This is a genomic window from Pseudomonas haemolytica, from assembly GCF_009659625.1.
GTDB lineage: Bacteria > Pseudomonadota > Gammaproteobacteria > Pseudomonadales > Pseudomonadaceae > Aquipseudomonas > Aquipseudomonas haemolytica.
Genome location: NZ_VOIW01000003.1, coordinates 340,166 through 395,888 on the forward strand (window position 1 = coordinate 340,166; position 55,723 = coordinate 395,888).

Annotated in this window: 56 protein-coding genes (2 of these 56 cut by a window edge); 34 read left to right on the top strand and 22 right to left on the bottom strand. The window is 59.8% G+C overall.

All coding sequences use genetic code 11. The features are described 5' to 3' along the window. Together FRT59_RS11940 and FRT59_RS11945 are read right to left on the bottom strand one after the other, a co-directional pair. Positions 1-500: the beginning of a YifB family Mg chelatase-like AAA ATPase gene (locus FRT59_RS11940; RefSeq protein WP_153871299.1), read on the bottom strand. 997 nt of this gene lie to the left of the window's left edge; the window shows 500 of its 1,497 coding nt (coding positions 1-500); the start codon lies at positions 498-500; its stop codon lies off the left edge, out of view. 213 nt (positions 501-713) lie between these two features. Then, a complete protein-coding gene (locus FRT59_RS11945) occupies positions 714-977 on the bottom strand; it encodes an accessory factor UbiK family protein (RefSeq protein WP_034116390.1) in 264 nt (87 codons plus the stop codon). A 422-nt stretch (positions 978-1,399) separates the two neighbouring features. Between FRT59_RS11945 and glnK the strand changes: the two genes are divergently transcribed. The 4 genes from glnK to sutA all read left to right on the top strand — a co-directional run bounded on the left by glnK (position 1,400) and on the right by sutA (position 4,174). Next, positions 1,400-1,738, top strand: coding sequence for a P-II family nitrogen regulator (glnK, locus tag FRT59_RS11950; protein ID WP_002555808.1), 339 nt, complete (start codon positions 1,400-1,402; stop codon positions 1,736-1,738). A gap of 34 nt (positions 1,739-1,772) precedes the next feature. After that, on the top strand, positions 1,773-3,110 hold the full coding sequence (locus tag FRT59_RS11955) for an ammonium transporter (RefSeq protein WP_034116389.1): 1,338 nt from the start codon (positions 1,773-1,775) through the stop codon (positions 3,108-3,110). Positions 3,111-3,319: 209 nt separating this feature from the next. Beyond that, positions 3,320-3,745 (top strand): secondary thiamine-phosphate synthase enzyme YjbQ, encoded by a 426-nt coding sequence (locus FRT59_RS11960; RefSeq protein WP_034116388.1) that lies wholly within the window; start codon positions 3,320-3,322, stop codon positions 3,743-3,745. 102 nt (positions 3,746-3,847) lie between these two features. Further along, positions 3,848-4,174 (top strand): transcriptional regulator SutA, encoded by a 327-nt coding sequence (sutA, locus tag FRT59_RS11965; RefSeq protein WP_015886504.1) that lies wholly within the window; start codon positions 3,848-3,850, stop codon positions 4,172-4,174. 192 nt (positions 4,175-4,366) lie between these two features. Here sutA and FRT59_RS11970 read toward each other — a convergent pair whose 3' ends face one another. From FRT59_RS11970 to lptM, 6 genes are read right to left on the bottom strand one after another with little or no spacing between them, the layout of a single operon-like run. Then, a complete protein-coding gene (locus tag FRT59_RS11970) occupies positions 4,367-5,062 on the bottom strand; it encodes an HAD family hydrolase (RefSeq protein ID WP_153871300.1) in 696 nt (231 codons plus the stop codon). Continuing rightward, a complete protein-coding gene (gene xerC / locus FRT59_RS11975) occupies positions 5,059-5,958 on the bottom strand; it encodes a tyrosine recombinase XerC (protein WP_034116386.1) in 900 nt (299 codons plus the stop codon). Before xerC ends, FRT59_RS11970 begins: the two co-directional genes overlap by 4 nt. A gap of 2 nt (positions 5,959-5,960) precedes the next feature. After that, positions 5,961-6,677, bottom strand: coding sequence for a DUF484 family protein (locus FRT59_RS11980; RefSeq protein ID WP_153871301.1), 717 nt, complete (start codon positions 6,675-6,677; stop codon positions 5,961-5,963). 13 nt (positions 6,678-6,690) lie between these two features. Then, positions 6,691-7,521, bottom strand: coding sequence for a diaminopimelate epimerase (gene dapF / locus FRT59_RS11985; protein ID WP_153871302.1), 831 nt, complete (start codon positions 7,519-7,521; stop codon positions 6,691-6,693). 3 nt (positions 7,522-7,524) lie between these two features. Next, entirely contained in the window at positions 7,525-8,772 is a 1,248-nt protein-coding gene (gene lysA, locus FRT59_RS11990) for a diaminopimelate decarboxylase (RefSeq protein WP_034116383.1), read from the bottom strand. A gap of 9 nt (positions 8,773-8,781) precedes the next feature. After that, entirely contained in the window at positions 8,782-8,949 is a 168-nt protein-coding gene (gene lptM / locus FRT59_RS11995) for an LPS translocon maturation chaperone LptM (RefSeq protein ID WP_003195417.1), read from the bottom strand. 238 nt (positions 8,950-9,187) lie between these two features. Between lptM and cyaY the strand changes: the two genes are divergently transcribed. The 3 genes from cyaY to rnk all read left to right on the top strand — a co-directional run bounded on the left by cyaY (position 9,188) and on the right by rnk (position 10,283). Continuing rightward, positions 9,188-9,520, top strand: coding sequence for an iron donor protein CyaY (gene cyaY / locus FRT59_RS12000; RefSeq protein WP_034116382.1), 333 nt, complete (start codon positions 9,188-9,190; stop codon positions 9,518-9,520). A gap of 2 nt (positions 9,521-9,522) precedes the next feature. Next, positions 9,523-9,741, top strand: a complete 219-nt coding sequence (locus FRT59_RS12005; protein ID WP_034116381.1) for a DUF1289 domain-containing protein — start codon at positions 9,523-9,525, stop codon at positions 9,739-9,741. 131 nt (positions 9,742-9,872) lie between these two features. Then, positions 9,873-10,283 (top strand): nucleoside diphosphate kinase regulator, encoded by a 411-nt coding sequence (gene rnk / locus FRT59_RS12010; protein ID WP_153871303.1) that lies wholly within the window; start codon positions 9,873-9,875, stop codon positions 10,281-10,283. Here the strand turns inward: rnk and FRT59_RS12015 are convergent. From FRT59_RS12015 to FRT59_RS12025, 3 genes are all read right to left on the bottom strand, one after another. Continuing rightward, positions 10,280-13,120 carry a class I adenylate cyclase gene (locus FRT59_RS12015; RefSeq protein WP_153871304.1) on the bottom strand — a complete coding sequence of 947 codons (2,841 nt, stop codon included), beginning with the start codon at positions 13,118-13,120 and terminating at the stop codon, positions 10,280-10,282. The genes rnk and FRT59_RS12015 overlap by 4 nt on opposite strands. 168 nt (positions 13,121-13,288) lie before the next feature. Next, a complete protein-coding gene (locus FRT59_RS12020) occupies positions 13,289-13,543 on the bottom strand; it encodes a TIGR02647 family protein (protein WP_153871305.1) in 255 nt (84 codons plus the stop codon). Positions 13,544-13,694: 151 nt separating this feature from the next. Next, positions 13,695-13,979, bottom strand: a complete 285-nt coding sequence (locus FRT59_RS12025; RefSeq protein ID WP_153871306.1) for a hypothetical protein — start codon at positions 13,977-13,979, stop codon at positions 13,695-13,697. A 126-nt stretch (positions 13,980-14,105) separates the two neighbouring features. On the opposite strand from FRT59_RS12025, the gene FRT59_RS12030 reads away from it, so the two are divergent. After that, entirely contained in the window at positions 14,106-14,765 is a 660-nt protein-coding gene (locus FRT59_RS12030) for a glutathione S-transferase family protein (RefSeq protein WP_034116376.1), read from the top strand. Positions 14,766-14,875: 110 nt separating this feature from the next. Here the strand turns inward: FRT59_RS12030 and argH are convergent, their stop codons facing one another. Beyond that, positions 14,876-16,270 (bottom strand): argininosuccinate lyase, encoded by a 1,395-nt coding sequence (gene argH, locus FRT59_RS12035; protein ID WP_024078056.1) that lies wholly within the window; start codon positions 16,268-16,270, stop codon positions 14,876-14,878. 501 nt (positions 16,271-16,771) lie between these two features. Between argH and FRT59_RS12040 the strand changes: the two genes are divergently transcribed. From FRT59_RS12040 to FRT59_RS12070, 7 genes are all read left to right on the top strand, one after another. Then, complete coding sequence (locus FRT59_RS12040; RefSeq protein WP_034116374.1) at positions 16,772-17,518, top strand: LytR/AlgR family response regulator transcription factor; 747 nt, start codon at positions 16,772-16,774, stop codon at positions 17,516-17,518. A gap of 138 nt (positions 17,519-17,656) precedes the next feature. Then, positions 17,657-18,598 (top strand): hydroxymethylbilane synthase, encoded by a 942-nt coding sequence (gene hemC, locus FRT59_RS12045; protein ID WP_034116373.1) that lies wholly within the window; start codon positions 17,657-17,659, stop codon positions 18,596-18,598. Beyond that, positions 18,595-19,353 carry a uroporphyrinogen-III synthase gene (locus FRT59_RS12050; protein ID WP_034116372.1) on the top strand — a complete coding sequence of 253 codons (759 nt, stop codon included), beginning with the start codon at positions 18,595-18,597 and terminating at the stop codon, positions 19,351-19,353. Before hemC ends, FRT59_RS12050 begins: the two co-directional genes overlap by 4 nt. Positions 19,354-19,371: 18 nt before the next feature. Next, entirely contained in the window at positions 19,372-20,487 is a 1,116-nt protein-coding gene (locus FRT59_RS12055; RefSeq protein ID WP_034116371.1) for a uroporphyrinogen-III C-methyltransferase, read from the top strand. 5 nt (positions 20,488-20,492) lie between these two features. Next, complete coding sequence (locus FRT59_RS12060; protein WP_153871307.1) at positions 20,493-21,734, top strand: heme biosynthesis protein HemY; 1,242 nt, start codon at positions 20,493-20,495, stop codon at positions 21,732-21,734. 236 nt (positions 21,735-21,970) lie between these two features. Further along, a complete protein-coding gene (locus FRT59_RS12065; RefSeq protein ID WP_153837380.1) occupies positions 21,971-22,492 on the top strand; it encodes a disulfide bond formation protein B in 522 nt (173 codons plus the stop codon). A gap of 209 nt (positions 22,493-22,701) precedes the next feature. After that, the gene (locus FRT59_RS12070) at positions 22,702-23,160 is read left to right on the top strand and encodes an Rsd/AlgQ family anti-sigma factor (RefSeq protein WP_034116368.1); all 459 of its coding nucleotides are present in this window, start codon (positions 22,702-22,704) and stop codon (positions 23,158-23,160) included. 51 nt (positions 23,161-23,211) lie between these two features. Here the strand turns inward: FRT59_RS12070 and FRT59_RS12075 are convergent, their stop codons facing one another. Next, on the bottom strand, positions 23,212-23,889 hold the full coding sequence (locus tag FRT59_RS12075; protein ID WP_034116367.1) for an FKBP-type peptidyl-prolyl cis-trans isomerase: 678 nt from the start codon (positions 23,887-23,889) through the stop codon (positions 23,212-23,214). A 192-nt stretch (positions 23,890-24,081) separates the two neighbouring features. Between FRT59_RS12075 and FRT59_RS12080 the strand changes: the two genes are divergently transcribed. Continuing rightward, positions 24,082-25,167, top strand: a complete 1,086-nt coding sequence (locus tag FRT59_RS12080) for an AlgP family protein (protein ID WP_153871308.1) — start codon at positions 24,082-24,084, stop codon at positions 25,165-25,167. On the opposite strand, the gene FRT59_RS12085 is transcribed toward FRT59_RS12080, so the two are convergent. Then, the gene (locus tag FRT59_RS12085; RefSeq protein WP_198809673.1) at positions 25,164-25,628 is read right to left on the bottom strand and encodes a TIGR02444 family protein; all 465 of its coding nucleotides are present in this window, start codon (positions 25,626-25,628) and stop codon (positions 25,164-25,166) included. The two genes, FRT59_RS12080 and FRT59_RS12085, sit on opposite strands and share 4 nt — an antisense overlap. A 50-nt stretch (positions 25,629-25,678) precedes the next feature. Between FRT59_RS12085 and FRT59_RS12090 the strand changes: the two genes are divergently transcribed. The 5 genes from FRT59_RS12090 (at position 25,679) to FRT59_RS12110 (ending at position 31,435) form a co-directional block, all read left to right on the top strand. Next, positions 25,679-27,589, top strand: coding sequence for an ATP-binding cassette domain-containing protein (locus FRT59_RS12090; protein ID WP_034116364.1), 1,911 nt, complete (start codon positions 25,679-25,681; stop codon positions 27,587-27,589). Next, complete coding sequence (locus FRT59_RS12095; protein ID WP_153837383.1) at positions 27,589-28,161, top strand: mechanosensitive ion channel family protein; 573 nt, start codon at positions 27,589-27,591, stop codon at positions 28,159-28,161. Before FRT59_RS12090 ends, FRT59_RS12095 begins: the two co-directional genes overlap by 1 nt. An 88-nt stretch (positions 28,162-28,249) precedes the next feature. Beyond that, positions 28,250-28,882: a LysE family transporter gene (locus FRT59_RS12100; RefSeq protein ID WP_005792425.1), complete on the top strand. Its 633-nt coding sequence runs from the start codon at positions 28,250-28,252 to the stop codon at positions 28,880-28,882. A 200-nt stretch (positions 28,883-29,082) separates the two neighbouring features. Further along, positions 29,083-30,978 carry an FTR1 family protein gene (locus tag FRT59_RS12105; RefSeq protein ID WP_153871310.1) on the top strand — a complete coding sequence of 632 codons (1,896 nt, stop codon included), beginning with the start codon at positions 29,083-29,085 and terminating at the stop codon, positions 30,976-30,978. Between the two features lies 1 nt (position 30,979). After that, the gene (locus tag FRT59_RS12110; protein ID WP_034116362.1) at positions 30,980-31,435 is read left to right on the top strand and encodes a YaiI/YqxD family protein; all 456 of its coding nucleotides are present in this window, start codon (positions 30,980-30,982) and stop codon (positions 31,433-31,435) included. A gap of 34 nt (positions 31,436-31,469) precedes the next feature. On the opposite strand, the gene elbB is transcribed toward FRT59_RS12110, so the two are convergent. Beyond that, on the bottom strand, positions 31,470-32,135 hold the full coding sequence (elbB, locus tag FRT59_RS12115) for an isoprenoid biosynthesis glyoxalase ElbB (protein ID WP_034116361.1): 666 nt from the start codon (positions 32,133-32,135) through the stop codon (positions 31,470-31,472). Between the two features lie 115 nt (positions 32,136-32,250). Between elbB and FRT59_RS12120 the strand changes: the two genes are divergently transcribed. Next, the gene (locus FRT59_RS12120) at positions 32,251-33,486 is read left to right on the top strand and encodes a sterol desaturase family protein (RefSeq protein WP_034116360.1); all 1,236 of its coding nucleotides are present in this window, start codon (positions 32,251-32,253) and stop codon (positions 33,484-33,486) included. Here FRT59_RS12120 and FRT59_RS12125 read toward each other — a convergent pair. Then, positions 33,467-34,102, bottom strand: a complete 636-nt coding sequence (locus FRT59_RS12125; protein ID WP_153871311.1) for a DedA family protein — start codon at positions 34,100-34,102, stop codon at positions 33,467-33,469. The two genes, FRT59_RS12120 and FRT59_RS12125, sit on opposite strands and share 20 nt — an antisense overlap. Positions 34,103-34,310: 208 nt before the next feature. Here FRT59_RS12125 and hemB point away from each other — a divergent pair, with 208 nt between their 5' ends. Both hemB and ppk1 read left to right on the top strand, forming a co-directional pair. Continuing rightward, positions 34,311-35,324, top strand: coding sequence for a porphobilinogen synthase (gene hemB / locus FRT59_RS12130; RefSeq protein WP_198809672.1), 1,014 nt, complete (start codon positions 34,311-34,313; stop codon positions 35,322-35,324). Positions 35,325-35,342: 18 nt separating this feature from the next. Continuing rightward, entirely contained in the window at positions 35,343-37,565 is a 2,223-nt protein-coding gene (gene ppk1 / locus FRT59_RS12135; RefSeq protein WP_153837385.1) for a polyphosphate kinase 1, read from the top strand. A gap of 138 nt (positions 37,566-37,703) precedes the next feature. Here ppk1 and ppx read toward each other — a convergent pair whose 3' ends face one another. After that, positions 37,704-39,206: an exopolyphosphatase gene (ppx, locus tag FRT59_RS12140; protein ID WP_034116356.1), complete on the bottom strand. Its 1,503-nt coding sequence runs from the start codon at positions 39,204-39,206 to the stop codon at positions 37,704-37,706. A gap of 480 nt (positions 39,207-39,686) precedes the next feature. Between ppx and FRT59_RS12145 the strand changes: the two genes are divergently transcribed. The 3 genes from FRT59_RS12145 (at position 39,687) to FRT59_RS12155 (ending at position 43,711) form a co-directional block, all read left to right on the top strand. Next, positions 39,687-40,349: a DUF1120 domain-containing protein gene (locus tag FRT59_RS12145; protein WP_034116355.1), complete on the top strand. Its 663-nt coding sequence runs from the start codon at positions 39,687-39,689 to the stop codon at positions 40,347-40,349. 115 nt (positions 40,350-40,464) lie between these two features. After that, positions 40,465-41,181, top strand: coding sequence for a fimbria/pilus chaperone family protein (locus FRT59_RS12150; RefSeq protein WP_153871312.1), 717 nt, complete (start codon positions 40,465-40,467; stop codon positions 41,179-41,181). A 46-nt stretch (positions 41,182-41,227) separates the two neighbouring features. Then, positions 41,228-43,711, top strand: a complete 2,484-nt coding sequence (locus FRT59_RS12155; RefSeq protein WP_153871462.1) for a fimbria/pilus outer membrane usher protein — start codon at positions 41,228-41,230, stop codon at positions 43,709-43,711. A gap of 572 nt (positions 43,712-44,283) precedes the next feature. On the opposite strand, the gene FRT59_RS12160 is transcribed toward FRT59_RS12155, so the two are convergent. The 4 genes from FRT59_RS12160 to FRT59_RS12175 are packed head-to-tail and all read right to left on the bottom strand — an operon-like array spanning position 44,284 to position 47,123. After that, positions 44,284-45,021 (bottom strand): amino acid ABC transporter ATP-binding protein, encoded by a 738-nt coding sequence (locus FRT59_RS12160; protein WP_034116352.1) that lies wholly within the window; start codon positions 45,019-45,021, stop codon positions 44,284-44,286. After that, positions 45,008-45,658 carry an amino acid ABC transporter permease gene (locus tag FRT59_RS12165; RefSeq protein WP_153871313.1) on the bottom strand — a complete coding sequence of 217 codons (651 nt, stop codon included), beginning with the start codon at positions 45,656-45,658 and terminating at the stop codon, positions 45,008-45,010. The genes FRT59_RS12160 and FRT59_RS12165 overlap by 14 nt, the downstream gene beginning before the upstream one ends. Then, positions 45,655-46,323, bottom strand: coding sequence for an amino acid ABC transporter permease (locus FRT59_RS12170; protein ID WP_153871314.1), 669 nt, complete (start codon positions 46,321-46,323; stop codon positions 45,655-45,657). Before FRT59_RS12170 ends, FRT59_RS12165 begins: the two co-directional genes overlap by 4 nt. A 14-nt stretch (positions 46,324-46,337) precedes the next feature. Then, positions 46,338-47,123, bottom strand: coding sequence for a transporter substrate-binding domain-containing protein (locus tag FRT59_RS12175; RefSeq protein ID WP_034116349.1), 786 nt, complete (start codon positions 47,121-47,123; stop codon positions 46,338-46,340). A 255-nt stretch (positions 47,124-47,378) separates the two neighbouring features. On the opposite strand from FRT59_RS12175, the gene FRT59_RS12180 reads away from it, so the two are divergent. The 6 genes from FRT59_RS12180 (at position 47,379) to FRT59_RS12205 (ending at position 54,640) form a co-directional block, all read left to right on the top strand. Beyond that, the gene (locus FRT59_RS12180) at positions 47,379-48,065 is read left to right on the top strand and encodes a FadR/GntR family transcriptional regulator (protein ID WP_034116348.1); all 687 of its coding nucleotides are present in this window, start codon (positions 47,379-47,381) and stop codon (positions 48,063-48,065) included. 118 nt (positions 48,066-48,183) lie between these two features. Further along, entirely contained in the window at positions 48,184-48,513 is a 330-nt protein-coding gene (gene trxA / locus FRT59_RS12185; protein ID WP_003213989.1) for a thioredoxin TrxA, read from the top strand. 234 nt (positions 48,514-48,747) lie between these two features. Then, positions 48,748-50,007: a transcription termination factor Rho gene (gene rho / locus FRT59_RS12190; protein ID WP_003176825.1), complete on the top strand. Its 1,260-nt coding sequence runs from the start codon at positions 48,748-48,750 to the stop codon at positions 50,005-50,007. Positions 50,008-50,163: 156 nt separating this feature from the next. Next, positions 50,164-52,146, top strand: a complete 1,983-nt coding sequence (locus FRT59_RS12195) for an acyltransferase family protein (RefSeq protein WP_153837389.1) — start codon at positions 50,164-50,166, stop codon at positions 52,144-52,146. A gap of 59 nt (positions 52,147-52,205) precedes the next feature. Then, entirely contained in the window at positions 52,206-53,672 is a 1,467-nt protein-coding gene (ubiD, locus tag FRT59_RS12200; RefSeq protein WP_153871315.1) for a 4-hydroxy-3-polyprenylbenzoate decarboxylase, read from the top strand. Further along, positions 53,672-54,640: a CDP-6-deoxy-delta-3,4-glucoseen reductase gene (locus tag FRT59_RS12205; protein ID WP_153871316.1), complete on the top strand. Its 969-nt coding sequence runs from the start codon at positions 53,672-53,674 to the stop codon at positions 54,638-54,640. The genes ubiD and FRT59_RS12205 overlap by 1 nt, the downstream gene beginning before the upstream one ends. A 52-nt stretch (positions 54,641-54,692) precedes the next feature. Here the strand turns inward: FRT59_RS12205 and FRT59_RS12210 are convergent, their stop codons facing one another. Next, positions 54,693-55,175 (bottom strand): sn-glycerol-3-phosphate transporter, encoded by a 483-nt coding sequence (locus FRT59_RS12210; protein WP_153871317.1) that lies wholly within the window; start codon positions 55,173-55,175, stop codon positions 54,693-54,695. Between the two features lie 380 nt (positions 55,176-55,555). Here FRT59_RS12210 and FRT59_RS12215 point away from each other — a divergent pair, with 380 nt between their 5' ends. Further along, a protein-coding gene (locus tag FRT59_RS12215) for an RNA-guided endonuclease InsQ/TnpB family protein (RefSeq protein ID WP_153871318.1) crosses the window boundary here: on the top strand, positions 55,556-55,723 show its 5' portion. The gene runs 1,038 nt beyond the window's last position; 168 of the gene's 1,206 nt are visible here — the first part of the coding sequence; its start codon is at positions 55,556-55,558; the stop codon falls past the right edge of the window.

Here is a 55,723-nt window from a genome sequence, read left to right on the forward strand (position 1 = left end):
AGGTGGGCCACTACCTGCAGCAAATGATCCACCGCAATCACTTTCAACCCCGACGCCAGGCAGGCTTCCTCGGCATTTTCGCGTGGCACTATCACAGTGCGCCCGGCCTTGCGGGCTGCCAGCGCTGCCGGCAACACACCTTTCACCGCCCGTACCTCGCCGGACAGGGCCAACTCTCCCAAACATTCCACGTCATCGAGCATCAACGCCGGCACCTGCACGCTTGCTGCGAGGATCCCCAGGGCAATCGCCAAATCAAAACGCCCGCCGTCTTTGGGCAAGTCGGCAGGCGCAAGGTTAAGGGTGATGCGGCGAGCTGGGTATTGCAGCGCTGAGTTCAGGATGGCGCTGCGCACGCGGTCCTTGCTTTCCTTCACTGCCGTTTCCGGCAGGCCCACCAGCGTCAACGATGGCAAACCATTGGCCATATGCACCTCGACGGTGACGGCAGGGGCTTCGACGCCGACCTGGGCGCGGCTGTGGACGATGGCGAGGGACATGCTCGTTCCTTGAAAGTGAGGCCGCTTCCTGCGGGTTTTTCAAGGGTAGACGAGGTGGGGAAGAGCGAGGCGGGGAGGTTTTACAGAACGTATCCGGAGTCGTTCGCAGCGCTTTATGTGGGAGCTGGCTTGCCTGCGATGCAGACGCCTCGGTGTATCAGAAAGACTGAGGCGATGCTATCGCAGGCAAGCCAGCCCCCACACTGACCGCGTTTATTCAGCGGCGGGTGGCGTCAACTTGGCTTCCAACTCCGCCACCTTCGCCTCCAGGCTCTCCAGCCGCGCACGCGTGCGGGCCAGCACCACCATTTGGCTATCAAACTCTTCCCGGCTCACCAGGTCGAGCTTGCTGAAGCCACTTTGCAGCAATGCCTTGAACTGGCTTTCGATTTCATTGCGGGGCAGCGGGGTGTCGCCGCTGAACAGGCGAGAGGCGTGGCCGCTCAGGGCGTCGAGGAGGTCTTTGGGCGCGAGCATGGGAAATATTCCGGAAAACTGTTGGCGGGCAGTGTACCACGCAGCGTCTATAGTCCTTTCACGGTCGCAGGCGCACGCTTTTCGCGCATAGTGACGGGCGGTCGCGCACTGTTTTGATGCGCATTGAGGCCGCGCAAACGCCCTGTGGGTGGGCACGAGTGGGCAAAGGATTGATTTCAGTGATTTTTACGGAGCTGGCAAGGTTTCTGCTTAGACGATCATGACCCATGCACTGATGCAGTCGCTGTGACGAATGCAGTGCGCTGACGGATCAGGGATACAGGTTTCGTCACCAGTGGTTCGCTGGCGTCGCAACGGCAAATGCCGAGGCGACGATGCGTTACAAAGCCAGGCACTGCGCTTAGACTTGAGACGGGTTTGTTTTCCTGGGGCAAGTCCACCAATTCGGGAGAGAGATTTTCATGAAGCTAGTCACTGCCATCATCAAGCCGTTCAAGTTGGACGATGTACGCGAGTCACTGTCCGAGATCGGCGTGCAGGGCATTACCGTCACTGAGGTCAAGGGCTTCGGTCGGCAGAAGGGTCATACCGAGCTGTATCGCGGCGCGGAATACGTGGTCGATTTCCTGCCGAAGGTGAAGATTGATGTCGCCATTGACGACAAGGATCTTGACCGGGTTATCGAGGCGATAACCAAGGCGGCCAACACCGGCAAGATCGGTGACGGCAAGATCTTCGTGGTCAATCTGGAACAGGCTATTCGAATCCGTACCGGCGAAACCGATACCGACGCAATCTAAGCCGCCAAACCCCAACGCCCCAGGAGAAAACAATATGACTCTGCGTAAATTCGCAGGGCTCGGAGCCCTGCTGTCCATCGTAATGCCAAGCCTGGCCATGGCGGCAGATGAAGTGGCTGCTCCAGTCCTCAACTCCGGCGACACCGCCTGGATGCTGACCGCCACCGCACTGGTGCTGTTCATGACCATCCCAGGCCTGGCGCTTTTCTATGGCGGCATGGTCCGCTCCAAGAATATTCTGTCGGTGATGATGCAGTGCTTCGCCATCACTGGCCTGATCAGTATCCTGTGGGTCGTCTACGGCTACAGCATCGCGTTCGATACCACCGGTATGGAACAGGGTGTGGTCAACTTCAACTCCTTCGTCGGCGGCATGGGCAAGGCGTTCCTGGCGGGTGTCACCCCGGCCAGCATCACCGGGCCTGCGGCGCTGTTTCCGGAAGCTGTGTTCATCACCTTCCAGATGACGTTCGCCATCATCACTCCAGCGCTGATTGTCGGTGCTTTCGCCGAGCGTATGAAGTTCTCCGCCATGCTGATCTTCATGGCTATCTGGTTCACCCTGGTTTATGCGCCGATCGCGCACATGGTCTGGAGCGGCAACGGTGGACTGATGTGGGACTGGGGCGTGCTGGACTTCGCCGGCGGCACTGTCGTGCATATCAACGCGGGCGTGGCTGGCCTGGTGGCGTGCATCGTGCTCGGCAAGCGTAAAGGCTTTCCAACCACTCCAATGGCACCGCACAACCTGGGTTACACCCTGGTGGGCGCGGCCATGCTGTGGATCGGCTGGTTCGGCTTCAACGCTGGTTCCGCAGCAGCGGCCAACGGCACTGCAGGCATGGCGATGCTGGTCACTCAAATTGCCACCGCAGCTGCGGCACTGGGCTGGATGTTTGCCGAGTGGATCACCCACGGCAAGCCAAGCGCACTGGGCATTGCCTCGGGTGTGGTGGCCGGCCTGGTTGCCGTGACGCCTGCCGCAGGTACCGTGGGCCCGATGGGCGCCCTGGTGATTGGCCTGGTCGCCGGTGTGGTGTGCTTCTTCTGCGCCACCACCCTCAAGCGCAAGCTGGGCTACGATGACTCCCTGGACGCTTTCGGCGTGCACGGTATCGGCGGTATCGTCGGTGCGATCCTCACCGGTGTGTTCGCAGCCCCGGCACTGGGTGGCTTCGGCACCGTGACCGACATCGCTGCCCAAGTCTGGATCCAGTGCAAAGGCGTCGGCTTCACCGTGATCTACACGGCGATCGTGACCTTTGTCATCCTCAAGGTGCTGGACATGGTTATGGGCTTGCGCGTCACTGAAGAGGAAGAGGCGGTTGGCCTCGATCTGGCGCAACACAACGAGCGCGGCTACAACTTGTAAGTACGCGAAAAAAACATGCCCGGCTTGCCGGGCATTTTTTTGCCTGGAGTTTGTCTTTGGCTAAAGGTGTATGGGTTTTTTGTCGACTTTGTGATGGGATCCACACGGCATTTTCAAGGGTGCAAATGTCTTACAGCTAGGAAGGCGTATTCGGCACTTTGTTTTTTCCCAGAGCGCGCTAGAATGCGCGCCGACGGGCGGAGAACTGTATGTGGCAACAGACCCTGATTACCCTGCGGGCCAAGCCCCGGGGCTTTCACCTGGTAACGGACGAGTTGCTTGCCGGCTTGCCTGAATTAAAGGCGTGCCGTGTGGGCCTGTTGCATCTGTGGCTGCAGCACACCTCGGCCTCGTTGACTGTCAACGAGAATGCCGACCCGGCGGTTCGCCGTGACTTCGAGCGTTTTTTCAACTCGCTGGTGCCGCAAGGGCGTGCAGGGTTTGAACACAACGACGAAGGTCCGGATGATCTGCCGGCGCACTTCAAGGCCAGCCTGCTGGGCTGCCAGCTGAGTTTGCCGGTCAAGGCCGGCCGCTTGGCAATAGGGACCTGGCAAGGTGTTTATCTGGGCGAGCACCGTGATCATGGCGGTGCTCGTAAAGTCCTCGCCACCTTGCACGGTGAAGAGGCATAAGCCACTGGTTATCCAGTGGATGTTGATTTTTTTCCAGCACCCTCGACAGAGGGCGAAGCTGGGCTATAACTAATCTGCTTTTCGCAAGTCATGAGGTAGAACATGAGCGACGATGATCTGGAAAACGACGAACTCGAAGTAGGTGACGAAGACGACACCGAAGAAGGTCTTGAAGCGGCAGCGGAAGATGTTGCGGATGACGATGGTGGCGATGATGCGCCTGTTCCTGCTGCCAAAGGCAAAGCCAAGGCTGCCGTTTCGGTAGATGAACTGCCGAGCGTTGAAGCCAAGAACAAAGAGCGCGATGCCCTGGCCCGAGCGATGGAGGAATTCCTCGCCAAAGGCGGCAAAGTGCAGGAAGTCGAGGCTAACGTGGTGGCGGATCCACCGAAGAAGCCGGATAACAAGTACGGCAGCCGACCTATCTGAGGTCTGCCTCCCGCTTGCTGAAAAAGCCCGCCGTCGCTGCGGGCTTTTTCATGCCCGATGATTTGTTCGAGCCTTGTGGTGATCCAACTGTGGGAGGGGGCTTGTTCCCGATTGCAGTCGTTCACCCGGTACATTGGCGACTGACACACCGCTATCGGGAGCAAGCCCCCTCCCACATTTTGATCCCTGGTGCTACTGCCAGTTGCGGAGCAATTCCGGTAGCTGCGTCAGGCTGCGAATCTGCGCATCGGGGAATTTATCCCCTTCCCACACCTTGCCCGCCGGGTTAAACCACACTGCCCGCAACCCCGCCTGCTGTGCCCCGGCAATATCATCTCCAGGATGATCGCCAATATGCACCGCTGCACTGGCGTCCACGCCGCCACGCTGCAACGCCTCTTGAAACAACCGCGCATCCGGCTTGGCGATACCGATATCTTCAGCGCGCAGGGCAAAGTGGAAATAGTCGGCCAGGCCAACGCGCTGCACATCGGCATTGCCATTGGTAATCACCCCCAGCAAAAAGTGCTGGCGCAAGGCTTGAAGCATCGGCTCAGCTTCAGGGAAGACGGTGAGCTGGTGGCGGGCATGGATGAACGCTTCAAAGCACACATCTGCCATTTCCGTGGCTTGCGGCTGTGGATAACCCGCCTCTTCAAACGCATGCATCAGCACCCGGTGGCGCAGGAGGCTGATGCGGTTTTTCAACTCGGGATGGCGTTCCAGCACCTGCTGGCGTAGACGGGCGAAATGCTCCAGGGGCAGGTCGCCTACTTTGGAGGCGTGGGTCGCCAGCCATTCTCGCATCGACGCTTCGGCGCTGATGATGACGGGTACGTTGTCCCAGAGGGTATCGTCCAGGTCGAAGGTGATCAGCTTGATACTCATGAGTCGCCGCCCTTGATGCGTTTGGCCCGTGGATGGGCGCTGTCGTACACCGTTGCCAGGTGCTGAAAATCGAGGTGGGTGTAGATCTGCGTGGTCTTGATATCGGCGTGGCCGAGCAGTTCCTGCACGGCGCGCAGGTCCTGTGACGATTCCAGCAGATGGCTGGCGAAGGAATGGCGCAGCATATGCGGGTGCAGATTCTGTCCCAGCTCCCGCTCGCCGGCAGCCTTGACCCGCAGCTGGATTGCCCGTGGCCCCAGGCGCCGGCCCTGCTGGCTGACAAACACCGCATCGTCCGCCGGGTTGGTCAAAAGGCGCAGCGGCAGCCACAGTTGCAAGGCTTCCCGGGCTTTTCTGCCCACCGGCAGCACGCGGGTCTTGCTGCCTTTGCCGAGGACCTGCACCAGGCCATCGGCGAGGTCCAACTGATCAAGGTTCAGGCCAGTCAGCTCCGACAGGCGCAAGCCCGAGGAATAAAACAGTTCGAGGATGGCTTGGTCGCGGTGGGCCAGGAAGTCATCCTCTACAGCACCGTCGAGCAGTTGCAGGGCGCGGTCAGTGTCCAGTGTCTTGGGCAGGCGCCGTTCGCCTTTGGGCGGGGACAGGCCGTTGGCCGGGTCGTGATCGCATACGCCTTCGCGGTTGAGATAGTGGTAGAGGCCGCGCACCGCCGACAGCAGGCGAGACAGGCTGCGCGAGGACTGGCCTTGCTGGTGCAGCCGTGCGATCAGGCTGCGCAGGGCCTGTATGTCCAGGGCCTGCCAACTGCTGACGTGCTGTTTTTCGCAAAAGGCCAGGACCTTGTTCAAGTCCCGTCGGTAGGCTTCAAGGGTGTGGGGCGACACCTGGCGCTCGTTGCGCAGGTGAGCGCAGTAAGCGTCCAGTTGCCGTTCCATGGTCAGCGCACCGCGCGTAGGGTGCTGGTGTGGCGCGGCAGGACGCGGCCCAGCACTTCGGCGATGTAGGTCAGGAACAAGGTGCCCACCGAGCTCTTGTAGTGCGCCGGGTCGCGGCTGGCGATGGCCAGTACGCCGTGCAAGCCTTGATGGCTGAGGGCAATGACCGCCGTAGAGCCGATCTGCTTGCGCTGTTCGACGCCGAACAGGAAGTCCAGCTCATGCTCGCGCAAGGTGCCGCTGACGGTCTTGCCTTCGCAAAGCAGGCCGCCGATGGCCGTCTGCGCTTCGCCCCCGCTGACCCAGCGACCCACTGGCATCGGGTTCTCGCTGAACAGGATCAGGCTGACGAAGGGCACCTGGAAATCCTCGCGCAGGCTGTCTTCCACGGCGATCACCGTTTCCTCCAGGTTGGCGGCATCCATCAGGGTGAGGATCAGGCGGCGGGTCTTGTCGAACAGGCGGTCGTTGTCGCGGGCCACGTCCATCAGATGGGAGAGGCGGTGACGCATTTCAATATTGCGCTCGCGCAGGATCTTCATCTGCCGCTCCACCAACGACACGGTATCGCCGCGCTGATGGGGAATGCGCAGGGCCGGCAGCAGTTCTTCGTGCTCGACGAAGAAGTCCGGATTAGCCTCAAGGTACGCCGCGACAGCAGCGGCCTCCAGGCTTTCACTCGGGGTCGCTTGTGCGGGTACTTGAGGCTTATCGGTCATTAGCTTGGCTCACTCATAGACGGACCTGTCCTTCGTATACGCGCGAGGCCGGCCCGGTCATCATCACCGGGTGGCCAAGGCCTGCCCATTCGATGGACAAGCGTCCGCCGGGCAGGTCGATCAACAGCGGCGAATCCATCCACCCCTGGCTGATCGCGGCAACGGCAGCGGCGCAAGCGCCGGTACCGCAAGCCTGGGTTTCGCCGGCGCCGCGTTCCCATACGCGCAATTGCGCGCGGGTACGGTCGATCACCTGCAGGAAGCCCACATTGACCCGTGCCGGAAAGCGCGGGTGATGCTCGATCTTCGGCCCCAGTTCGTGCACCGGGGCGTTATTGATGTCGTTGACCCGCAGCACCGCATGGGGGTTGCCCATGGACACAGCCGCGATATCCACGGTGTTGCCATCCACATCCAGCGGGTAACTGAGAGCCTGCTCGGTGGCCTGGAACGGAATATCCGCCGGCACCAGGCGTGGCGCGCCCATGTTGACGCTGATCTGGCCGTCACTGCGGATATCCAGTTCGATCACGCCGCCTTTGGTCTCGACGCGAATCTGGCGCTTGGCGGTCAGGCGCTTGTCGAGCACAAAGCGCGCAAAGCAGCGCGCACCGTTGCCGCACTGTTCCACTTCGGAACCGTCGGAGTTGAAGATCCGGTAGCGGAAATCCACTTCCGGGTTGCTCGGCGCCTCGACCAGCAGCAACTGGTCGAAACCGATACCGGTGTGACGATCGCCCCACTGTTTGGCGTGCTTGGGCAGGATGTGCGCGTGCTGGCTGACCAGGTCGAGAACCATGAAATCATTGCCCAGCCCGTGCATCTTGGTAAAACGCAGCAGCATGGCTTACTCCGGCAGCAGGCTTTCGCCAGCATACAACTCGGCTACCGTCTCGCGGCGACGCACTTCAAATGCTTGATCACCGTCCACCAGCACCTCGGCGGTACGCCCGCGGGTGTTGTAGTTGGAACTCATGACAAACCCGTAGGCACCCGCCGAATGCACGGCCAGCAGATCACCTTCTTCCAGGGCCAACTGACGCTCCTTGGCCAGGAAGTCGCCGGTCTCGCAGATCGGGCCGACGATGTCATAGGCGCGGGCTTCGCTGTTGCGAGGCGTCACGGCGGTGACATTCATCCAGGCCTGGTACAGCGCCGGGCGGATCAGGTCGTTCATCGCCGCATCGACGATGGCGAAATCCTTGTGTTCGGTGTGCTTCAGGTACTCGACCTGGGTCAGCAGCACGCCAGCGTTGGCGACGATATAGCGGCCCGGCTCGAACATCAGCGTCAGGTCGCGACCTTCGATACGTTCACGTACGGCCTGGATATAGTCGGCGATGGCAGGTGGCTCCTCGTCGCGATAACGCACGCCCACACCGCCGCCCAGGTCGATGTGGTGCAGGTAGATACCGCACTCGCCCAGGCGGTCGATCAGCGCCAGCAGGCGGTCGAGGGCATCCAGGAACGGTGGCAGGGTGGTCAGTTGCGAGCCGATATGGCAGTCGACACCCAGCACTTCCAGGTTCGGCAGTTGGGCGGCGCGGATGTACACGTCTTCGGCGTCGGCGATGGCGATGCCGAACTTGTTCTCTTTGAGACCGGTGGAAATGTACGGGTGGGTGCCAGCATCGACATCCGGGTTGACGCGCAGGGAGATCGGCGCACGAACGCCCATCTCGGCCGCCACGACTTGCAGGCGCTCCAGCTCGTCGGTGGACTCGACGTTGAAGCAGTGCACGCCGACTTCCAGGGCGCGGCGCATGTCTTCGCGGCTCTTGCCGACGCCGGAGAACACGATCTTGTCAGCCTGGCCGCCAGCGGCCAGTACACGTTCCAGCTCGCCACGGGACACGATGTCGAAACCGGCGCCCATACGCGCCAGGACATTCAGTACACCCAGGTTGGAGTTGGCCTTGACCGCATAGCACACAAGGTGCGGCACGCCCTCCAGAGCGTCAGTGAACGAGCGGTATTGGGCTTCGATATGCGCACGGGAGTACACATAGGTCGGAGTGCCAAAGCGTTGGGCAATCGCGGACAACGCCACGCCTTCCGCGAACAGCTCGCCGTCCCGGTAGTTAAAAGCGTCCATAAGTTTCCCTTAGTAGGTGTCGTGCTTATGCGCTTTTGACGGCTTTTGCGACGATTGCGCCTGTTCATTCGGATCTTTGCTGTCATCCGGCAGGTACAACGGGCCTTTTTGGCCACAGGCACTAACGAGGCAAGCGACCGCGACGAGCGCAGCAAGGGAAGAGATCAGGCGCTTCATGGCGAAATCCTTGAATATGCATTAATTGCGCCCGAGTATACCGACCACCTGCCAGCTTGCCTATGCGCCGGGATTCCCGTCCGGCGGGGGTTTGGCGAGATGGTCGGGAAGCGGGCTACGCTGTTTGAGGATATTTCGTACTGCCATCTGTAATGAAATCGGTATCCTTTGCAATCGGCGAAGCTCGTCCGTATCGTGCGGCGCTTGAGCAAAACCAGACATTTTTGAGGTTGCCACAATGAGTTTGACCGAAGCCCGTTTTCACGACCTGGTGGATTCGACCCAGCAGGCGCTGGAAGATATTTTCGACGACAGCGGCCTGGATGTGGATCTGGAGAACTCGGCCGGTGTGCTGACCGTTAAGTTCGAGAACGGCACTCAGTTGATCTTCAGTCGCCAGGAACCGTTGCGCCAACTGTGGCTCGCAGCGCGCACCGGCGGTTTTCACTTCGATTACGATGAAGAGGAAAACCGTTGGGCGCACGACACCACTGAGGAGTTGCTGAGCGAAATGCTTGCTCGTCTCACGAAGGAACAGTCCGGCGCTGACCTGGACTTCGACGAGATCTGATCGTGACCGAGCCAGCACCCGTACGCCCGCCCAAGCCGCTGTTCAGCAATGTCAGCCCGGCGGTGCCGTCACCTTGTATCAGTTTGTGTCGCCTGGACGAGCAGAAAGTCTGCCTGGGCTGCTTCCGTCATGTGGAAGACATCCGTGAATGGCGCTCCGCCGACGATGCGCGGCGCCGGGTGATCTGTGCCCAGGCAGAGCAGCGCAAGGCACACGCCTGACGCCATCTTGTTTATTTGTGTCGCTGTGGTAGTGTCCGGGTACACCTCAACTCATCGAGGTCCGTGAGAACCCCGCCTTTTCCTGGCGGGGTTTTGCTTTTTCGTGCAGAAAAAAGGAGTCTGCCTGAATCATGACCGCACCTTCCATCATTCTTACCCGTCTCGACGTGCAGCGTCTTGAGCAACTGATCGACCGTGTGGGCGAAGACTCGCCGGGCGTCGAAGCCCTTCAACACGAACTCGACCGCGCCGAAGAAGTGGTTGGCCACGATGAAGTGCCTGCAACTGTCGTGACCATGAACTCCAGCGTGCATTGCCGTGAACAAGGCAGTGGCAAGGACTATCACCTGACCCTGGTCTACCCCAAGGGCGCGAATGCCGACGAAGGCAAGATCTCGATCCTGGCGCCGGTGGGCAGTGCTTTGCTGGGCCTGCAAGTGGGCCAGCACATCGACTGGCCAGCGCCCGGCGGCAAGACCCTCAAGCTGGAGTTGCTCAGCGTTGAAGGCCAGCCCAAAGATGGCGGTCCCTTCTCTCTCTAAATCTGGCTCAGCGCTTCATTGAGCGCCATCTCCAGCTCGGCCTTGTAGCGCAGGTACAGATTGCTTGGGCTTTGCACATCACCGAGCAGGCCTGACAAATCCAGGTCAGTGATATAGCAACGGTAACGCTCGGTTTCCCGGCGTTGCCCGACGATCTCTCGTGCGACCACGGCAAACAGTTGGTCGCCAAATTCCAGCTCGGAAAACTCCCGCTGATTGCAGTACAGGGTGATCCCCACTTGGCCCGGAGCCGCCTTGCCGATAATCGCCTGCACGTCATAAAACGGCTTGTTGGTCGGGTTCTGCGGGGCCGGCCTTGGTTCGACGCCGCGCGCGCGGGTGCTGCCCGATGGCAACAGTTGGTAGTACAAGGTCTGCACTTCACCCAGCGGCTGCTGGGCGTCCAGGGACGATAGCGCTTCCCGGCGATAGAGCACCGATTGCAGGAAGCGCTGCAGCGGGGCCAGCAGGCTTTGTTCATCATGAAACGGCAAGCGTTGTTGCCAGAGGGCGTTGAATTCGTCGAGCACGTACAGCTCGGCGAAACGTTCATTGGCCCGGTAGAACACCTGCACGCAGTCGGCCTGGCCCATGGGCAGCAGCAGCGCCAGGTCGTGGTCTTCCAGGGCCATGGCGTCCAGGTGCCACGGGCTGTAACTGGCGAGTTCTTCGCTGAGGTAGGCAATCAGCGCGTCCTGGGTTGGCAGTGACACATGAGTGGCTTGGCCCGGTCTCAGCTCCATGACGTGATAGTGCTGCTGCACCTGGAGCAGGTAGCGATGATTGCCTTGGCTGAGCAGCAGGTTCTGCGCGGTATCGAATACTTCCTCCACACGCTGGGCAATGAACTGCGCACGGTTGTGACAGAAGCAGCGCACTCGCAGGCGTGGCAAATGGTCTGGCGGCAACTGATTGAGGTAGTCGCGCAGGCAGTCGAGCAGGGCATGGGGGCCGTCGTAGCGGCTGACCATCACTTCGTTCCAGCTATTTAGGGTGACCTGGTCAAGGGTCAGTACCAAGTTGTCGCGTACACCGGCATAGCTCAGTGAGTCGGTGCGTTCGGTGGTCATTAAAATATTCAGGTCGCGGTGATGCTTGAGCGGGTCCACGCCAACGTTGATCAGCAACAACACTTCTTCCGGCACCGCCGGACGCAACAGGCGAGCTTCATCGACGCTGGCCAAGGGCAGGGCGATGGTCTGTTGCAGGCTGCCCAGCAGATTGAACAGCTCGAACTCCGTCATGTCGCTGGCGCCGGGGTGCAGCGCCAGACGCGTGCTGCTGTCGATCACACCATTGCGGTGGCACCAGGTGAGCATTTCCAGCAGGTCGCGGCTGCGTTTGATCGGCGCGAAGTGCTCCGATTCCAGGGCGGTAAGGTTGCCGTTATACAAGCCCCAGTGGTGCTGGCCCGGTTCCTTGCGGATGGGCGACTGCACCAGGGTCAAGGTGTCTTCGGCCAGATCCGGGGCGATGCCGGGGTTGATGAACTCGACCTTGCCGGCCTTACGCTCGAACGCTGCGTACAAGCGCCGGCCCAGCACATTGAGGTCGCGCTTGTTGATCAGGCTGGCGCTCTGTTCGCTACGGGCGAATTGGGTAAGGAAGCGATAGCTGTGGTTCAACTCATTGACCAGGGCGCGGCGTTCGGAAGCGACCTGGCGCACTTTCCACTGGCTGCGGCTGTCCAGCAGGGCCAGTTGGCGTTGGTCCCAACCCCATTCATGGGCCAGGCGCTCCATTAACAGCCGTTGCCAACTGGCGGTGCGCTGACCGGCGCTGAGCTTACGGTTGACCTTCAGGTACAGGCTGCGCCGTACCAGTTCCAGGCGCTCCGGCTCGTTGCGGACCTTGAGGTATTCCTCGATACGGCGGTAGACCACGATGTAAGGGTCCAGCTCATCCAGATCCACGTGGTTGGCGAATACTGCCCGTTTGAAGCGCAGGCTCAGGCAGTGCACGTTCGGATGTTCGCTGGCATAGACTTCGGTCAACAGCAGCTTTAGCACCGATTTGTACGGAGACTCGATGCCCTTGAACAGTTGCCACAGCCCGGCGCCAATAAATTCGCCTGGGGGGATATGGGCCAGGTGACCGAGATCGAGGGATTCATCGGCGCGGATAAAGCGCTTGGAAATCAGGGTGTGGGTAAATTCGGCGTAGCGGTGTTCTTCATAGACCGGCACCAGCCACCAAATGGGCGTGCGCCCGGCCAACCAGATCGCAGTGCGGTAGAACTCGTCCAGCAACAGGTAGTGCTGAGTGGTGCCGCAATCGTCGGAGCTCAGTTGTGTATCACGGTCACCCAGCACAAAGCGCGTCGGCTCGATCAGGAAGAAATGCGCCTCGGCGCCCATGCCCAGGGCCCAGGCTTCCAGCAGTTGGCACTTCTTGCGCAGCTCGGCCAGTTCGTTGTCATTCAGGTCGGGTGCGTGGCACACCCACACGTCCATATCGCTTTGATCGGCCTGGGCCAGTGTACCGAGGCTGCCCATCAGGAACAGGCCGTGGATCGGACAAGGCGGGTTGCCATGGCGCGGTTTATAAGAGAACGAGCGGGTCAGGCGCTGGGCTTCCGCCAGGGCCTGGGCGTCAGGTTCGAAATTCGACAGCCCGGCCGGCGTGCTGCTGGAGACATAGCCTGGCAACAGCGGGTGATTGACGTGGAAAAACAGCGGCAACAAGGTCAGCACGCTTTGCTGGCGCGGGGTCAGCCCCTCGACGGCTCGGGCCATGCGACCTTGATTGAGGGCCATGAAGCGCGCACGCAACTGGGTCAGCACCTTACGGTCGATGCCTTCGTCCAGGTCGGGGCGGATTTCATGGGTGCGGGTCATGTCGAACTCGGTGGCTCGCAGGGCCCGACGTGGGCGGCCGTGTAGGAGTTTACAGACAGTAGCGCAGGAGTTTTAGAGGGAAATGGTTTTTGACGTCAGAATTTTGTGCGCGGAGCAGCAACGCCCTCGGAATCCGCAGGGGGCGGATTCCATGGGCGGTATCAGGTGTCAGGCGGCTTCTTTGGTGTTGGCGGTGGTCAAGATGGTCAGCAGGGTCTGGGCTTGTTCAGCAGCGTCCCGGCCAAGGCTGGTCAGGTAGCCCCCATCTGCTTGATCAATAAGTCCTTTGGCATGAAGGCGCTTGGCAGCGGCGATGGCAGGAGGAGCGGCGGTCTGGTGGACTTTCAGACCCTCCTTGGTGCTGTCCAGGGGGAAGAGTACAAGGATTTCCAGTTCGGCAACCAACTCAGGGGTAAACGACATAAGGACTCCAGACTTTCTAAAATTTATTAGAGGCTAGCAGGCCATAAGGTGAACGCACTTTGGCGGGCTGTCCAGTGAGAAAGTCGTGGGTATTGATATGGCGCAGATTTGTGGCGAGGAAGCGCGCTTCCCGGCCACGCAAAGGCGGGTTTCAGTCGTTTTCAGGCGGTAATTCAGGTAGCGCCCGCAGCGCCGTTTCATACCATTCGGTATCGAAAGGGCGGTCTTCTTCGAGCATCTTGTCGATCTCAACGGCCAGTACATGGGCCATGAGGTTCAAAATGTCTTCGCGCTCGTAACCTACCAGTGTCAGCTTGTTGAAGGTGGCTTTGGCGGCAGGCGGGTTGTCGCTTTCGATCTGGTTTTCGATAGCCTGGGTCAGCGTGCTCTCGGTGAACTCTTCTTCGTCGTTATCAATATCGGTCGGCTCGCTCATGGCAGGCTCCTCAAGGAAAGGGCGCCAGTCTACCCCCATTCAGGCGGGCGATGCTTCTGGTCAGGCCGGCCTTGAGGATCTATAACTCTTGCAGCCAACCCCACACCCGGCCTGGAGGCATTTGCAATGCTCAAGCTCTACGGATTTTCGGTCAGCAACTACTACAACATGGTCAAGCTGGCGCTGATGGAAAAAGGACTGCCTTTCGAAGAGGTGCCTTTTTATGCCGGGCAAACCCCCGAAGCCCTGGCCGTCAGCCCCAGGGGCAAAGTACCGGTGCTGGGCGTCAAGCAAGGTTTTATCAATGAAACCAGCGTGATTCTGGAGTACATCGAGCAAACTCAGGAAGGCCCAGCGCTGCTCCCGGCTGAGCCGTTTCAGCGTGCTCAGGTGCTGGCGCTGTGTCGCGAAATCGAGCTGTACATCGAATTGCCCGCCCGTGCGTGTTTCGCCGAGGCCTTTTTTGGCATGCCGGTACCGGAGGCGATCAAGGAGAAAACCAAGGCCGAGTTGCTGCTTGGGGTGGGAAGTTTAGGCCGGCACGGCAAGTTCGCGCCTTTTGTGGCGGGGGAGAGCTTCACCCTTGCGGATCTGTATTTCATGTACAGCGTGAACCTCGCCTGTGCCGTGGGCGAGAAGCTGTTCGGCCTGGATTTGCTGGCCGAGTTTCCGGCGGCGAAGGCGTTGCTGGAGCGCTTGCATGGGTTGCCCAATGCCCAGAAGGTCGCGGCGGATCGGGAGGCGGCAATGCCGGCATTCATGGCGATGATTGCGGCGAGGAAATAGAGGGTTGGCGCCTGTGGTGACGCCTTCGCGAGCAAACCCGCTCCCACATTTGACCGAGTTCCAGCTGTGGAATGCAGTCGAATGTGGGAGCGGGCTTGCTCGCGAAGCTCTTAGCGGCTGGCGAGCAGTGCCTGGCCGCGCACCACGGCTGCCTTCACCTGCGCCGGCGCAGTGCCGCCCACATGGTTGCGGGCATTCACCGAGCCTTCCAGGGTCAGCACGGCAAACACATCCTGCTCGATCTGGTCGCTGAACTGGCGCAGCTCTTCCAGGCTCATTTCCGCCAGGTCCTTGCCGGTGTCTACGCCGTATTTCACTGCGTGGCCGACAATTTCGTGGCAATCACGGAACGGCAGGCCACGTCGCACTAGGTAGTCTGCCAGGTCAGTCGCGGTGGAAAACCCGCGCAGGGCCGCTTCACGCATGATCGCGTGCTTGGGCTTGATCGCCGGGATCATGTCGGCAAAGGCACGCAGCGAGTCGCGCAGGGTGTCGGCGGCGTCGAACAGCGGTTCCTTGTCTTCCTGGTTGTCCTTGTTGTAGGCCAATGGTTGGCCTTTCATCAGGGTCAACAGGCCCATCAGCGCGCCAAATACGCGGCCGCTCTTGCCACGCACCAACTCGGGTACGTCGGGGTTTTTCTTTTGCGGCATGATCGAGCTGCCGGTGCAGAAGCGGTCTGGCAGGTCGATGAACTGGAATTGCGCGCTGGTCCATAGCACCAGCTCTTCCGAGAAGCGCGACAGGTGCATCATCGCAATGCTGGCGGCGGCGCAGAATTCGATGGCGAAGTCACGGTCCGACACACCGTCCAGGGAGTTGCCACCCACGGCGTCAAAACCCAGCAGTTGCGCGGTGTACTCGCGGTCGATCGGGTAGGTGGTACCGGCCAGCGCGGCGCTGCCCAACGGCATGCGGTTGGCGCGCTTGCGGCAATCCACCAGCCGCTCGTAGTCACGGCTGAGCATCTCGAACCAGGCCAACAGGTGGTGGCCGAAAGTCACCGGCTGTGCGGTCTGCAGATGGGTGAAGCCGGGCATGATGGTGTCCGATTCACGTTCGGCCTGCTCCAGCAAACCTTTTTGCAGGCGGGTGATTTCGGCCAGAATCAGGTCTATCTCATCGCGCAGCCACAGGCGGATATCGGTGGCTACCTGGTCGTTCCGGCTACGGCCAGTGTGCAGTTTCTTACCGGTAACGCCGATGCGGTCGGTGAGGCGTGCCTCGATATTCATGTGCACGTCTTCCAGGTCGACGCGCCAGTCGAATGTACCGGCCTCGATCTCACCGCGGATGGTGGTCAGGCCGTCGATGATGCTGTCACGCTCGGCGTCGGTCAGCACGCCGACCTTGGCCAGCATCGTGGCGTGGGCGATAGAGCCCATGATGTCGTGGCGGTAGAGGCGCTGGTCGAAAGTGACGGAGGCGGTGAAGCGCGCGACGAAAGCGTCGACGGGTTCACTGAAGCGGCCGCCCCAGGACTGGTTGGTCTTGTCGGTGCTCATGGATTCGCTCGTGATCTGCTTGAAAGAGGCATGGAGGTGTGCCGGCGATAATAACAGGGTTGCCCGTGGAGGCGGTGCTGCGGGTGGTCGGCAATTTTATTTGTGCAGAGGGTGGCTAAGTGCCTTGCCGCCGACCGCATCCGGGACGAGACTGGAGGCAGGTACTTATTGAAACGATATTTGACGATTGAGCAATGTCGTCTCGGTGAGCGTCTACAGTTGGACTGATAGTGTGTAAATGCACCAAAGTCGGGTGATGCGGTCATAACCAGACTATCCATTAAACAGGGGGGTATTCGGATTGTGTATCAGTGAACCCTACGACGATGCCCGAAGGCAGCAGGTGTTGGGCGCTATTGAACAGGTCCGGGTAAATTTGGGTGCCACTCTCAGGGCACTTTTTGCCGCTCGCGCTAGTCTTAGCGTGGATCGCTGTGACGCAAGTCACCGCACCTGTCTACGCTATCCTTGTGCGAGACTCACGCAGGAATCCAGCGCAATATGAATGTCCTGATCGTTGATGACGAACCCCAAGCCCGCGAGCGACTGAGCCGTCTAGTCAGTGAACTCGAGGGTTATACAGTCCTTGAACCGAGTGCCACCAGCGGGGAGGAGGCGTTGACGCTGATCGATAGCCTCAAGCCGGACGTGGTGCTGCTCGATATCCGTATGCCGGGCCTCGATGGCTTGCAAGTTGCCGCCCGCCTGAGCGAGCGCGAGTCGCCCCCGGCTGTGGTGTTATGTGCGGCCCAGGATGAGTTTTCTGCACAGACGCTGGAAGACAGCGGTGCCAGTTTTCTCGTCAAGCCAGCCACTGTCGAAGCCTTGCTCAAGGCCTTGAAAAAAGCCGAGCGCCCCAACCGTGTCCAACTCGCTGCTCTGACCCAGCCGGCGGCCCAAAGTGGTAACGGGCCACGCAGTCATATCAGTGCGCGCACCCGAAAGGGCATCGAGCTGATCCCACTTGACCAGGTCGTCTATTTTATTGCCGATCACAAGTACGTGACCCTGCGTCATGAGTCGGGTGAGGTGCTGCTCGATGAGCCGCTCAAGGCCCTCGAGGACGAGTTTGGTGATCGCTTTGTGCGCATCCATCGCAACGCGCTGGTCGCCCGAGAACGTATCGAGCGCTTGCAGCGCACGCCCCTGGGCCACTTTCAGCTATTCCTGAAAGGGCTCAACGGCGATGCCTTGATTGTCAGCCGACGCCACGTCGCCGGCGTGCGAAAAATGATGCAGCAGCTTTAGCCCAAGGGCTGCGGCGCGGTCTGCATTCCTTATCCCGGTGCGTTGTGGCCAGGGAGGCCCCGCACTTGCTGATTCAAATCAAAGCGTATTTGCCTGAGCTGTTATTATCGCCCGTATCTATTCAGTACGGATTGATCCATGTCCTCTCGCGAAATCCGCATCGCCACCCGTAAAAGTGCCCTGGCCTTGTGGCAGGCCGAATACGTCAAAGCACGTCTTGAGCAAGCCCATCCGGGCCTCAAGGTCTCCCTTGTGCCCATGGTTAGTCGCGGTGACAAACTGCTTGACTCACCGCTGTCGAAAATCGGCGGCAAGGGCCTGTTCGTCAAAGAACTGGAAACCGCGCTGCTGGAAAACGAAGCCGATATCGCCGTGCATTCGATGAAAGATGTGCCCATGGACTTCCCAGAAGGCCTGGGCCTTTTTTGCATCTGTGAACGCGAAGACCCGCGCGATGCCTTTGTTTCTAACACCTACGCGTCCCTGGATGAATTGCCGCTGGGCAGTATCGTCGGCACTTCCAGCCTGCGTCGACAGGCCCAGTTGTTGACCCGGCGCCCCGATTTGCAGATCCGCTTCCTGCGCGGCAACGTCAACACCCGCCTGGCCAAGTTGGACGCCGGCGAATATGACGCGATCATCCTCGCCGCCGCCGGCCTGATCCGTCTGGGCTTCGAAGACCGCATCACGTCGGCCATCAGCGTCGAAGACAGCTTGCCCGCCGGCGGGCAGGGCGCAGTCGGCATCGAATGTCGCACTGCCGACAGCGCAATCCATGCACTGCTCAAGCCCCTTGATCATGCGGATACCGAAGTGCGTGTCACCGCCGAACGTGCGTTGAACAAACACCTCAACGGTGGCTGCCAAGTACCAATCGCCTGCTATGCCGTACTCGAAGGTGAAAACCTGTGGCTGCGTGGCCTGGTGGGTGACCCGGACGGCGGTACCCTGCTGACTGCCGAAGTGCGTGGGCCGCAGCGTGATGCCGCGGCCTTGGGTATTCAGGTCGCCGAGGAGCTGCTGGAAAAAGGTGCCGGTGCCATTCTGCAAAAAGTCTATGGCGAGGCCGGCCCGCAGTGACCAACTGGCGCGTGCTGCTGACGCGGCCTGCCGAGGAGTCGATGGCCCTGGGAGCCTTGTTGTCCGAGGCCGGTATTTACAGCAGCAGCTTGCCTTTGCTGCAGACCGAAGCGTTGCCGATCACGCCCGACCAACAAGCGTTGTTCGGCGCGTTGCAGCGTTATTGCGCGGTCATCGTGGTGAGCAAGCCGGCCGCGCGCCTGGCCTTGCAACGGTTGGGGGATGCCGTGGCGCCAATGCCCTGGTTCAGCGTTGGCGCGGCGACGGCACAGATTCTGGCCGGTCATGGCCTCGATGTTCACTACCCTGCCACTGGCGATGACAGCGAAGCCTTGCTTCAATTGCCCGCATTGCGAGAGGCTATTGCACAGCCGGGCGCCCGGGTGCTGATCCTGCGCGGCGAGGGCGGGCGGGAGTTGTTGGCAGAGCGTTTGCGCGAGCAAGGTGCTAGTGTCGACTACCTGGAATTGTATCGGCGTTTTCTTCCTGCCTACGAGAAGGGCGCACTGGTGCAGCGCATCCAGTTGGAACGCTTGAACGGCCTGGTGGTCAGCAGTGGGCAGGGTTTTTTACACCTGCAAGCCTTGGCCGGCCTCGATTGGCCACAGGTGGCACAGCTGCCGTTGTTCGTGCCCAGCCCTCGCGTGTACGAGATGGCGCGGGCTGCTGGCGCAGAAAAAGTTGTGGATTGTCGTGGCGCGAGTGCCGCGGCTTTGTTAGTGGCGTTAGGGAGCCATCCCGTTCCCACTCTCTGATACGCAAAGGACGGATACGTGAGCGAAACAGCCTTGCCTAAAGATGAAGCTCAGCCCGCGCTTGTTGCGCCGGTCGAGACACCGGTCAGTGCACCACGCCGTGGCAATGGCCTGGCAATCGTCGCCTTGCTGCTGGGTGCTGCGGGCGTTGCCGCTGGCGGCTGGGGGATCTGGCAGGTCCGCGCCCTGCAAGCCAGCAGCCAGCAGCAGTTGGGCCAGGTGCAGACCCTGGATGACCAGTCCCAGAGCCTCAAGCAAAGCCAGCAACAGTTGGCGGCCCGCCTGGCACAGTTGCCAGGAGCGGACGAGTTGGAGGAGCGCCGCCGCCTGGTCGCCCAGCTTCAGGGTGACCAGCAGCGTTTGAACCAACGTCTGGAAACGGTGCTGGGTGCCAGCCGCAAGGACTGGCGCCTGGCCGAGGCCGAGCATCTGATCCGTCTGGCCAGCTTGCGTTTGTCCGCCTTGCAAGATATCAACAGCGCCCAGTCGCTGGTGCAGGGTGCCGACGAGATTCTTCGCGAGCAGAGCGACCCTGGTGCATTCGCGGCGCGCGAGCAACTGGCCAAGAGCCTGGCCGCGCTACGCAGCACCGAACAACCGGATCGTACTGGCCTGTACCTGCAACTGGCGGCCTTGCGTGACCAGGTCGTGCAACTGGCGGCGATTGCGCCCGAGTATCAACTCACCGAGCCTGCTTCCCAAGGGCGGCCTACCGGCGACACGGAGAACCGGTTGAGCCAGTGGTGGGAACAGATCTCCCGTTATTTCCGCATCGACTTCAACCCGGATGACAACATCCGCCCATTGTTGGCGGGCCAGGGCTTGAACCAAGTACGGCTGGCCCTGAGCCTGGCGCTGGAGCAGGCGCAGTGGGCCGCGCTTAACGGCGAGTCGGCGGTGTACAGCCGCTCGCTGGGGGAAGCGCGCAGCGTGTTGCAGAGCAACTTCAACCAGGACAACCCGCAGAGCAAGGCAATGCTGGCGCGTATCGCTGAGCTCGAGCCCAAGGCCGTGTCGGTGGTGACGCCTGATCTGGCTGCGAGCCTGGCCGCTGTGCAGGCATACCTTGAACGTCGTCATCTGTCTGCCGACGAAGCCAAGGCCTCGGCTGGCAAACCGGCGACCCAGGAGTAGAGCTGATGAAGCGTTTCTATGTGATCCTGGTACTGGCGATAGCGGTCGCCCTGGCATTGGGCGTGGGCATTTCGAAACATACCGGCTACGTGCTGATTACCTACCCTCATTTACTGCATTACGAATCAAGCCTGTGGGCCACGTTGGTAGCGGTGTTTGCCATCGGCCTGGGAATCTACCTGATTCGCGCGTTATTGATGCTGGTGACCACTTCCGGTGGCGTGGTCAATCCGTGGTCGCGACGCAACCGCAGCCGCCGCGTGCAAATTGCCATCGAGCAAGGCCAGATGGACCTCGCCGAGGGCCGCTGGGCGAGCGCTGAGCGACACTTGCATCGCGCCGCAGAAGCGGAGCGCCAGCCACTGCTGTATTACATCGGTGCTGCTCGTGCGGCTAATGAGCAGGGCCGTTACGAAGAGTCCGACGGCTTGCTGGAGCGCGCCCTGGAGCGCCAGCCGCAGGCCGAATTGGCTGTTGCTCTGAGCCATGCGCAATTGCAGATGGATCGCGGCGATACTGAGGGCGCCTTGGTCACTCTTCAAGCGATGCACGAGCGTCACCCTCATAATGCGCAGGTGCTGCGACAACTGCAGCGCCTGCATCAGCAGCGGGGCGATTGGTCGTCCGTGATTCGCCTGCTGCCTGAGTTGCGCAAGGACAAAGTCTTGCCCGCCAGCGAGCTGGCCGAGCTGGAGCGTCGCGCCTGGGGTGAAAACCTGAACCTGGCCGCCCAGCGCGAAGAGCAGGGTGAAGCCGGTTTGCAGTCTCTGGAACGGGCCTGGGAGCAATTGACTTCTGCCCAGCGCCAGCAGCCGCAATTGGTGCTGGCTTATGCCGACCAATTGCGGCGCCTGGGCGCTGAAGTCAAGGCCGAGGAAGTATTGCGTGGTGCGCTCAAGCGCGGTTACGACAGCCACCTTATTCGGCTTTACGGCCTGCTGCGGGGCAGTGATCCGGCGCGCCAATTGAAATTTGCCGAAGGCTGGACCAAGGACCATCCAGGTGATGCCAGTTTGCTGTTGACGCTGGGCCGCCTGTGCCTGCAAAACAGTCTGTGGGGCAAGGCGCGGGACTATCTGGAAAGCAGCCTGCAAGTACAGCGCAATCCTGAAGCCTGTGCCGAATTGGCTCGTCTGCTGGCCCAGTTGGGCGACACTGAACGCAGCAACCAGCTGTTTCAGGAAGGCCTGGGGTTGCTCGACAATCGTCTGCTGTCCTCGCCGTTGCCAGTGCCCGCGCGAGTCTGAAGTAGGAAAGGGTGAATGGATTGGCTCGGACCGTTCTGACACCCTATCCTTCAGCCCCTGTAAATGCTTGGCTTAAGTGGCCTTGTTACTAATTCCTACTTGATGTAATTGGATTTCCTCCGGAGCCTGGCGGGATGTCCGTATGTTTTCGAGGAATTGTCTGCTCCAAGGCGTATTGAAAGAGGTCGGGCCTTTCCTCTACCGTAGCGACCTATCTCTTGCAGTGCGGATAAACAATGTCTTTGGCCCCTTTACGCTCCTTGTTTTTCCTGGCGTTCATGGCTGGTGCGCTGACGTTGGGCGCGTCCTTTTATCTGGAATACGGCGCGCTGCTACAGCCTTGCTTTCTATGCCAGGTGCAACGCCTGTTCCTCGCCGCCTTTGCGCTGATCAACCTGATTGCCGCCTTTCATAATCCCGGGCGTTCCGGCCTTTGCTTGTATGGTCTGGCGAGCATGACTTGTGCGCTGCTCGGCGCCATTACCGCTGGGCGCCAAGTGTTGTTGCAGAATATGCCGTCAGGCCAGGTCTCAGAATGCTGGCCCAGCCTGCAATACATGATTGAAAACCTGTCGTTCTGGCAGGCAGCGCAATCTGTGTTCAACGGCACTGTCGATTGCGTCGAAATCAAGTGGACGCTATTTGAACTGAGCCTTCCGGAGTGGAGCTTGTTGTTCTTCGTGGCTATGTTGATCCTGGGCGCCATGCAATTTTCACGGTTGTTGCTCAGTAGGCCTTTGCGCCTCGCAAGGCCGTGAAAACAGGACTCAGGCTGTAGGAGTGGATTAAACACTTGTATGAACATTCTCTCCTGCGTACCTTGAAGCCACAGTCATGCGGGCATAATCTGGCCCGCACGCGTTATCCAAACCATTTGTCAGACGCGGCCTTGTCCGGCTGCTGCTTTATCCTCGAAGTGTTGCGCAGGTACAGAGCGGCAGCGCCCCTATAGGGAAGAGAGATCATCATGCTGGAAAGTTGTCAGAATGCTCAGGAACGCTGGGGTGGGGTGCACAAGCTGATCGATAGCTGGTTGAAGGCACGTCACGAACTGGTTCGGGCCTTTGATGCTCTCGGTGCCAAGCCCGAAGCATTGGCTGAGAATCGCGAGCCGTTGCAGGAGTTCTGTGAGGTGTTGGTGGACTACGTGTCTGCCGGCCATTTCGGTGTCTACGAGCAACTGACCAAGGAGGCGGAAGCTTTCGATGATCAGCGAGGTCTGGAGCTGGCCGAGACCCTTTACCCGCGCATTGATGTGATTACTGAAAAGCTGCTGGCGTTCACTGACCTGTGTGATGCAGGAAACTGTGTTGCAGAAAAATTCAAAGAGTTGGGAGCGCTGTTGCACGAGCGGTTCGAACTGGAAGACTGTTTGATTGAAGTGCTGCACAACGCCCATAAGGAAGAGGGAGTTACTCAAGCCTGAACCTTGGTAGCCAGACAAAAACGGTGCGCATGTCGCACCGTTTTTTATGGGTCAGTGGCGAGTGCCGAGCAGTTCGATCTCGAACACCAGCGGCGTATAAGGCGGGATCAACTCACCCGCGCCGTCCGCGCCATAGGCCTGGGCCGAAGGAATCACCAGGCGCCATTTCGCACCCACCGACATCTGTTGCAATGCACTGCTCCAGCCGCTGATCACGCTGTCCAGGCGGAACCACTGTGGCTGCGTACTTTTGTCGAAGACGGTCCCATCGGGCAGTCGCCCCACGTATTTCACCTGTACCTCATCGCTGGCCAACGGCTTGGTGCCAGTGCCCGGTGCCAACTCGGTGAGCAGGATTCCATCTGACAACTCGCGAACACCCCTGGCGGCTTTTTCCTGGGTCAGAAATTGCTGTTCGGCGGCGAGGGCTTTTTCGCTTTGAGGCACTTGGGCGTCAGCGGCGTTCTGCGCTTCATGCTGGGCGAGGATTTGTTCGATGCGTGCGTTATCCAGTGCCAGCGGCTTGCCTTGGTAGGCTTGCTTGAGGCCATCGACCAGAGCCTGGATCTGTAGGTCGGGGACTTCCTGGCGCAACCGTTCGCCAAGGCTTGCGCCCAGGCTATAAGCGAGATCGTGCGAGTCCGCGACGGTGGTTTTTGACGACGCTTGCTCGCTCGCATCGGCCACGCAGATCGCCAAGCCAAGCACTAGAAAAAGGTAACGCGACATAGGCATTCTCCCGGCGAAAGTGCGACGGATTATGGCAGTGTGAGTGGATGAAAAGTGCCGCGGTTTTTCGTTATATCGATAAGAATTTCCGTACGGTGCAACGCAAGGCGAACGATACTGTCAACATGCCCTAGCGGCGGTAAGAGCAGAGGGCTAGTATGAACCGCACCCACGTCAGCCAGGAGGTAAACCATGTCGGCCAAACAGAAGCCTGTAAATACCCCGTTGCACTTACTCCAACAACTTTCGGGCAGCCTGCTCGAACATCTGGAAAGCGCGTGTTCCCAAGCCTTGGCCGATGCAGAAAAACTGCTCGCCAAACTGGAAAAACAACGCGGTAAAGCGCAAGAGAAACTGCATAAATCCCGCACCAAACTGCAAGACGCCGCTACTGCCGGCAAGTCCAAGGCGCAAGCCAAAGCCAAGGGCGCTGTCAAAGAACTTGAGGACCTGCTGGATGCCCTCAAGGATCGTCAAGCTGAAACCCGCAGCTACATTTCCCAACTCAAAAAAGACGCGCAAGAAAGCCTGAAGCTGGCGCAGGGTGTTGGTCGTGTGAAGGAAGCCGTAGCTAAAGCGCTGGGTGCTCGCACTCCTGCAAAAGTTGCAGCCAAGCCAACGGCTAAAACCGCTGTTGCGAAACCAGCCGCCAAGCCAGCTGCTAAAACTGCTGCTGCGAAACCAGCCGCCAAGCCAGCTGCTAAAACTGCTGCCGCGAAACCAGCCGCCAAGCCAGCTGCTAAAACTGCTGCCGCGAAACCAGCCGCCAAGCCAGCTGCTAGAACTGCTGCCGCGAAACCAGCCGCCAAGCCAGCTGCTAGAACTGCTGCCGCGAAACCAGCCGCCAAGCCAGCTGCTAGAACTGCTGCCGCGAAACCAGCCGCCAAGCCAGCCGCTAAAACCGCTGCTGCGAAACCAGCCGCCAAGCCAGCTGCTAAAACCGCTGCTGCAAAACCGGCCGCCAAGCCAGCCGCTAAAACTGCTGCTGCGAAGCCAGCCGTGAAGCCAGCTGCCAAGCCTGCTGCTGCGAAACCAGCCGCCAAGCCAGCCGCTAAAACTGCTGCCGCGAAGCCAGCCGTGAAGCCAGCTGCCAAGCCTGCTGCTGCGAAACCAGCCGTGAAGCCAGCTGCCAAACCTGCTGCTGCGAAACCAGCCGCCAAACCCGCCACTCCAGCAGCACCTGCTACCACCCCGGCAGCATCCACCGCTCCATCCGCACCGGCCAACAGCACCCCTGCACCGGTAGCGCCAAGCACCACCCCAACCAGCGCTTCCTAAGTGTTGGTGACCACGACGCGCAGCTGCTGCAGCGCGTCGCGGTCCAGGTTGGCGGCTTCGGTCGCCAGGCCTTCAAGCCATTCGTTTTGACCCACGACCTCATTGATCGGCCATGCCTGCGCCCGTGCTTCCAAGCGCGCCAGCAGTGTCCGCTCGGCCTCCAGCTCCAGGGTTTTGACCCTTTCCCGTAGCGATGCCAATTGCGCATCCTGCTGTGCCATGCCTCGCCATTGCACGCGCACCAGTCGCAACGGTTCGACAACCTGTACCTGCCACGGGTGGGCAATCTGTTGCAATGCCTGCACACGTTCGGGCGTATGCGCCACACCTCGTCGCTCCAGCCACGCACCACACAGCAGCAGGCACACATCCTCCCCTTGTTCCTGCAAGCGCAGGCAAGCGGCCTCTACACCCGGGCGGGCGTAAGTCGAGAGGGCAAAGCTCCACAGGTCAGCGCACATATTCACACCCAAGCCAGCGGCCAACGAAGCTGGTAGACTCCGCCGCCATTATGATCCGACTTCAAAGCCTAACATTACAGCGTGGCCCGCAACGTCTTCTTGAAGACGCCGAGCTGACCCTGCACGCCGGTCACAAAGCCGGCCTGATCGGTGCCAACGGCGCCGGCAAATCCACGTTGTTCGCCTTGTTGCTGGGTGAGCTGACCCCGGATTCCGGGGACTGCCTGCTGCCGGCCGACTGGCGCATCGCCCATATGCGCCAAGAGATCGACACCCTGGACCGCATCGCGATCGATTACGTGCTCGATGGCGACCTGCGCCTGCGCCAGGTGCAACACGATCTCGCCGAAGCCGAAAAAACCCAGGACGGTGCCGCCCAGGCCCGCCTGCACGCCGAGCTGGACAGTGCCGACGGCTACACCGCCGACGCCCGCGCCCGCAAGATGCTCGCCGGCCTTGGTTTTACCAACGAACAAATGGACCGCCCGGTCGCCGACTTCTCCGGTGGCTGGCGCATGCGCCTGAACCTGGCGCAGGCATTGATGTGCCCCTCGGATTTGCTGCTGCTCGACGAACCGACCAACCACTTGGACCTCGACGCGATCCTGTGGCTGGAAGACTTCCTCAAGAATTACCAGGGTACCTTGCTGTTGATTTCCCACGATCGGGATTTCCTCGACGCCGTGGTCGATAACATCGCCCACGTTGAACAGAAGAAAATCACCCTCTACCGTGGTGGCTATACCGCGTTCGAACGCGCCCGCGCCGAGCGCCTGGCCCAGCAGCAACAGGCCTACGAGAAGCAACAGGCGCAACGTGCGCACATGGAAAGCTACATCGCCCGGTTCAAGGCCCAGGCCACCAAGGCCCGCCAGGCCCAGAGCCGGATCAAGGCTCTGGAGCGCATGGAAGAGCTGTCGGCGGCCCACGTCGATTCGCCGTTCGACTTTGTATTCCGCGAGTCGGTGAAAATCTCCAGCCCGTTGCTGGACCTCTCGGATGCCCGCCTGGGCTACGGCGACAAAACCATCCTGGAGAAGGTCAAGCTGCAGCTGACGCCGGGGGCGCGCATCGGTTTGCTCGGCCCGAACGGCGCAGGCAAGTCGACCCTGATCAAGAACCTCTCGGGCGAACTTGAACCTCTGTCGGGTCGCCTGACCCGTGGCGAGAACACGGTGGTGGGTTACTTCGCCCAACACCAATTGGACTCGCTCGATTCCAAGGCCAGCCCGTTGTTGCACCTGCAACGCCTGGCGCCGACCGAACGTGAGCAGACCTTGCGCGACTTCCTCGGCGGTTTCGATTTCCGTGGTGCGCGCATCGACGAGCCAGTGCTGAATTTTTCCGGCGGTGAAAAAGCCCGACTGGCCCTGGCCCTGATCGCCTGGGACCGGCCGAACCTGCTGCTGCTCGACGAACCGACCAACCACCTGGACCTGGAAATGCGCCTGGCGCTGACCATGGCCCTGCAGGAATTCAGCGGTGCGGTATTGGTGGTGTCTCACGATCGCCACTTGCTCAAGAGCACCACTGATAACTTCCTGCTGGTAGCCGACGGCAAAGTCGAAGAGTTCGATGGCGACCTGGATGACTACGCGCGCTGGCTGACGGATTACCGTCTGCGCAATGCGCCGGCCAGCAACACCCCGGTCAACCCGGACAAGACCGACAAGAAAGCCCAGCGCCAGGCAGCCGCCGCGTTGCGCCAACAATTGGCGCCACACAAGCGAGAAGCCGACAAGCTGGAAGCCGAGCTGGGCAAGGTGCACGAGCGCCTGGCCAAGATCGAAACCAGCCTGGGTGACAGCGCGGTGTACGAGGCGGCGCGCAAGGATGAGCTGCGTGACCTGCTGGCCGAACAGGCCAAGCTGAAGGTGCGCGAAGGGCAGTTGGAGGAAACCTGGATGGAGGCCCTCGAAGTGCTTGAAACCCTGCAAGCGGAGCTGGAGGCGCTGTCCTGATGGAAGCGTTGCAACTGCCCGTACCGGCGCAATGGGTCGAGCCCGTATGGATTGGCGTGCAAATCCTGCTGATCCTGCTGGCCGGCTACCTGGCCCAGCGATTCGTCGCCAAAGGCCTGACTCGCCTGGGTGAGCGCTACCCGTTCCCGCCGCAATTGCTGATGCCCCTGCGCGGCGGCTTGCGCTGGCTGATCATGGGCAGTGCGCTGATCTTTGTGCTGGGTCGCCTGGGGGTGTCCGCCACGGTGTTGTGGACGGCACTGTCAGGGTTTGTCGCGGTGGCGGCAGTGGCGTTCTTTGCCATGTGGTCGGTGCTGTCCAACCTGTTGTGCGCGATCCTGATCTTCACCGTCGGGCCGTTTCGCCTTGGCGATATCGTCGAACTGGTGGACACCGTCGACAAACCCGGCGTGAAGGGCCGGGTCGTGGCGATCAACCTGCTCTACACCACGTTGATTGAAGTCGAGGAAGCCGGCACCAGTAGCGCGATGGTGCAGGTGCCTAACAGTATGTTCTTCCAGCGTTCGGTGCGGCGTTGGCCAGGAACCCACGTGTTCCCGGGCGACCGCTAGCGTTTACATCTTGTAAAAATCTATAGCCAGCCTTTGGTCGGTGGAGTTAGCTTAAGGCATAACCGCTAACTCCCTTCTGAGGTGCGCAATGGCTCTCGATACTTGGCTGGCCTTTTTCCTGGCCAGTTGGATCATTTCCCTTTCCCCTGGCGCTGGTGCCATCGCCTCGATGTCCAGCGGCCTGCAATATGGTTTTGTGCGCGGCTATTGGAACGCCATCGGCCTGCAACTGGGCCTGGCGATGCAGATCGCCGTGGTGGCCGGTGGCTTGGGCGCGATTCTGGCGGCATCGTCTACCGCGTTCTATGCAATCAAATGGTTTGGCGTGGCCTACCTGGTGTACCTGGCCATCAAGCAATGGCGTGCCTTGCCCATGGACATGACCGATGACGCCGCCGTGCGTCCGATCGGCAAGCCAATGGCGATGATGTTCCGGGGCTTCCTGGTCAACGCCAGCAACCCCAAGGCCTTGGTGTTCATGCTGGCGGTGCTGCCGCAGTTCGTGAACCCGCAGGCCCCGCTGTTGATTCAGTACCTGATCCTCGGTGCGACCATGATCAGCGTCGATATGATCGTGATGGCGGGGTACACAGGGTTGGCGTCGAAAGTCTTGCGCCTGTTGCGTACGCCTAAACAGCAGAAACGCGTGAACCGAACCTTTGCAGGTTTGTTCGTAGGTGCGGCGGGCTTCCTCGCCAGCCTGCACCGCGCTACGGCATAACTGAAGAAACCAAATCAAAATGTGGGAGGGGGCTTGCTCCCGATGGCGGTGTATCAGCTTAGAAATTTTTGGCTGACACACTTTATCGGGAGCAAGCCCCCTCCCACATTGGTTTTGTGGTGATATGAAATAACACCTTGAGTCGAACCCGCTAAAGCTCAACAATAGTGTTACTTCGTATTTCCACTTGAGATTCATTCATGACCGCCCCTTTCCGCTTTCTCGCCTGGCTGGTGTTGCCGGCGTTGATGTCGTGCAGCTTCAATCTGTTGGCCGCGACCGCCGAGGGCGCGCCACAAGCCCTGCATTTGCTGGACTATATTGGCGCCGACTACCCACCGACGGTAGAGGCGGGCAAGGTGGTGGACGACTCGGAATACCGTGAGCAAGTGGAGTTTCTCGGGGTGTTGCAAGGCTTGGTGGCTGATTTGCCGGATAAGCCCGAGCGCGCCGAGCTGGTAACGGGTGTTGATGAATTGCTGGCAGCGGTCAGTGCCCACCAGGACGGCGCGAGCGTAGCCCGCCAGGCCCGTCAGTTGGGCGCCAAGCTGGCCGTGGCGTATGAAGTCAGCCAGGCGCCTGCCATCACGCCAGACCCTACCCGCGGCGCGCCGCTCTACGCCCAGCACTGTTCGGTCTGTCACGGTAATGCCGGCGCCGGTGATGGCCCTGCGGGAGTGGGCCTCACACCGCCACCCGCTAACCTGCGCGATGCTGCACGCCTGGACCGCTTAAGCCTGTATGCGATCTACAACACCCTTGGGCTGGGTGTCGAAGGCACGGATATGCCGTCATTCGCCGATCAACTGGACGACCGCCAGCGCTGGGACTTGGCAACCTACATCGCCGGTTTCACCGCCGACCCGGCTGCCGCCAAAAGCGAACGGGCGTTCAATCTCGCCGACCTGGCACGCCAAACCCCCAATGAAGTGCTCGCCGCCGACGGCCCGGCTGCTGCCGCGACTTTCCGCGCCCAGCGTGCACAGCCGCCGCAGGTCCAGCGGGGCCCCGCGCAGTTGCTCGACTACACCGCCGCCACCCTGGACAAGAGCCTTGCCGCCTTCCGCAACGGCGACCACGAGCAGGCCTACGACCTGTCGGTCGCCGCTTACCTGGAAGGTTTCGAGCTGGTGGAAAGCTCCCTGGATAACGTCGACGCCAATGTGCGCAAAGACACCGAGAAAGCCCTGATGGCCTACCGGCAATCGTTGCAGGACGGCTTGCCTATCGAGCAGGTGCAGCAGCGCCTGGACGTAGCCAAGGGCAAACTCACCGAATCTGCCGGCTTGCTGGGCGGCGATGGCCTGAGCTGGTCGTTGAGCTACATCTCCGGTTTGCTGATCCTGCTGCGCGAAGGTCTGGAAGCGATTCTGGTGCTGGCGGCGATCCTCGCCTTCCTGCGTAACACCGGCCAGCAATCGGCGGTGCGCAGCGTCAATATCGGCTGGGGCTTGGCGCTGTTGGCCGGCTTGGCCACCTGGGCCCTGGCGGCATATGTGATTGACGTCAGCGGCGCCCAGCGCGAATTGCTTGAAGGCTGCACAGCGTTGTTCGCCAGCGTGATGGTGTTGTGGCTCGGTGTCTGGATGCACGACCGGCGCCACGCGGCCGCCTGGCAGGACTACATCAAGAGCAGCCTGGTGGGCGGCGGTGGGCGTTTCGGTTTTGCGGTGCTGGCGTTCTTCTCGGTGTACCGCGAACTGTTCGAAGTGATCCTGTTCTACGAAACCCTATGGCTGCAAGCCGGCCCAGCCGGGCATAACGCGGTATTGGCGGGTGGCGCCACGGCGCTGGTGTTGCTGGTGGGTTTGGCCTGGGTGATCCTGCGCGGTTCGGCGAAGCTGCCGCTGGCGCTGTTCTTCGGCATCAACGCCGCGTTGCTGTGTGCGCTGTCGGTGGTGTTTGCCGGGCACGGTGTCAAGGCATTGCAGGAAGCGGGCATCTTCGGTACACGGCCGGTGGCATTCTTTGACTTCGACTGGCTGGGTATCCACGCCGATGCGTACTCGTTGGGTGCGCAAGCTGTGGCGATCCTGGCAATTGTGGTGCTGTACGGTCGTAGCCGGCTGGCTGAAAAGCGCCGGGTGGCGGCATAACATGCGGGTGTGGATAGACGCTGATGCCTGCCCTCGGGCGGCCAAGGACCAAGTGGTGAAGTTCGCCCTCAAGCGTCAGTTCGAGGTGGTGCTGGTGGCCGGGCAGAGCCAGATCAAGCCGAGCTTTTCCTGTGTGAAACTGATCGTGGTGCCCAGCGGCCCGGATGCGGCCGATGATTACCTGGTTGAGCACGCCGTGCCCGGCGAACTGGTGATTTGCAGCGACGTGCCGCTGGCCGACCGGCTGGTGAAGAAGGGCGTCACGGCCCTTGACCCAAGGGGTAAGGAGTTCAGCCCGGCGAACATGAGCGAGCGCTTGGCGGTGCGTAACCTGTTCACCGATCTGCGTGAGCAAGGCCAGATGGGCGGCGGGCCACCGCCCCATGGGGAAAAGGACAAGCAGGCGTTTGCCAACTCGTTGGATCGCCTGCTGACCCGCTTGATGAAGCCTCTGTAGGAGCGAGCTAGCTCGCTCCTACAGAAAGAGGGTGTCAGTCATTTTCGTGAGTCAGTTCAAGCACCCGATCCACCAGCTTGTTGATGCCTGAAGCGACCTCACTGATGTTTTTGCCGAGCATATACGCCGGCGTACTTACCAGTTTGCGCGCCTTGTCCTCGACGATATCGTCCACCGCGCATTCGTGGTGGGTGGCGCCCATCTTGTCCAAGGCTGCCGCTGTGTCGGCATCATTGCCGATGGTGCAGGTCACGCCAGGGCCGTAGATCTTCGCGGCCAGGGCCGGTGAGATGCAGATCAGCCCTATCGGCTTGCCGGCTTCGGCAAATGCTTCGGCCAGTTCAAGGACTTGCGGGTTGACGCTGCAACCGGCGCCTTCCACAGCGAAGTTCGACAGGTTCTTCGCCGCCCCAAACCCGCCGGGCACGATCAGCGCATCGAAGTCGGCTGCGTTGGCCTCGCTGATGTCCTTCACTGCACCGCGGGCGATACGCGCCGACTCCACCAGTACGTTGCGCGATTCAGGCATTTCCTCGCCCGTGAGGTGGTTGATCACATGCAATTGCGGGATATTCGGTGCAAAGCATTCGACTTGAGCGCCGCGCTGGTCCAGGCGCAACAGGGTGATCACGCTTTCATGGATTTCTGCGCCGTCGTATACGCCACAGCCGGAAAGGATCACTGCAATTTTTTTGCTCATGGGCATTTCTCCTGATTCATGGCGTTAAATGTCTACTAATTTGTAACCTGTTGCCAATGGGATCTCACGTCGCTGCACCTAATCTTGATGTAACAAAAATAGACCGGACTAGCCCATGGACTTCGTGCCTTACGCGGTACCGTTTTTCATCGCCCTGATCGTGGTTGAACTGCTGGCCGACCGTTGGCGCGGCGCACGCAACTATCGGGTGGCAGATGCCATCAACAGTCTCAGCACCGGCGTGCTGTCCACCACTACCGGGTTGCTGACCAAGGGTGTGGGCTTGCTGACCTACGCATTCGCCCTCAAGCACTTGGCACTGATCCAGTTGTCGGCCCAGAGTGCCTGGACCTGGGTGTTCGCCTTCGTGTTCTATGACTTCTGCTACTACTGGCTGCATCGTATGGGGCATGAGCGCAATATTCTCTGGGCCGCACACTCTGTGCACCACCAGAGCGAGGAGTACAACCTCACCACCGCCTTGCGCCAGACCAGCACCGGTTTCCTGCTGAGCTGGATCTTCTACCTGCCCCTGGCCGTGGTCGGCGTGCCGCTGGTGGTGTTTATCAGCGTGGCGTCGCTCAACCTGCTGTATCAATTCTGGGTACATACCCGCCACGTGCCCAAGCTTGGCTGGTTCGAGTGGTTCTTCGTCACGCCTTCCAATCATCGGGCCCACCATGCACAGAACGCTCTCTACATGGATCGCAACTACGGCGGGGTGTTCATTATTTGGGACCGGCTGTTCGGTACTTTCCAAGAGGAAGACGACAACGAGCCGGTGATCTTCGGTGTGACCACGCCCCTGGCCAGTTGGAACCCGCTGTGGGCCAACCTGCAGTTTTATGCGCAGTTATGGAGTGACGCCAGGCGCACTGAAAGCAGATGGGACAAGTTGCGCATCTGGTTCATGCGCACCGGCTGGCGCCCGGCGGACGTCAAAGCCAAGTACCCGATGGCCAAGCCGGACCTGAGCCAGTTCCGCAAATTCGAGGTACCGTTGGATACGCGGCAACAGCTGTACATCGCTTTGCAATTTGCGGCGTACGTAGGGTTGGGTAGCTACTTGATGAATTTCGGCGAGAGGCTGCCCATGGCGGCGCTGGTCGTCGGCTGGGGAGCGATGGCGCTGGGCCTGTTTACCTTGGGGGTGGCGCTGGAGAATCGCCCGTGGGGGTTGAAGGCGGAGCTGGCGCGCCTGGCGCTGAACGTGCCGCTGGTATGGCTGGCGCCGTTGGTCGGGCTGTGGCCCGCCAGCAACCTGGGCTGGCTGGCCCTGGCGAGCTACAGCCTGCTCAGCGTGATCGGCCTCTACTGTTGCAGAAGCCGGCTTACTCGATTGGTGTCTTAGGTGGTTCGACCGGGGCTGGTTCGGCGGCAAGTCGAGCCTTGGCCTCGGCACACGCCTCGCGGGCGATACGGGCATTCTTGAAGCGGCGTCGCAACCACAGGCCCAAGCCCAGCACCAGCAACGCGCCCAGCACCCACAATTCGTATTTCTTGACGCTGCCGAGCATGCCTTCCAGTACCGCGCCGAAGTGGTAGGCCGCAGCCCCCAACGCAGCGGCCCAGATCGCCGCACCGATACCGTTGAGGATCAGGTAACGCATCGGCGGGTAGCCGGACAGGCCGATCGCCACGGGCATCACCGTGCGCAAGCCGTAGACGAACCGGAAGCTCAGTACCCAGATATCCGGATGCTTGCGGATATGCTCCAGTGCCTTGTCGCCCATCAATTGCCAGCGCGGCTTGCGCGCCAGCAGCTTGCGGCCGTGCTTGCGCCCCATGTAGTACCAGAGCTGGTCGCCGGCGTAGCTGCCAAAAAAGGCAACGACCACCACCACGTTGATATCCATATAGCCACGAAACGCCAGGAAGCCTGCGAGCACGAGGATGGTCTCGCCTTCGAAGAACGTGCCGAGGAAGAGGGCAAAGTAGCCGAAGTCATGCAGAAATTGTTGAAGCATGGTCTAGGGTGCTGGCGAAATGAACGCGCAGCCTACGCCTTCACGAAGATTCATGAAAGTATCGAGATGTGTCACGAAGTGAACAATTCCTACGTAAATGACGAATGCGACTACAGGTCGCGTCGATAAGCACAACTGTCATTCCTTCGTCATAATGGCCGCTTATAACTGCAACGCTCGCCCGTAAACCCGGGCTCAGGAGTCTGTCGTGAGCTTTACCCCTGCCAATCGCCTGTTCCCCGCCACCCGCCTGCGTCGCAATCGCCGTGATGATTTTTCTCGTCGTCTGGTACGTGAAAATGTACTGACGACGAATGATCTGATCCTGCCGGTATTCGTGCTCGACGGTGAAAACCGTCGCGAAGCGGTGGCGTCGATGCCGGGTGTGGAGCGCTTGACCATTGATCAGTTGCTGATCGAGGCGGCGAATTGGGTAGAGCTGGGGATCCCGGCACTGGCGTTGTTCCCGGTGACTCCGTTGGAACTCAAGTCCCTCGATGCCGCCGAAGCCTGGAACCCCCAAGGGATCGCCCAGCGCGCCACCCGTGCCCTGCGCGAGCGTTTCCCGGAGCTGGGAGTGATCACCGACGTGGCACTGGATCCGTTCACCACCCACGGCCAGGATGGCATTCTTGACGAGGACGGCTATGTTCAGAACGACATCACCGTTGATGCTCTGGTCAAGCAGGCGTTGTCCCACGCTGCGGCGGGCGCCCAGGTGGTTGCCCCGTCGGACATGATGGACGGTCGCATCCAGGCGATTCGCGAAGCCCTTGAGCTGGCCGGTCATGTCAATGTGCGGATCATGGCCTACTCGGCCAAGTACGCCAGCGCCTATTACGGCCCATTCCGCGATGCGGTGGGCTCGGCATTGAACCTGGGCAAGGCCAACAAAGCCTCGTACCAGATGGACCCTGCCAACAGCCACGAAGCCCTGCACGAAGTGGCGGCCGACCTGGCCGAAGGCGCCGACATGGTGATGGTCAAGCCTGGGATGCCCTATTTGGACATCCTTTACCGGGTCAAAGAGGAATTCAAAGTGCCGACCTTTGTCTATCAGGTCAGCGGTGAATACGCCATGCACATGGCGGCGATCCAGAATGGTTGGTTGAGTGAAGGGGTGATCCTCGAATCCCTGACTGCCTTTAAACGTGCCGGCGCTGATGGCATCCTGACCTACTTCGCCGCCCGCGCTGCCCAATTGCTTAGAGAGCAACAATAGCCCTCACAGGAACACTCGATGAATACCGAAGGACTCTCAGAAGTTGCCGTAAAAGACGCTCACCCGGTGGTTGAACAAGTCGCCGAGACCCCGCCGGAACTGGAGCCTGCCCCGCCTGCGGTGGTTGCCGAAGCACCTGCGCCGGCGCCGGTGGTCGTGGTCACCAACCTGGATGACAGCAGCCTGTACATCCACCGCGAGTTGTCACAACTGCAATTCAACATCCGCGTGCTGGAGCAGGCGCTGGATGAGTCCTACCCGTTGCTGGAGCGCCTGAAGTTCCTGCTGATCTTCTCCAGCAACCTGGATGAGTTCTTCGAGATCCGTGTCGCCGGCCTCAAGAAGCAGATCACCTTCGCCCGTGAACAAGCCGGTGCCGACGGCCTGCAACCGCACCAGGCCCTGGCTCGCATCAGTGAGTTGGTGCACGGCCATGTGGATCGCCAGTACGCGATCCTCAACGACATTCTGCTGCCGGAACTGGAAAAACATCAGGTTCGCTTCATTCGTCGTCGACACTGGACCACCAAGATCAAGACTTGGGTGCGCCGTTACTTCCGTGACGAGATTTCCCCGATCATCACTCCCATCGGCCTCGACCCGACGCACCCGTTCCCCTTGCTGGTGAACAAGAGCCTCAACTTTATCGTTGAGCTCGAAGGTATCGACGCCTTTGGTCGCGACTCGGGCCTGGCGATCATCCCGGCACCGCGCCTGCTGCCACGGGTCATCAAGGTACCGGAAGAGGTTGGGGGCGCTGGCGACAATTATGTATTCCTGTCGTCGATGATCCACGCCCACGCGGATGACCTGTTCCAGGGCATGAAGGTCAAGGGCTGCTACCAGTTCCGTCTGACCCGTAACGCCGACCTGGCGCTGGACTCCGAAGACGTCGAAGACTTGGCCCGCGCCCTGCGTGGCGAGCTGTTCTCGCGGCGGTATGGCGACGCTGTACGCCTGGAAGTGGCGGATACCTGCCCGAAACATCTGTCGGACTACTTGCTCAAGCAGTTCAACCTGGCCGAGTCCGAGCTGTACCAGGTCAATGGCCCGGTGAACCTGACGCGCCTCTTCAGCATCACCGGCCTGGACAGCCACCCGGAGCTGCAATACAAGCCGTTCACCCCGCAGATTCCGAAACTGCTGCAAAACAGCGAGAACATCTTCAGCGTGGTGAGCAAGCAGGACATTCTGCTGCTGCACCCGTTCGAGTCGTTCACCCCAGTGGTCGACCTGCTGCGCCAGGCCGCCAAGGACCCGCACGTACTGGCCGTGCGCCAGACTCTGTACCGCAGTGGCGCCAACTCGGAAATCGTCGATGCGCTGGTGGATGCTGCGCGTAATGGTAAGGAAGTGACCGCAGTGATCGAGCTGCGCGCGCGTTTTGACGAAGAGTCCAACCTGCAACTGGCCAGCCGCCTGCAAGCGGCCGGTGCGGTGGTGATCTACGGCGTGGTCGGGTTCAAGACCCACGCCAAGATGATGCTGATCCTGCGCCGCGAGGCCGGGGAGATCGTGCGCTACGCCCACTTGGGTACGGGCAACTACCACGCCGGCAACGCCAAGCTCTACACCGACTACAGCCTGCTGACGTCCGACGACGCATTGTGCGAAGACGTCGGCAAGTTGTTCAGCCAGTTGATCGGCATGGGCAAGACGTTGCGTATGAAGAAGCTGCTGCATGCGCCGTTCACCCTCAAGAAGGGCATGCTCGACATGATTGCCCGCGAGACTCAGTTCGCTCTAGACGGCAAGCCGGCGCACATCATCGCCAAGTTCAACTCGTTGACCGATCCGAAGATCATCCGCGCGCTGTACAAGGCCAGCCAGTCCGGCGTGCGCATCGACCTGGTGGTGCGTGGCATGTGCTGCCTGCGCCCGGGCATTGTCGGGGTGTCGCACAACATCCACGTGCGCTCGATCATCGGCCGCTTCCTTGAGCACACCCGAGTGTTCTACTTCCTCAACGGTGGCGAAGAGCAGATGTTCCTCTCCAGCGCCGACTGGATGGAGCGAAACCTCGACAAGCGTGTGGAGACCTGCTTCCCGGTGGAAGGCAAGAAGCTGATCATGCGGGTCAAGAAGGAGCTGGAAAGCTACCTCACCGACAACACCCACAGCTGGAGCCTGCAATCGGACGGCCGCTACGTGCGTAACACGCCGACCGGTAACCAGAACCCGCGCAGTGCACAGGCAACGTTGCTGGAGAAGTTGGGTAGCCCGATTCTGACGGTGAATTAAACCAGGCTCGCGCGCAACCCTGTGGGAGCGGGCTTGCTCGCGAATGCGGAGTATCAGTCACCAGATGCATTGACTGATCCACCGCATTCGCGAGCAAGCCCGCTCCCACATTTGTATTTTGGTGTTGGTTAGATCGCCTCAGCGCAGATTCAGGCTAAACCCCACCCGCGTCAGCCATTCCGCTTCCTGGGCGAAGTCCGCCTGGGTCAACTGGTTTTCATCCAGCCAGCCTTTCGGGAATACCACGTCCAGGCTGTCGCCATCGGCGTGCAGTTTTACCTGAGGCATTTCCTGGGTACCACGGATGTGGTGGAACAGGATCGCAAAGCGCAACAACGCACACAGGCGAATCAGCTTGATGCCGTCTTTGCCGAACTCGGCAAACTTGTCCTTGGGGATATTGCGACGATGGCCGCGTACCAGCAACGCGAGCATCTGCTGGTCTTCCCGGGAGAAACCGGCCAGGTCCGAGTGCTCGATCAGGTACGCGCCATGCTTGTGGTAATGGTAGTGGGCGATGTCCAGGCCCACTTCATGCACCTTGGCTGCCCAACCCAGCAACTCACGCCAGACGCCGTCTTCCAGGTCCCAGTCCGCGGCCACCTGGTCGAAGGCGTGCAAGGCTTTGCGCTCCACACGGGCTGCTTGTTCCAGGTCGACGTGGTAACGCTCCATCAGCGAGCTGAGGGTTCGCTCACGCACGTCTTCGTGGTGGTGACGGCCCAGCAGGTCGTAGAGCACACCTTCACGCAGGGCGCCGTCACAGTGGTCCATGCGTTGCAGTTCGAGTGCGTCGAAGATGGCTTCGAGTATCGCCAGGCCTGCAGGGAAGATGGCGCGACGATCGGGCTTGATGCCTTCGAAGTCGATTTTTTCCGCATCCCCCAGCTTGAACAGCTTGCGCTTGAGCCACGCCAGGCCTTCAGCGTTCACCTCGCCAGTGCCATGGCCGCCAGCCTTCAAGGCCAGGCCGATGGCGCGGATGGTGCCGGATGAGCCGATGGCCTCATCCCAGGTCAGGCGGTGCAGGGCGTGTTCGATGCTCATGATCTCCAGCCGCGCTGCCGTGTAGGCCTGGGCATAGCGCGCTGGCGTGATCTTGCCGTCCTTGAAATAACGTTGGGTGAAACTCACGCACCCCATCTGCAGACTTTCACGCAGCAGTGGTTCAAAGCGCTGGCCGATGATGAACTCGGTACTGCCGCCGCCGATGTCCGCCACCAGGCGCTTGCCAGGCGTATCGGCCAGGGTGTGGGACACACCGAGGTAGATCAGGCGGGCCTCTTCACGGCCCGAGATGACTTCAACCGGATGCCCGAGGATTTCCTCGGCGCGATGGATGAACTCGTTGCGGTTTCGGGCTTCACGTAGTGCGTTGGTGCCGACGATACGTACAGCACCAGGGGGCATGCCGTTGATCAGTTGCGCAAAGCGCTTGAGGCAATCGAGCCCGCGCTGCATGGATTCTTCATTGAGCTTGCGCTCGTCGTCGATCCCGGCAGCCAGTTGCACTTTCTCGCCGAGCCGCTCAAGGATGCGGATCTCGCCGTTCTGGGCCTTGGCCACGACCATGTGAAAGCTGTTGGAGCCCAGGTCGATGGCGGCGATCAAGGACAGATTCTTGGCTTGGGATTGCGGCATGGTTTGGGAGTCTCGGTCGATAACCTCACCATCGTGCCACGATCGACCGCTGGAGCCAACGCGTTGTGCTTCAGGATTTTCTCTGAAGCTGTCTATAGGAATTTGTAGGGGAGCTATAGGGTGGCTTCTTATATTTTCGTCGAGCGCATGTAGAGAACTGTAGGTGGTTTTAACGTTGATTGTTTCGAGCATGAATCAAGATAAAACCTACGCCGTGAAGATCGATGTTTTATTGGTTATTTAGTTTAGGACTACCCGTAATGGAAACTAAGGGTGCGGTTATTATTTATCGTTCCGACAGTAACGCAGGTGTTGTCTTATATTTTTGTTAAGTCTGAAAGGTACAGACTGTCACTCGGCAATTCTGCCGTGGTGTTATTTATTTATGGTCAGGTATGTTCAGGACGATGAGCCGGTGGGCGATGGAATTGCCATGGCGAGAGTAAAGAGCGCCCAATAACTTTTATTGGCGAGTCAAATATGAAGAAGATAGCGGGTTTGACAATGGGGCTTGTTTGCTCGGCGGCATCCCTTGGCGTAAATGCCGATACGGGAAACTCGGCCAACCTGAGGGTCATCGGCACCATTAAGCCAGCAGCGTGCACAGTGCACCTTGGTGCAACCGGTGGTGAGGTCAACTACGGCCCAATCAGCGCGTCGAGCATACCGCCGAACGCTTATTACCCATTGCCGGAGAAAACGCTGCCGCTCACGGTAAACTGCGGCTCAACGGCTGCGCAGATGGCGCTGTCTGTCACTGATTTGCAGCCGAGCAGCACGGTGACCGGCATTCTCGGCACAGGGTTTGTCGAAAGCCAGAACTTTGGCCTGGGCCTGGTTGCAGGCAAACGTACGGGTGGCTATTCCGTCAGGTTCTCAACCCTGAGCAGCCAAGGCACCGCCTTGTATCCGATTAGAAGGGCAAGTGGGTCTGGCGCTTGGCTATATAACGGCAACGGTCGGATCGACAAGCATCCTTATCAGCATTCCTGGAGCCGTACTACGGCCGCGACACCCGCGTTCGTGAGCTCAATTACAGCCACGCTTGCAGTCAAGGCTGTCATCAATCGTGGCAGTGAGTTGAACCTGAGCAACGATGTCCCTTTGAACGGGTTGGCCACGTTAATCGTCACTCGAATCTAAAACAGTAAAAAAGCCCGCATCGCAGCCTCTTGGTGAGGTAAAGGCGTGCGGGCTGTTCGGGCCTGCCTGAGCTTTATACGTTTATTTATGTTTATTTATGGGTAGGTGCAACTCGATGCGTTGTCTTTTAAGTGCGATTGTTGCCGTGCTCGGTGGGGTAAGTCTTTCTTATTTACTACTGGGCAATGTGATGGCTGCTGGTATGGAGCCGGAAACATCGGTTGTCATTCTTTATGAGGCAGACGGCGAGGCGACGATAAACGTCAGGAATACCGACGCCGGCGCAGCTTTACTTCACTCGGTCATTCACAACCTTCCAGAGGACCCAGCGCCGCTGCTAATCGTGACTCCCCCTATTGCGCGGGTCGAGCCGGGTGAAGTGCAGTTGGTGCGCCTGATCAGTACCTTGAAGGAGCCGCTCGAGACTCAGCGTTTGAAACGCATTACGTTTGAAGGAATCCCTCAAGCGCGCGCTGATGGTCGTTCGAGCATTGGTATAACCATTCGCCAGGACCTGCCATTGATCCTGCATCCGCGTGGTTTACCCAAGCATCAAGAGCCCTGGACATTGCTTGAGTGGAGACTGCAGGGCAATCGCCTTACGGTGCATAACAACAGCGCCTATGTGATACGCATGGGGCTGGAGGTGCAACTACTCCCGTTGAGGCAGTTAGGTGTGCTGCCGCGCACATACATCCTGCCAGGTGAAGCCCTCTCCACCACGGTCGATGGGGTGCTCGAAGGGGTCAACGCCATCGAGATTCAGCCAGCGACGGTCTATGGCTACTCGGCACCGGTCTACAAGGCACCGGTCGTTGTCGACGAGAGTTGACCAGCCTATGAGCAAGGCTACCAATATGGGGAGCTGGCACCCTCCCATGATACCCAGGTGGGTATCGATTTCCCGAGTGTACGGATCAAAGGTTGTCATCGGGCTTGCGACACTTTGCAGTGTACCTGCCTACTCCCAGCCCCTCGGAGAAGGCTTTGACCTTGCGGTATTGTCCGCGCACGGGATTGACCCCAAGGTTGCCGATTTTTTTAGAAGTACCGCGCGTTTTCGTGAGGGCGTCCATGTGGTGGGGCTGCGGGTCAACGGTAACCCGTTGGGTCTTGTGGAAGCGCGATTCGATTACGATGGGCAGCTATGTTTCACCCCGCAACTGCTGGAAAAGGCTGGTTTGCGGATCCCTGCTGGCATTGTTCGCCAGGGCATCACGCCCAGTCAGGCGTGCCATGATTTTTTGGGTGAGTATCCCGCGACTATCCTCAAGCTGCGCCCCGGCAGTGATGAGGTCTCGCTGGTTGTACCCACTCAGTCGGTACGCGAGCAAGATTGGGATGGCGGGAATTTTTCCCAGGGTGGCACGGCGGCCGTGTTCAATTACGACGTGCAGGGGTTCGGGGAGCGTACGCGCAATGACTCTGCCCGCTCTGTGTCCGCCTATACCGAGGCCGGGTTCAACCTGGGAAACTGGGTAATCCGCAGTCGGCAGTTCTATGTGTCCGACAATGGCAAGAGTCGCAGCGAGCACGTGAATGCCTATGCCCAGCGCGACTTTGAAGCGCTGAAAAGTACCTTTCAGGTCGGCCAGATCTCCACTAATAACCCGATATTCGGCGGCCTGCAGCTCTCTGGTTTCCAACTTTCTCCCGACGGTCGATCACGCGCCGCAGGGGCTGGCAGCTCGGTGGTGGTAGAAGGTCTGGCACAAGACTCGTCGCGGGTCGAAGTACGCCAGGCCGGGGTATTGATTCATACGACGCTGGTGCCCGCAGGGCCTTTCAGGTTCACCGGCTTGGTTTTGCTCAATGGCACCAGTGATCTTGAAGTGAGTGTTGTCGGTACGCGCGGCGGCAGTCATAGGTTCACAGTTCCAGCCGCGTCTTTTCGTGGCGCGTTTCAGGTAGAGCCCGGCTATCACTTTTCACTCGGGAAGGTACGGGGAGCCAAGCTGGAAGATGGTGAGCCACCGGTAGTCGCGATGGGAAGCGGAACCTGGGGGTTAGGGCGTGATTCGTCGTTGGGGTTCGGCTTGATGAGCACTGATGCTTATCACGCGGCGGGAGGAACACTGAGTAGCATTTTTTTCCAGCGGCTATCGATCGCGGTTAACCAGAACCTGTCTCGCGACAATATAGGGAATGTCAGCGGGGCGCAGCGCGCGATTTCCTTGGGAAGCCCACTGACTGCCAATATCGAACTGAGTGCGAGTGCTACCACCCGTACGAGGGGTTATCGCGACTTGCTTGAGGCTGGGCGGTCGATGGGGCGTGATGACCTGAACTCCCGATTCAAAAGCCAATATACCTTTGGGGTGAGTTGGGCGAACCCGCAACTGGGAGGTTTTTCCCTTAATTACTCTCACGGCTCGCAGTTTGACGGGCAGTCAGCCGAACATTTGTTTGCCGCGTGGAACCGTGATTTCAGCGGTACGCGTGTGGCGTTGATTGCCGATTCCCGAGTGGGTGGTTCCAGGGCACGTAGCGCTCGACGAGACGAGCGCGAGCAACGCAGGCGAGAGCCCGGTAAAGATCTTTCCGTTCGGCTGGAGGTCACTGTTGCGTTCGGAGAGAGCCGCAGTGTCAGGTCCTATGCCAGTCGCCGGGACGACAGGGTTGAGCTGGGTACCACATTCAGTGAGCGGGTCAACGATGCCGTGAACTATGAGGTGGGTATGGCACGTGAGCAAGCCAGTCGGGAACAGTCTGTTCACGGGCGGGTGAATGTAACTCCGCGTTATACACAGTTCTCGTTGGGTATGCGGCGCGACTCGTTGGGCACAGGGTATGCGAGCCAATTGCAGGGCGGGGTGGTGGCGCATGAGCAGGGTCTGACGTTCTCGCCCTATGCCGTCCAGGATACCTTCGGCATTGTTTCGGTGGGTGATGTCCGGTCTGCAAAGGTTTCGACCCCACAGGGGCCGGTTTGGACGGATTCCGGCGGGCAAGCGGTGATCGCCAGCCTGCCGCCCTACCAGAGCAGCAGCGTGGAAGTGCAGACCCAGTCGCTGCCAAGGCGAATTGATTTGAAAAACGGTACCAAGACCCTTGCAGTCGGGCGCGGCTCTTTCAATACGGTTGAATTTGAAGTGATAAAGGTGCGCCGTCTGCTGCTTGAAGTGCGTGACGAGCAAGGGCAGCCCTTACCACAAGGTGCTGCGGTTTTCGCCAAGAACAATGTCTTCCTGACCAGCGTAGTGGGCGAAGGCATGGTGTTTCTGAACAACCTGGATGAGCCGCAGGTCTTGAGCATTTCCAGTGGGGATGGACCCGCCTGCTCGTTTCAATTGAACCCTGAGCCAGAAACCGATGAAGACAAACTTTATGAAACAGCCTCGGCGGTCTGCCGTGCACAGTGAGTCGGGCAGTCCTTTTGTATCCGGGCGCTTGGGTCTCGGGCTTTTGCTTTACCTGCTGCTTGTCGGGCTTATGCCCAGTGCTGCTTATGCCAGCCAGTGTCGAGTGTCGTTGAGCCAACCCACAGTCGACTACGGGGTTATTCGTCGTGCTGAATTATTGGGTGAGCAGTCCGGGCACCCACAGTTTTCCTTGGGTCATCGCACGCTCAGGCTGACCGTGGACTGCGCCGATGAGACACCGATGGCGATACGCTTCACGGGGGTACCTGCGGGAACCAGGGGGTTTCGGTTTGGGCGCGACGGGCACTTCATCCTGAATCTTCAGCAGGCCCAAGTGGACGGACGGGACGTGGAGTTACGTTCACTGTACCGGCCTGATGAGTCCGCAAAGGGTCGCCTGTTGCCAGGCGTGGTGCTTTGCACGCAAGCCGGCGGCGCTCCAGTATCGGGGCGTCGCTTGACTGCCTTGGTCAGTATCGACACTTATCTGCCAGCGAGCGGGCTGGCCGTAGGCAACGAAACCTCGCTGGAGGGGCGGGGAAGTGTTGAGAGGGTTCCCTGCGCCTGAAAGATCAGGCGGGCGGCTCCACCGAACCAATGAAATTGGCGAGCTCAGGTGTTCTCGGGTTGGCAAACAATACCTTGGGGTCGCCGGTTTCATGCACTTTACCCTGATGCATGAACACCAGTTTGTCGCCGACTTCCCTGGCAAAGCGCATTTCGTGGGTCACCATGATCAGGGTCATGCCGTCCTGGGCCAGTTGGCGCACCACACTGAGCACTTCATTGACCAACTCCGGGTCCAGGGCCGACGTAATCTCATCGCACAACAGCACCTTGGGTGACATGGCCAACGCCCGAGCAATCGCCACCCGTTGCTGCTGGCCACCGGATAAACGATCGGGGAAGGCGTCGAACTTCTCACCCAGCCCGACCCGTTCGAGCATCTGCCTTGCCAGTTGTGCCGCCTTGGCCTTGGGCACTTTCTGCACCACTTGGGGCGCCAACATCACGTTTTCACCGACGGTCAGGTGTGGGAACAGGTTGAACTGCTGGAACACCATGCCGACTTTTTGCCGCAGGCTGCGCAGGTCGGCGCGGGCGGCGTCGAGGTATTCGCCATCGACTTCAATCACGCCATCGTTGATCGACTCCAGGCCATTGAGGGTGCGCAGCAGGGTGGACTTGCCCGAGCCGCTGCGGCCGATGATCGCCACCACCTGGCCTTCATCCACCGTCAGGTCGATGCCCTTGAGGACGTGGTGATCGCCGTAATACTTATGCAGGGCAGAAATTCTAAGCAGAGGCATGCAGTCTCCTTTCCAGGTAGCGCGCACTGAGGGACAAGGGGTAGCAGAGCAGGAAATAACCAAGGGCCACTAGGCCGTAGACCATGAATGGCTCGAAGGTGGCGTTGGCGAGCATGCCGCCGGTCTTGGTCAGTTCGGTGAAGCCGATGATCGAGGTCACGGCGGTGCCTTTGACCACCTGCACCGAGAAACCCACCGTTGGCGCGACCGCAATGCGCAGCGCCTGGGGCAGGATCACATAACGCAGTTGCTCAAGCGGGTTAAGGGCCAGGCTGGCCGAGGCTTCCCATTGCCCGTTGGCAATGGAATCTACGCAGCCGCGCCAGATTTCAGCCAGGTAAGCGCTGGTAAACAGGGTCAAGGCAATCGCCGCTGCCAGCCAGGGCGATATATCCACGCCGAGCAGGGCAACGCCGAAAAACACCAGAAACAGCTGCATCAGCAACGGTGTGCCCTGGAACAGTTCGATATAGGTGCGGGCAACAGCACGCGGGAAAGCTTTGCGGCTGATGCGCATCGTCATCACCAACAAGCCGATCAGGCCGCCGCCCACAAACGCCACCAAGGACAGCAGCAGCGTCCATTGCAGGCCGGTGAACAGGTTGCGCACGATATCCCAGAATGAAAAATCACTCATCGGCTGTTCCTCATCACAAACCGTCGGCCGATCCAGTTGAGCAACTGGCGAATCATCAGCGCCATGCACAGGTACACCAGGGTGGTCAGCGCATAGGTTTCAAACGCACGGAAATTACGCGACTGGATAAAGTTAGCGGCAAAGCTCAGCTCTTCGGTGGCAATCTGCGAACACACCGCCGAACCGAGCATCACGATGATGATCTGGCTGCTCAGGGCCGGCCACACCTTGCCCAGCGCCGGTAGCAGAACCACATGGCGGAACGCTTCGAAGCGCGTCATCGCCAGCGCTGCAGCCGCCTCTAGTTGCCCGCGCGGGATAGCCTGTACACCGGCGCGGAGGATCTCGGTTGAATAAGCCCCCAGATTTATCACCATCGCCAGCACGGCGGCTTGCCACTCGGTGATCTTCAGCCCCAGGGACGGCAGGCCAAAGAAGATGAAGAACAACTGCACCAGGAACGGCGTGTTGCGGATCAACTCGACATACACACCAAAGATCCGCGCAAACGGCTGGATCTTCCACGCTCGTACCACGGCGCCGAGGGTGCCCAGCGCAACCCCGAGGATGGCGCCGATGGCCGTCAGCTCAAGGGTGAACAGCGCGCCGCGCAACAGCAGGTCGGTATTGGCCAGCACTGGCACAAAGTCGAATTGATAGGCCATCAATCAGCTCCGCTTCAGAGATCAGCAGGCAGCGGTTCTTTGAGCCACTGCATTGCGTTCTTTTCCAGGCTACCGTCAGCCTTGGCGGTGACGAGGATCTGGTTGACCTTCTCCAGCAACGCCGGCTCGTTCTTGTTCACGCCCACGTACACGGGCGAATCCTTGAGCTTTACCTTCAGCGCCGGTACGCGTTTGGGGTTGCGTTCGCTGATTGCGACCATGACTACGTTGCCGCTGGCGATCAGGTCGACCTGGCCGGCCAGGTAGGCGGCGATGGTTGAGTTGTTGTCTTCAAAGCGCTTGATCGTGGCTTCCTTGGGCGCCACCGCAGTCAGCTCGATATCCTCGATGGCGCCACGGGTCACACTGATGGTCTTGCCCTTCAGGTCGTCGGTGCTGGCGATGGCGGCATCAGGCGGACCGAACACGGCCAGGTAAAACGGCGCGTAGGCTTTGGAGAAGTCGATGACCTTTTCGCGCTCGGCGTTCTTGCCCAGGCTGGAAATCACCAGGTCGACCTTGCCGGTGGTGAGGAATGGAATGCGGTTGGTGCTGTTGACCGGGGTCAGCTCCAGCTTGACCTTGAGTTGCTCGGCCAGCAGCTTCGCGGTATCGATGTCCAGGCCGCGGGGCTGCATGTCGGGGCCGACCGAGCCGAACGGCGGGAAGTCCTGGGGCACGGCGACCTTGAGGGTGCCGCGCGCGACAATATCGTCCAGACCGTTAGCCTGGGCGGGCGCGTGGCCCAGCATCAGGCTGGCAAACAGGGCAGTGAGCAGGGCGCTGTAGCGCTTGGTCATGGCGACTCTCCGAAAAGGCTGAGGGGATTTTCTGGATTTGCTCAGTGCACAGCCCATGCCATTACCGATCGAATCGCCTGTGAGGCCGGAGTTTGCGGCGCCGTGGTGGTCTTACTGGTCTGAACAGTGGTCACGTTTTCTGCACTCTTTTCGAGCGCCGATAAAACTGCACGAGCCCCTTTGGGGCGTGGCTTGCAGCCAGTTGTGAATAGCTTTACAACTAGCCGCACATCGACCGGGAACCCTGAGCTTTTTATGAATTCCATCGCCCAAGCCGTACCGGAAACGGCTCTCCAGGCCATCCGCAAACTGATCAAGGAGCAAGGCTTCGCGGCGGGTGATGCATTGCCGTCCCAGCGCGACCTGGCGGTGCAATTGGGAGTCAGTCGGGCGTCGCTTCGCGAGGCGTTGTCGTCCCTGAGTGCCTTGGGCGTGGTCAGCGTGCAGCCGGGTAAGGGTGTGTTCGTGCAGCAAGTGCAAGAGGCGCCGGGGTTCGCCTGGCCCTTCGCGGCGCAGGTCTCTGCGCTGGAGATCTTCCAACTGCGGTACGCATTGGAGGGCTTCGCGGCGGGGTTGGCAGCGGTGACATTGACCATCGATGAGCTGGACTGTCTGGAAGACAATGTCGAAGCCATGCGCACAGTGCTCAAGGCGGGGGACTTCGGAGCGGCCGCCCGGCTGGACTTCGAATTTCACCAACGCATTCTGCTGGCCAGCGGCAACCAGGCAATGGTGAGCATCCTCAGTGCCCGCGCCGAAGTATTTCTGGAAAGCCAGAAACTACCGTTCATCCGGCCGGAGCGGGCGATGGAAACCTGGCAGGAGCATCGCAAAATCCTGCGCGCCCTGGCCCGGCGTACCCGCACGGCGGCACAGAAAAGCATGCAGGAACACGTACGCAATGCGGCGTTACGCACGGGCATAGCGTTCGTGACGCCCTGAGTTGTATACCCAAACTCATGCGACGCCATAGCAAGACTCAATCAGACGCGGCTTCCTGAACGGGGTAAGGGCGGCTATGATGGGCCACGTTTTTTTTGCTTACATTCCGGAGACATCCATGAGCAACGATCTTATCAAGCACGTCACCGACGCGACCTTTGAGGCCGAAGTACTCAAGGCTCAAGGCCCGGTGCTGGTTGACTACTGGGCTGAATGGTGCGGCCCTTGCAAAATGATCGCTCCGGTCCTGGACGACATTGCAACCACCTACGAAGGCAAGTTGACCATTGCCAAACTGAACATCGACGACAACCAGGAAACTCCGGCCAAGCATGGCGTGCGCGGTATTCCTACGCTGATGCTGTTCAAGAACGGCAACGTCGAAGCCACTAAGGTAGGCGCGCTGTCGAAGTCCCAGCTGCAAGCTTTCCTCGACGCGAACATCTAAGCGTCATCGAAAAAGCCCCGCAAATAGCGGGGCTTTTTCGTTAAGCAGGGCTAGACGCTCAGAAATTCAGGTGGTACATTCGGCCCCGCACTGGTTTCTCCACTGCCCCCTGCAAGCCGTCGCCGACGCATTCCTTTTCGATTAGTACGCGATCCTGTCGCCTTCTCTGCGGCGCGGCCTCATTAAGCCAAAAGCTTAATTTCCCCCCTCCATAAATGATTACGTCATTCCTATATGAATCTGACTGAACTCAAGCAAAAGCCGATTACCGACCTGCTCCAATTGGCCGAAGAAATGGGCATAGAAAATATGGCCCGTTCGCGCAAGCAGGACGTGATTTTCTCCCTGCTCAAGAAGCACGCGAAAAGCGGCGAGGAAATCTCCGGTGATGGCGTGCTGGAGATTCTCCAGGACGGCTTCGGCTTCCTCCGCTCTGCAGACGCTTCCTATCTTGCCGGCCCGGACGATATCTACGTCTCGCCGAGCCAGATCCGTCGCTTCAACTTGCGCACCGGCGATACCATCGTTGGCAAGATCCGTCCCCCGAAGGAAGGCGAGCGTTATTTCGCCCTGCTCAAGGTCGACACGATCAACTTCGATCGTCCCGAGAACGCGAAAAACAAGATTCTCTTCGAGAACCTGACGCCGCTGTTCCCGACTGTGCGCATGAAGATGGAAGCAGGTAACGGTTCCACCGAAGACCTGACCGGTCGTGTGATCGATCTGTGCGCCCCGATCGGCAAGGGCCAGCGTGGCCTGATCGTCGCACCGCCGAAAGCCGGTAAAACGATCATGCTGCAGAACATTGCAGCGAACATCGCGCGTAACAACCCTGAAGTTCATCTGATCGTGCTGTTGATCGATGAGCGTCCGGAAGAAGTAACCGAAATGCAGCGCACCGTGCGCGGCGAAGTGGTTGCCTCGACGTTCGATGAGCCGCCAACCCGCCACGTGCAGGTTGCCGAAATGGTGATCGAGAAGGCCAAGCGCCTGGTCGAACACAAGAAGGATGTGGTGATCCTGCTCGACTCCATCACGCGTCTGGCGCGTGCCTATAACACCGTGATCCCAAGCTCCGGCAAGGTGCTGACCGGTGGTGTCGATGCTCACGCCCTGGAGAAACCGAAGCGTTTCTTCGGTGCGGCTCGGAACATCGAAGAAGGCGGCTCGCTGACCATTATCGCCACTGCGCTGGTTGAAACCGGTTCGAAGATGGACGAAGTGATCTACGAAGAGTTCAAGGGTACCGGCAATATGGAACTGCCCCTGGACCGTCGCATCGCTGAAAAACGCGTGTTCCCTGCGATCAACATCAACCGTTCCGGCACTCGCCGCGAAGAGTTGCTGACCGCAGACGACGAACTGCAGCGCATGTGGATTCTGCGCAAGCTGCTGCACCCGATGGACGAAGTGGCTGCCATCGAGTTCCTGATCGACAAGCTGAAAACTACCAAGACCAACGACGAGTTCTTCCTGTCGATGAAACGCAAGTAATACGGCGTTTCAGGTCCAAAAAAATGGCGCCCCGCAAGGGGCGCCATTTTTTTTGCGTCGAGATTCGTACGTATTTGTGGCATAAGTATCCGATTAGTAACAAAAATTGACGCGTGACTACGCTCATCCTTTTCGTCACAGACTGACCACATTCTTATGACCACTCTTGCTTACCGCAGAGACATTGATGGCCTGCGTGCCATTGCTGTCCTCGCAGTCGTATTATTTCATTTTGGCGTTCCTGGCATTACTGGCGGTTTTGTTGGCGTTGATGTGTTTTTCGTCATCTCCGGCTTCTTGATTACGTCAATTATCTGGCGTGAGCGTCAGGCTGGACGCTTCAGTTTCATCGACTTCTGGGCTCGCCGGGCTCGGCGTATCTTGCCCGCACTGTTTGTGATGATCGCGGCGACGCTGGCTGTGGGCTGGTTTCTGTTGGCGCCCAAGGACTATGAGGAACTGGGGCGCTCGGCGCACTATCAGGTGACTTTTACCTCCAACCTGTTGTTCTCACGCCAGCACGGCTACTTCGATGTGTCTTCTGACATCAAGCCCTTGCTGCATACGTGGTCACTGGCGGTGGAAGAGCAGTTCTATATATTCTTCCCCCTGCTGCTGACGTTGCTTTCAAGCCGCTTGAAGCACTGGCGCCTGGCGCTGTTCGCGGTGTTGCTGGGCTCTTTCGGCATGAGTGTCTGGGCGGTGCAGCACGAGCCGCAAAAAGCCTTCTTCCTGTTGCACCTGCGGGCTTGGGAATTGTTGGCCGGTGCGATGCTGGCCGTTTTGCCCAAGCGTGAGTGGCGCGCTTCGCCCGCCCTGGCACAAGGAGTCAGCCTGGCCTCCATGGCGTTGATCCTGATCGCAGTAGTAGGTTACGACGCGACGACCCCCTTTCCCGGTGCGACTGCGCTACTGCCAGTACTCGGTGTCGTCGGGTTGATCTGGGCCAACGGGCAACAACACACCTGGGTTGGGCGCCTGTTGAGTACGCGGGTAATGGTGGGTATCGGACTGATTTCCTATTCCTGGTACCTGTGGCATTGGCCGGTGTTCGTGTACGCCAACTATGCTGCGGTGGATGGCTTGAGCGCACTGGAACTGGCCGGGCTGATGCTGCTTTCGCTGGTTCTGGGCTACCTGTCCTGGCGCTTTGTGGAAACGCCGTTCCGGGAAAAACGCTTGCTGGCCGGGCGCAAGGCGATTCTGGCTGCAGCCGTGGTCGGTATATTGGGGCTTGGCTTTACTGGCCTGGCGATACGCGAATCCGATGGCGTGCCTTCGCGCTTGTCCGAACAGGCGTTGCGTTTCGCCCAGGCGAAGAAGTGGAGCCCGGAATTGATGGCGTGCATGGCCGACAAAGACACGCCGGATGAGCGACTGTTCTGCCATTTCGGCCCGAAAAGCCAGTCCGTCTCAGCGCTGATATGGGGCGACAGTCATGCCACTGCGCTGATTCCGGCGCTCAAAGATGGCGCCGACCGCCACAATATCAGCTTGGTCGAAGCCAGTTTTGCCGGCTGTATTCCGCTGGATGGCCTGGAAAATATTGCCCGGTGTGCGCATTTCAACCATCGCGTCGAGAAAGCCATGGCCGAGCAGACGTTCAGCGACGTGGTCTTGGCGGCCCGTTGGAGCCTGTATGTGTATGGGCAAATGTCGGGTGACAAGGAGCATGCGCTCAAGGATCCCGGCACCGGCAAGTACGTGCGTGCCATCGCCGAACAACGCTTTGCCCAAGGCCTGCGCGAACGCATCCAAAGCTTGCGTGCTGCGGGGCATCGGGTCTGGTTGGTCAAGGAAGTGCCATTGCAGGAAATCATCGTGCCTTACCGTCTCAGCCGCCTGGCAATGATGAACCGGCCGGTGGACGGTGAAGGGCTCCCCGTGTCCGAGCATGTGAAGCGCCAGGCGTTTATCACGCAATTGTTTGACGAACTGACGGTTGCTGACAGTGGCGTGATGGTGCTGGATCCTGCGCCTCAACTGTGTGGCGCTGATGGCTTGTGCCGCGTGGAACTGAATGGTCGCGCTCTTTATACCGATGATAACCACTTGTCAGACGTGGGGGCGCGACACATCGAGGCGTTCCTGGAGCCGTTGTTCAGTTCGCTGCAATCGCGAGGGTTGACGGCCAATTAAGCTGTCAGTCAGCCTCAGAGCAGGTAGGATGTACGCCTATTTTACGGGTGGCATGGTTAATGAAATTCAAGGATCTTCGGGATTTCGTGCAGCAACTTGAGCAGCGCGGAGAGTTGAAACGTATCCAGATGCCGATTTCTCCGGTACTGGAGATGACTGAGATTTGTGACCGCACCTTGCGCAACAAGGGCCCGGCGCTGCTGTTCGAGAACCCGACCGGCTTTGATATTCCGGTGCTGGGCAACCTGTTTGGCACCCCTGAGCGCGTGGCCTTTGGCATGGGCGCCGAGTCGGTCAGCGAGCTGCGCGAAATCGGCAAGCTGCTGGCTTTTCTCAAGGAACCCGAGCCGCCCAAGGGCTTGAAGGACGCCTGGTCGAAGCTGCCGATCTTCCGCAAGATCATTGCCATGGCCCCCAAGGTGGTCAAGGACGCGGTGTGCCAGGAAGTGATCATCGAAGGCGATGATGTCGACCTGGCCATGCTCCCGGTACAGACCTGCTGGCCCGGCGACGTTGGCCCGCTGATCACTTGGGGCCTGACCGTCACCAAGGGCCCGAACAAAGACCGCCAGAACCTCGGCATCTACCGCCAGCAAGTGATTGGCCGCAACAAGGTGATCATGCGCTGGCTGAGCCACCGTGGCGGCGCCCTCGACTTCCGTGAGTGGTGCGAGAAGCATCCCGGCAAGCCGTTCCCGGTTTCCGTGGCCCTGGGTGCAGACCCGGCGACTATTCTCGGCGCCGTCACCCCCGTGCCCGACAGCCTGTCCGAATACGCCTTCGCCGGCCTGCTGCGCGGTAACCGCACCGAACTGGTCAAATGCCGCGGCAACGATCTGCAAGTACCGGCCACCGCTGAAATCATTCTCGAAGGCGTGATTCATCCAGGCGAGATGGCCGACGAAGGCCCTTACGGCGACCACACCGGCTACTACAACGAAGTCGACAGCTTCCCGGTGTTCACCGTCGAGCGCATCACCCATCGGGTCAAGCCGATCTACCACAGTACCTACACTGGCCGTCCACCGGATGAGCCGGCCATCCTGGGCGTGGCGCTCAACGAAGTGTTCGTGCCGATCCTGCAAAAGCAGTTCCCGGAAATCACCGACTTCTACCTGCCGCCCGAAGGTTGCTCGTACCGCATGGCCATCGTGACCATGAAGAAGTCGTACCCAGGGCATGCCAAGCGGGTCATGCTGGGTGTGTGGTCGTTTTTGCGACAGTTCATGTACACCAAGTTCGTTATCGTCACCGACGACGACATCAATGCCCGGGATTGGAACGACGTGATCTGGGCCATCACCACGCGCATGGACCCCAAGCGCGATACGGTGATGATCGATAACACGCCAATCGACTACCTCGACTTTGCGTCGCCGGTGTCGGGCCTGGGCTCGAAAATGGGCCTGGATGCCACCCACAAGTGGCCGGGTGAGACTACCCGCGAGTGGGGCAGGGTGATCGTCAAGGATGAAGCCGTAACGGCGCGTGTCGATGCGATCTGGAAAGAATTGGGAATAGATTGATGCGTGTAACCCTGCAACCTTCCGGTGCTGTGCTGGAGCTGCTCCCTGGCGAGCGAATCCTCGACGGCGCACGCCGCCTGGGCTATGAGTGCCCCCAAGCCTGTCGCAATGGCGTGTGCCATGTCTGTGCGGCGTTGCTGGTGGAGGGCCGGGTAAGGCAAACCGGTGAGGTGCGTGATCATGGTGAGTTCTACACCTGCATCGCCGAGCCGTTGGAGGACTGCATTGTGTTGTGGGATGGGGTACTGGCGCCGGGAGAACTACCGTTGCGCAAACTGTCGTGTCAATTGATCGAATGTGTGGAAGTCGGTGGCGATGTGTGGCGTGTGCGCCTGCGCGCCCCGGCCGGCAAGGCGCTGCGTTACCACGCCGGGCAATACCTCATGATCGAGCGGGAGAATGGCGAGAAATCGGCGTTTTCCCTGGCCTCGGCACCCCACGCCGGGCGTGAATTGGAGTTGCATGTACTGGCGCGGGAAGACAGCGCACGCAGCCTGATCGAGCAATTGCAGCGCAACCAGATGGCCCGCGTCGAATTGCCGTTTGGCGACACGCACTTGGCTGAATTGCCCGATGGGCCGCTGGTGCTGATGGCCGCCGGCACCGGCATGGCGCAAATGCACAGCTTGATCGAGCATTGCCGCGCTTCGGGCTTCAAGCACCCGGTACACCTGTACTGGGGCGTGCGCCTGCCAGAAGACTTCTACGCGATCGATCACTGGGATCAATGGCTGCAATTACCCAACCTGTACCTGCACAAAGTGGTCAGCGACTTGTGTGGTTGGGAAGGGCGTTGCGGTTTGCTGCATGAGGCGGTGTGCGAAGACATTGCCGATCTCAATACCGTGCATGTCTACGCCAGCGGTTCACCGGCAATGATCTACGGCACCCTGGACGCCCTGGTCAACGCCGGCATGGATGCACACCGCATGCGCGCCGATGTGTTTGCCTACGCCCCACGGCCCTGAGCAGAGCAAAAAAACACTATTAAATGCCGCTCCCACCTTGGACTGTGCACGCTCAGAATCGTAACCCGGTCGTCACCATCGCCGCATTGAACCCCAGCAACACCAACTCCGCCGCCACCGGCCCGTAATGCGTGCCCACCGACGGAATGATCACCGGCGCCACGCCGAATCGGTTCAACGGGATCTTGTCGCGGTACTCGCCGCGATAGCCCTGAAGCAGCCCGCCGGTCAACTTCGCGTACACCGGGTAGTCCGCCATGTCATAGCGCTTGCCCACATAGGCGTAGTACGAGCGCTGGCGGAACGAGTTGCGAAAGGTCACACCGCCATACACCAGGCCCGACGCCTCATTGCGTTCCAGGCCGATCAAGTCTTGCTTGTTGTTGTGCTCCGGGTCGGGTGCGAAGTGCCGGGTGTAGACGCTGGTCTGGGCGTACCAGAAGCCTTTGTCATCATTGGCAGGTGGGGTTTCGGCAGCCAGTGCGGTGGTGGCCTGGGCCAGGAAAAACAGACCAGGCAAGCGGAATTTTTTCATGAAGCGACCTCGATAGGCGATGTGATTAACGGCTAAGTGGGTCGTGATGTGCACGCTATTTTGACGGTTTGGTGCGCGCACAGGCTGAACCGCGGCTGAAAGTACCGGGATTACCTGCTCGGATCCTGACGAAAGGGTGGTCGCCCTTATGCTTTTGCTTATTCTTTTAAGGTATTTATTCTCTTCAATAGATATCTTTAAGCTATATATCAACGGACTACCGACTTCATCGACAGTAACCAATCACTGACCGCCACCGCCCGCCAGCCGGATCGTTCGTACGAACTCAGAGCTCTGAAGTTCTGATTTTTGATGCCAAGGGGAGCGTTTTCACGCCTAACATCATTGTCATTAATCATGGTCCAACCTATATTCGAGCGATGAAACGACTCCAAGCCTTTAAGTTCGAACTGATGCCAGATGGCGGCCAGGAGCGGCAAATGCGCCGTTTTGCGGGTTCGTGTCGGTTCGTTTTCAACAAGGCACTGGCGTTGCAGAAAAAGCGCTACGAACAGGGCGAGAAGAAACTCGGCTATGCCGGTGTATGC

Bases quoted from the DNA above. Each gene is read 5' to 3' on its own strand.
- FRT59_RS12065 (WP_153837380.1), top strand. From the start codon at position 21,971: ATGTCTTTGGCCCCTTTACGCTCCTTGTTTTTCCTGGCGTTCATGGCT.
- FRT59_RS12145 (WP_034116355.1), top strand. From the start codon at position 39,687: ATGAAGAAGATAGCGGGTTTGACAATGGGGCTTGTTTGCTCGGCGGCA.
- FRT59_RS12025 (WP_153871306.1), bottom strand. From the start codon at position 13,979: ATGAGCGAGCCGACCGATATTGATAACGACGAAGAAGAGTTCACCGAG.
- FRT59_RS12060 (WP_153871307.1), top strand. From the start codon at position 20,493: ATGAAGCGTTTCTATGTGATCCTGGTACTGGCGATAGCGGTCGCCCTG.
- xerC (WP_034116386.1), bottom strand. From the start codon at position 5,958: ATGGAACGGCAACTGGACGCTTACTGCGCTCACCTGCGCAACGAGCGC.
- FRT59_RS12165 (WP_153871313.1), bottom strand. From the start codon at position 45,658: ATGAGTGATTTTTCATTCTGGGATATCGTGCGCAACCTGTTCACCGGC.
- FRT59_RS12090 (WP_034116364.1), top strand. From the start codon at position 25,679: ATGATCCGACTTCAAAGCCTAACATTACAGCGTGGCCCGCAACGTCTT.
- FRT59_RS12075 (WP_034116367.1), bottom strand. From the start codon at position 23,889: ATGTCGCGTTACCTTTTTCTAGTGCTTGGCTTGGCGATCTGCGTGGCC.
- dapF (WP_153871302.1), bottom strand. From the start codon at position 7,521: ATGCTGCTGCGTTTTACCAAGATGCACGGGCTGGGCAATGATTTCATG.
- FRT59_RS12160 (WP_034116352.1), bottom strand. From the start codon at position 45,021: ATGCCTCTGCTTAGAATTTCTGCCCTGCATAAGTATTACGGCGATCAC.
- FRT59_RS12085 (WP_198809673.1), bottom strand. From the start codon at position 25,628: ATGTGCGCTGACCTGTGGAGCTTTGCCCTCTCGACTTACGCCCGCCCG.
- glnK (WP_002555808.1), top strand. From the start codon at position 1,400: ATGAAGCTAGTCACTGCCATCATCAAGCCGTTCAAGTTGGACGATGTA.
- FRT59_RS12015 (WP_153871304.1), bottom strand. From the start codon at position 13,120: ATGACCCGCACCCATGAAATCCGCCCCGACCTGGACGAAGGCATCGAC.
- lysA (WP_034116383.1), bottom strand. From the start codon at position 8,772: ATGGACGCTTTTAACTACCGGGACGGCGAGCTGTTCGCGGAAGGCGTG.
- FRT59_RS12155 (WP_153871462.1), top strand. From the start codon at position 41,228: ATGATACCCAGGTGGGTATCGATTTCCCGAGTGTACGGATCAAAGGTT.
- hemC (WP_034116373.1), top strand. From the start codon at position 17,657: ATGTCCTCTCGCGAAATCCGCATCGCCACCCGTAAAAGTGCCCTGGCC.
- FRT59_RS12110 (WP_034116362.1), top strand. From the start codon at position 30,980: ATGCGGGTGTGGATAGACGCTGATGCCTGCCCTCGGGCGGCCAAGGAC.
- ppx (WP_034116356.1), bottom strand. From the start codon at position 39,206: ATGCCGCAATCCCAAGCCAAGAATCTGTCCTTGATCGCCGCCATCGAC.
- FRT59_RS12095 (WP_153837383.1), top strand. From the start codon at position 27,589: ATGGAAGCGTTGCAACTGCCCGTACCGGCGCAATGGGTCGAGCCCGTA.
- elbB (WP_034116361.1), bottom strand. From the start codon at position 32,135: ATGAGCAAAAAAATTGCAGTGATCCTTTCCGGCTGTGGCGTATACGAC.
- rho (WP_003176825.1), top strand. From the start codon at position 48,748: ATGAATCTGACTGAACTCAAGCAAAAGCCGATTACCGACCTGCTCCAA.
- FRT59_RS12150 (WP_153871312.1), top strand. From the start codon at position 40,465: ATGCGTTGTCTTTTAAGTGCGATTGTTGCCGTGCTCGGTGGGGTAAGT.
- ubiD (WP_153871315.1), top strand. From the start codon at position 52,206: ATGAAATTCAAGGATCTTCGGGATTTCGTGCAGCAACTTGAGCAGCGC.
- trxA (WP_003213989.1), top strand. From the start codon at position 48,184: ATGAGCAACGATCTTATCAAGCACGTCACCGACGCGACCTTTGAGGCC.
- FRT59_RS11945 (WP_034116390.1), bottom strand. From the start codon at position 977: ATGCTCGCGCCCAAAGACCTCCTCGACGCCCTGAGCGGCCACGCCTCT.
- FRT59_RS12120 (WP_034116360.1), top strand. From the start codon at position 32,251: ATGGACTTCGTGCCTTACGCGGTACCGTTTTTCATCGCCCTGATCGTG.
- FRT59_RS12040 (WP_034116374.1), top strand. From the start codon at position 16,772: ATGAATGTCCTGATCGTTGATGACGAACCCCAAGCCCGCGAGCGACTG.
- FRT59_RS11955 (WP_034116389.1), top strand. From the start codon at position 1,773: ATGACTCTGCGTAAATTCGCAGGGCTCGGAGCCCTGCTGTCCATCGTA.
- FRT59_RS12205 (WP_153871316.1), top strand. From the start codon at position 53,672: ATGCGTGTAACCCTGCAACCTTCCGGTGCTGTGCTGGAGCTGCTCCCT.
- FRT59_RS12170 (WP_153871314.1), bottom strand. From the start codon at position 46,323: ATGGCCTATCAATTCGACTTTGTGCCAGTGCTGGCCAATACCGACCTG.
- rnk (WP_153871303.1), top strand. From the start codon at position 9,873: ATGACCGCACCTTCCATCATTCTTACCCGTCTCGACGTGCAGCGTCTT.
- FRT59_RS12070 (WP_034116368.1), top strand. From the start codon at position 22,702: ATGCTGGAAAGTTGTCAGAATGCTCAGGAACGCTGGGGTGGGGTGCAC.
- lptM (WP_003195417.1), bottom strand. From the start codon at position 8,949: ATGAAGCGCCTGATCTCTTCCCTTGCTGCGCTCGTCGCGGTCGCTTGC.
- sutA (WP_015886504.1), top strand. From the start codon at position 3,848: ATGAGCGACGATGATCTGGAAAACGACGAACTCGAAGTAGGTGACGAA.
- FRT59_RS12180 (WP_034116348.1), top strand. From the start codon at position 47,379: ATGAATTCCATCGCCCAAGCCGTACCGGAAACGGCTCTCCAGGCCATC.
- FRT59_RS12100 (WP_005792425.1), top strand. From the start codon at position 28,250: ATGGCTCTCGATACTTGGCTGGCCTTTTTCCTGGCCAGTTGGATCATT.
- FRT59_RS12080 (WP_153871308.1), top strand. From the start codon at position 24,082: ATGTCGGCCAAACAGAAGCCTGTAAATACCCCGTTGCACTTACTCCAA.
- FRT59_RS12020 (WP_153871305.1), bottom strand. From the start codon at position 13,543: ATGTCGTTTACCCCTGAGTTGGTTGCCGAACTGGAAATCCTTGTACTC.
- FRT59_RS11970 (WP_153871300.1), bottom strand. From the start codon at position 5,062: ATGAGTATCAAGCTGATCACCTTCGACCTGGACGATACCCTCTGGGAC.
- ppk1 (WP_153837385.1), top strand. From the start codon at position 35,343: ATGAATACCGAAGGACTCTCAGAAGTTGCCGTAAAAGACGCTCACCCG.
- FRT59_RS12105 (WP_153871310.1), top strand. From the start codon at position 29,083: ATGACCGCCCCTTTCCGCTTTCTCGCCTGGCTGGTGTTGCCGGCGTTG.
- FRT59_RS11980 (WP_153871301.1), bottom strand. From the start codon at position 6,677: ATGACCGATAAGCCTCAAGTACCCGCACAAGCGACCCCGAGTGAAAGC.
- FRT59_RS12175 (WP_034116349.1), bottom strand. From the start codon at position 47,123: ATGACCAAGCGCTACAGCGCCCTGCTCACTGCCCTGTTTGCCAGCCTG.
- FRT59_RS12030 (WP_034116376.1), top strand. From the start codon at position 14,106: ATGCTCAAGCTCTACGGATTTTCGGTCAGCAACTACTACAACATGGTC.
- cyaY (WP_034116382.1), top strand. From the start codon at position 9,188: ATGAGTTTGACCGAAGCCCGTTTTCACGACCTGGTGGATTCGACCCAG.
- FRT59_RS12125 (WP_153871311.1), bottom strand. From the start codon at position 34,102: ATGCTTCAACAATTTCTGCATGACTTCGGCTACTTTGCCCTCTTCCTC.
- FRT59_RS11960 (WP_034116388.1), top strand. From the start codon at position 3,320: ATGTGGCAACAGACCCTGATTACCCTGCGGGCCAAGCCCCGGGGCTTT.
- argH (WP_024078056.1), bottom strand. From the start codon at position 16,270: ATGAGCACCGACAAGACCAACCAGTCCTGGGGCGGCCGCTTCAGTGAA.
- FRT59_RS12195 (WP_153837389.1), top strand. From the start codon at position 50,164: ATGACCACTCTTGCTTACCGCAGAGACATTGATGGCCTGCGTGCCATT.
- FRT59_RS12210 (WP_153871317.1), bottom strand. From the start codon at position 55,175: ATGAAAAAATTCCGCTTGCCTGGTCTGTTTTTCCTGGCCCAGGCCACC.